Annotated in this window: 37 protein-coding genes and 1 pseudogene; 16 read left to right on the top strand and 22 right to left on the bottom strand. The window is 40.9% G+C overall.

Annotated features, from left to right (window positions below):
* Positions 1 to 55: 55 nt before the first annotated feature.
* Together ACM0OR_RS19930 and ACM0OR_RS19925 are read right to left on the bottom strand one after the other, a co-directional pair.
* Positions 56 to 436 (bottom strand): annotated as a pseudogene (locus tag ACM0OR_RS19930) (hypothetical protein); the annotation flags it as partial.
* 433 nt (positions 437 to 869) lie between these two features.
* Positions 870 to 2,228 carry a GUN4 domain-containing protein gene (locus tag ACM0OR_RS19925; protein WP_414578245.1) on the bottom strand — a complete coding sequence of 453 codons (1,359 nt, stop codon included), beginning with the start codon at positions 2,226 to 2,228 and terminating at the stop codon, positions 870 to 872.
* 260 nt (positions 2,229 to 2,488) lie between these two features.
* Between ACM0OR_RS19925 and ACM0OR_RS19920 the strand changes: the two genes are divergently transcribed.
* Both ACM0OR_RS19920 and ACM0OR_RS19915 read left to right on the top strand, forming a co-directional pair.
* Complete coding sequence (locus ACM0OR_RS19920; RefSeq protein WP_414578243.1) at positions 2,489 to 4,057, top strand: metallophosphoesterase family protein; 1,569 nt, start codon at positions 2,489 to 2,491, stop codon at positions 4,055 to 4,057.
* Between the two features lie 51 nt (positions 4,058 to 4,108).
* Positions 4,109 to 4,825: a class I SAM-dependent methyltransferase gene (locus ACM0OR_RS19915; protein WP_414578247.1), complete on the top strand. Its 717-nt coding sequence runs from the start codon at positions 4,109 to 4,111 to the stop codon at positions 4,823 to 4,825.
* Between the two features lie 128 nt (positions 4,826 to 4,953).
* Here ACM0OR_RS19915 and ACM0OR_RS19910 read toward each other — a convergent pair whose 3' ends face one another.
* From ACM0OR_RS19910 to ACM0OR_RS19900, 3 genes are all read right to left on the bottom strand, one after another.
* Positions 4,954 to 5,277, bottom strand: coding sequence for a type II toxin-antitoxin system PemK/MazF family toxin (locus tag ACM0OR_RS19910; RefSeq protein WP_414578242.1), 324 nt, complete (start codon positions 5,275 to 5,277; stop codon positions 4,954 to 4,956).
* Positions 5,271 to 5,531: an AbrB/MazE/SpoVT family DNA-binding domain-containing protein gene (locus ACM0OR_RS19905; protein WP_414578240.1), complete on the bottom strand. Its 261-nt coding sequence runs from the start codon at positions 5,529 to 5,531 to the stop codon at positions 5,271 to 5,273. The genes ACM0OR_RS19910 and ACM0OR_RS19905 overlap by 7 nt, the downstream gene beginning before the upstream one ends.
* Positions 5,532 to 5,634: 103 nt before the next feature.
* Positions 5,635 to 6,132 carry a hypothetical protein gene (locus ACM0OR_RS19900; protein ID WP_199319452.1) on the bottom strand — a complete coding sequence of 166 codons (498 nt, stop codon included), beginning with the start codon at positions 6,130 to 6,132 and terminating at the stop codon, positions 5,635 to 5,637.
* Between the two features lie 529 nt (positions 6,133 to 6,661).
* On the opposite strand from ACM0OR_RS19900, the gene ACM0OR_RS19895 reads away from it, so the two are divergent.
* On the top strand, positions 6,662 to 6,925 hold the full coding sequence (locus tag ACM0OR_RS19895) for a hypothetical protein (RefSeq protein ID WP_414578238.1): 264 nt from the start codon (positions 6,662 to 6,664) through the stop codon (positions 6,923 to 6,925).
* On the opposite strand, the gene ACM0OR_RS19890 is transcribed toward ACM0OR_RS19895, so the two are convergent.
* Both ACM0OR_RS19890 and ACM0OR_RS19885 read right to left on the bottom strand, forming a co-directional pair.
* Positions 6,922 to 8,367: a pentapeptide repeat-containing protein gene (locus ACM0OR_RS19890; RefSeq protein WP_414578236.1), complete on the bottom strand. Its 1,446-nt coding sequence runs from the start codon at positions 8,365 to 8,367 to the stop codon at positions 6,922 to 6,924. The two genes, ACM0OR_RS19895 and ACM0OR_RS19890, sit on opposite strands and share 4 nt — an antisense overlap.
* 196 nt (positions 8,368 to 8,563) lie before the next feature.
* Positions 8,564 to 9,319, bottom strand: a complete 756-nt coding sequence (locus tag ACM0OR_RS19885) for a pentapeptide repeat-containing protein (protein ID WP_323266076.1) — start codon at positions 9,317 to 9,319, stop codon at positions 8,564 to 8,566.
* 392 nt (positions 9,320 to 9,711) lie between these two features.
* Here ACM0OR_RS19885 and ACM0OR_RS19880 point away from each other — a divergent pair, with 392 nt between their 5' ends.
* Positions 9,712 to 10,899, top strand: coding sequence for an FAD-dependent oxidoreductase (locus ACM0OR_RS19880; protein WP_414578234.1), 1,188 nt, complete (start codon positions 9,712 to 9,714; stop codon positions 10,897 to 10,899).
* A gap of 83 nt (positions 10,900 to 10,982) precedes the next feature.
* Here ACM0OR_RS19880 and ACM0OR_RS19875 read toward each other — a convergent pair whose 3' ends face one another.
* The 4 genes from ACM0OR_RS19875 to ACM0OR_RS19860 form a co-directional block, all read right to left on the bottom strand.
* On the bottom strand, positions 10,983 to 11,117 hold the full coding sequence (locus ACM0OR_RS19875; RefSeq protein WP_414578233.1) for a hypothetical protein: 135 nt from the start codon (positions 11,115 to 11,117) through the stop codon (positions 10,983 to 10,985).
* A gap of 35 nt (positions 11,118 to 11,152) precedes the next feature.
* Complete coding sequence (locus ACM0OR_RS19870) at positions 11,153 to 12,220, bottom strand: AI-2E family transporter (protein WP_414578232.1); 1,068 nt, start codon at positions 12,218 to 12,220, stop codon at positions 11,153 to 11,155.
* A gap of 115 nt (positions 12,221 to 12,335) precedes the next feature.
* Complete coding sequence (locus ACM0OR_RS19865) at positions 12,336 to 16,154, bottom strand: tetratricopeptide repeat protein (RefSeq protein ID WP_414578231.1); 3,819 nt, start codon at positions 16,152 to 16,154, stop codon at positions 12,336 to 12,338.
* Between the two features lie 673 nt (positions 16,155 to 16,827).
* Positions 16,828 to 17,496 (bottom strand): hypothetical protein, encoded by a 669-nt coding sequence (locus ACM0OR_RS19860; protein ID WP_414578229.1) that lies wholly within the window; start codon positions 17,494 to 17,496, stop codon positions 16,828 to 16,830.
* 386 nt (positions 17,497 to 17,882) lie between these two features.
* Between ACM0OR_RS19860 and ACM0OR_RS19855 the strand changes: the two genes are divergently transcribed.
* A complete protein-coding gene (locus tag ACM0OR_RS19855; RefSeq protein WP_414578228.1) occupies positions 17,883 to 19,817 on the top strand; it encodes a DNA polymerase III subunit gamma/tau in 1,935 nt (644 codons plus the stop codon).
* 12 nt (positions 19,818 to 19,829) lie between these two features.
* Here ACM0OR_RS19855 and ACM0OR_RS19850 read toward each other — a convergent pair whose 3' ends face one another.
* The 5 genes from ACM0OR_RS19850 to xseA form a co-directional block, all read right to left on the bottom strand.
* Positions 19,830 to 20,207, bottom strand: coding sequence for a response regulator transcription factor (locus tag ACM0OR_RS19850; RefSeq protein WP_414578227.1), 378 nt, complete (start codon positions 20,205 to 20,207; stop codon positions 19,830 to 19,832).
* Between the two features lie 208 nt (positions 20,208 to 20,415).
* Positions 20,416 to 23,787, bottom strand: coding sequence for a PAS domain S-box protein (locus tag ACM0OR_RS19845; protein ID WP_414578225.1), 3,372 nt, complete (start codon positions 23,785 to 23,787; stop codon positions 20,416 to 20,418).
* A gap of 76 nt (positions 23,788 to 23,863) precedes the next feature.
* On the bottom strand, positions 23,864 to 25,885 hold the full coding sequence (locus tag ACM0OR_RS19840) for an ATP-binding protein (protein WP_414578224.1): 2,022 nt from the start codon (positions 25,883 to 25,885) through the stop codon (positions 23,864 to 23,866).
* A 467-nt stretch (positions 25,886 to 26,352) separates the two neighbouring features.
* Positions 26,353 to 26,589, bottom strand: coding sequence for an exodeoxyribonuclease VII small subunit (xseB, locus tag ACM0OR_RS19835; protein ID WP_323266068.1), 237 nt, complete (start codon positions 26,587 to 26,589; stop codon positions 26,353 to 26,355).
* 119 nt (positions 26,590 to 26,708) lie between these two features.
* Positions 26,709 to 27,926 carry an exodeoxyribonuclease VII large subunit gene (xseA, locus tag ACM0OR_RS19830; protein ID WP_414578222.1) on the bottom strand — a complete coding sequence of 406 codons (1,218 nt, stop codon included), beginning with the start codon at positions 27,924 to 27,926 and terminating at the stop codon, positions 26,709 to 26,711.
* 65 nt (positions 27,927 to 27,991) lie between these two features.
* Between xseA and ACM0OR_RS19825 the strand changes: the two genes are divergently transcribed.
* From ACM0OR_RS19825 to recA, 5 genes are all read left to right on the top strand, one after another.
* Positions 27,992 to 28,786 carry an Rpn family recombination-promoting nuclease/putative transposase gene (locus tag ACM0OR_RS19825; protein WP_414578221.1) on the top strand — a complete coding sequence of 265 codons (795 nt, stop codon included), beginning with the start codon at positions 27,992 to 27,994 and terminating at the stop codon, positions 28,784 to 28,786.
* Between the two features lie 194 nt (positions 28,787 to 28,980).
* A complete protein-coding gene (locus ACM0OR_RS19820; RefSeq protein ID WP_414578219.1) occupies positions 28,981 to 31,362 on the top strand; it encodes a dynamin family protein in 2,382 nt (793 codons plus the stop codon).
* Positions 31,363 to 31,409: 47 nt separating this feature from the next.
* Entirely contained in the window at positions 31,410 to 32,432 is a 1,023-nt protein-coding gene (locus ACM0OR_RS19815; protein WP_414578217.1) for a diguanylate cyclase regulator RdcB family protein, read from the top strand.
* On the top strand, positions 32,429 to 33,436 hold the full coding sequence (locus ACM0OR_RS19810) for a patatin-like phospholipase family protein (RefSeq protein WP_414578215.1): 1,008 nt from the start codon (positions 32,429 to 32,431) through the stop codon (positions 33,434 to 33,436). Before ACM0OR_RS19815 ends, ACM0OR_RS19810 begins: the two co-directional genes overlap by 4 nt.
* A gap of 232 nt (positions 33,437 to 33,668) precedes the next feature.
* Positions 33,669 to 34,748 carry a recombinase RecA gene (gene recA / locus ACM0OR_RS19805; RefSeq protein ID WP_414578213.1) on the top strand — a complete coding sequence of 360 codons (1,080 nt, stop codon included), beginning with the start codon at positions 33,669 to 33,671 and terminating at the stop codon, positions 34,746 to 34,748.
* A gap of 62 nt (positions 34,749 to 34,810) precedes the next feature.
* On the opposite strand, the gene ACM0OR_RS19800 is transcribed toward recA, so the two are convergent.
* Both ACM0OR_RS19800 and ACM0OR_RS19795 read right to left on the bottom strand, forming a co-directional pair.
* Positions 34,811 to 35,557, bottom strand: a complete 747-nt coding sequence (locus ACM0OR_RS19800; RefSeq protein WP_414578211.1) for an FHA domain-containing protein — start codon at positions 35,555 to 35,557, stop codon at positions 34,811 to 34,813.
* Between the two features lie 101 nt (positions 35,558 to 35,658).
* Positions 35,659 to 37,260 (bottom strand): protein kinase domain-containing protein, encoded by a 1,602-nt coding sequence (locus ACM0OR_RS19795; protein WP_414578210.1) that lies wholly within the window; start codon positions 37,258 to 37,260, stop codon positions 35,659 to 35,661.
* A gap of 467 nt (positions 37,261 to 37,727) precedes the next feature.
* Here ACM0OR_RS19795 and ACM0OR_RS19790 point away from each other — a divergent pair, with 467 nt between their 5' ends.
* On the top strand, positions 37,728 to 37,889 hold the full coding sequence (locus ACM0OR_RS19790) for a metallothionein (RefSeq protein ID WP_190706393.1): 162 nt from the start codon (positions 37,728 to 37,730) through the stop codon (positions 37,887 to 37,889).
* Positions 37,862 to 38,092 carry a hypothetical protein gene (locus ACM0OR_RS19785; protein ID WP_414578208.1) on the top strand — a complete coding sequence of 77 codons (231 nt, stop codon included), beginning with the start codon at positions 37,862 to 37,864 and terminating at the stop codon, positions 38,090 to 38,092. The genes ACM0OR_RS19790 and ACM0OR_RS19785 overlap by 28 nt, the downstream gene beginning before the upstream one ends.
* Here ACM0OR_RS19785 and hemL read toward each other — a convergent pair.
* A complete protein-coding gene (gene hemL / locus ACM0OR_RS19780; RefSeq protein ID WP_414578206.1) occupies positions 38,082 to 39,380 on the bottom strand; it encodes a glutamate-1-semialdehyde 2,1-aminomutase in 1,299 nt (432 codons plus the stop codon). The genes ACM0OR_RS19785 and hemL overlap by 11 nt on opposite strands.
* 109 nt (positions 39,381 to 39,489) lie before the next feature.
* Here hemL and ACM0OR_RS19775 point away from each other — a divergent pair, with 109 nt between their 5' ends.
* From ACM0OR_RS19775 to ACM0OR_RS19765, 3 genes are all read left to right on the top strand, one after another.
* Positions 39,490 to 39,684 (top strand): ChaB family protein, encoded by a 195-nt coding sequence (locus ACM0OR_RS19775; RefSeq protein WP_190706307.1) that lies wholly within the window; start codon positions 39,490 to 39,492, stop codon positions 39,682 to 39,684.
* 97 nt (positions 39,685 to 39,781) lie between these two features.
* Positions 39,782 to 40,432, top strand: a complete 651-nt coding sequence (gene hisIE / locus ACM0OR_RS19770; protein ID WP_323266058.1) for a bifunctional phosphoribosyl-AMP cyclohydrolase/phosphoribosyl-ATP diphosphatase HisIE — start codon at positions 39,782 to 39,784, stop codon at positions 40,430 to 40,432.
* Between the two features lie 558 nt (positions 40,433 to 40,990).
* Positions 40,991 to 41,188 (top strand): DUF2811 domain-containing protein, encoded by a 198-nt coding sequence (locus ACM0OR_RS19765; protein ID WP_087538495.1) that lies wholly within the window; start codon positions 40,991 to 40,993, stop codon positions 41,186 to 41,188.
* Between the two features lies 1 nt (position 41,189).
* On the opposite strand, the gene ACM0OR_RS19760 is transcribed toward ACM0OR_RS19765, so the two are convergent.
* Positions 41,190 to 41,357: a hypothetical protein gene (locus ACM0OR_RS19760; protein WP_414578204.1), complete on the bottom strand. Its 168-nt coding sequence runs from the start codon at positions 41,355 to 41,357 to the stop codon at positions 41,190 to 41,192.
* A 44-nt stretch (positions 41,358 to 41,401) separates the two neighbouring features.
* Positions 41,402 to 42,118, bottom strand: a complete 717-nt coding sequence (locus tag ACM0OR_RS19755; RefSeq protein WP_190706302.1) for a response regulator transcription factor — start codon at positions 42,116 to 42,118, stop codon at positions 41,402 to 41,404.
* Positions 42,119 to 42,808: 690 nt separating this feature from the next.
* On the opposite strand from ACM0OR_RS19755, the gene ACM0OR_RS19750 reads away from it, so the two are divergent.
* Positions 42,809 to 43,420, top strand: a complete 612-nt coding sequence (locus ACM0OR_RS19750) for a CPP1-like family protein (RefSeq protein WP_414578203.1) — start codon at positions 42,809 to 42,811, stop codon at positions 43,418 to 43,420.
* Between the two features lie 59 nt (positions 43,421 to 43,479).
* Here ACM0OR_RS19750 and ACM0OR_RS19745 read toward each other — a convergent pair whose 3' ends face one another.
* Positions 43,480 to 44,187 carry an HAD family hydrolase gene (locus ACM0OR_RS19745; protein ID WP_414578202.1) on the bottom strand — a complete coding sequence of 236 codons (708 nt, stop codon included), beginning with the start codon at positions 44,185 to 44,187 and terminating at the stop codon, positions 43,480 to 43,482.
* Between the last annotated feature and the right edge of the window lie 143 nt (positions 44,188 to 44,330).

The raw sequence follows: 44,330 nt of genomic DNA, 5'->3' as shown, positions 1-44,330 counted from the left end.
TGTCATTTTGAAATCTCTCTTAATTTTTATTAGTAAATAAGATGCGTTTTCCCTATCGCCATTGGCGGTTGGTGTCGCATAATATTGCTAAACTAATAGCTGGTTTTTCAAATCTGTCGAAGATGCGAAAGTTGTAAGTAAACATCCGTTTACTAAAGTCATCTTCTTTTTGGGCTTGAATTTCTACGTGAATTAATAACCAGAGTTCTTCGCCTTGGATTTGCCAAACTTTGACTAATTGATCAGCATAACGTTTACCTTGTTCGGCTTCACGGGCGATTTGTTGAAATTCGGTGTTGAGAAATTCGTAAGGACGTTCCCAGTTAATTAACGCAGCAGTTTCCGGGAAAAAGAATTGCATGGCTTGGGGGAAATATGCTTCGAGTATTTCTTTCCACGGGCTGTCAAAATCTGCGCGCTCATTACTATCTGTCATGAATTGATGGTAGATGATTATGGAGAAAAAATAGAGTTATTGTATTAGTATTGTAGGTTGGGTTGAGTGGAGCGAAACCCAACATTGATATCTAATTTTAATGGATGGGTTGGTAGGGTGCGTCAGTATGAATAATTTCTCGGTTTAGTTAGGTTCTCTCGCTGACGCACCCTACTGAATTGCATATTTTTTCAGTTGGAAGTCCCTTGGGATGATTGGGAAATGGATAATGAGGAAATTGAACGGGTAGCGTCTAACTTTGTTAAAGCGAATTGTTATAACCCTAACCCTATAGCTAAGGATAATGTACTACAAAAAGCAGAGCGTTTTTGAGTACATAGAAAAAACTCGGTGACAGGTATCCGAAACCTAGAACCCGCAAGGATTTGTGAGAAATTGCCTATTCATAAAAGTTAATAATTTTCTGTAACCTTTATATGTTACAGTTTAAAAGTCTCGACGCGAGAGAAGACAGCTTCCTCTCGGCCCACACAAAACAGCACCACGCTCCCCCCACTGTCCATGCATCATACGCCCATATGCATCCAGGGAGGTGTGCTTCTGGTTCTGTGATATCAAAAGTAATATCGCTGTAGTACAACCACTCTCCTCCTTTCCGCCATCCTACCTTGTCGCCAAAGGCTTGCCAAATTTTACTATCGTAGTTTCTCGTTCCCCCTAAACTTTGGTAGATGCGCTTCTGCACAGAGAATCCAAACCGCCCATTGCTGTATTTTACCCACAACTGGTCAATAGTGCGGAGGTCTTCACAGGGAAAATTATCAATGTCTTCTATTCGTAACCAACCTTCTTTTTCCCGTTTCATCACCGCTAACATTACCCGTTTTGTTTCCTTATCTGCTTCTTCCCACTTCCTAGCCGCGAGTAAGTCACGCAGTTTGCTGTAGTCCATCCCTACAGCTGAGTTTAATTGTACTTCTGCCCCGCCACTACTCACCAAACCTAAATTTTTCCGAAATTCTAAGACTGTGGGAGTACGTTCTTCCGGTTCTAACGCCATTCCCTTGAGAATCGCATCATTCACTCTCTGACTAATCTGGGAATTATAACTGCGTGGTTCTGGTAAGGGTTCATCATCATACTTACGATTGAGTGCAGGTACGGGGTGTTCTTCTTCCTCTTTTTTCAATCCATCAGATGTCAGCAAATAATATAAAGTGGCAGCTAAGGCGTAAACATCTGTATGAGTGCCAAAATTACCTTTGCGTCTATATTGTTCAATGGGTGCATAACCTTGAGTGAAGGAGTTAGTCATGCTTTGGGTGGCAAGATTTCGGGTTAAACCAAAGTCAATGAGGACTGCTTCTTGTTTATGCTGTCGGAAGATAATATTTTGAGGTTTAATATCTCGGTGTAGGTATCCCTTTTGATGAATCAATTCTAATGCTTGACCGATTTGATCTATATATATTAATGCTTCCATTTCTGATAATTGTCCTTGATCTTGGACATATTGAAATAAAGTTACCCCATCTATATATTCCATCACCACACCAAACAGTTCACCTTCTTGGATGACTTCATGAACTTTGAGAATATGGGGATGGTCAAAACCTTTAATAGTCAAGGCTTCGTTAATAAATTTAACCTGTTGTTCAGCAAAGTCGCTCCTGAGTTGCATTTGCTGATTCAGGGTTTTGATGGCGTATAGTTTTCCTGTGCTGGGTTCTAAGGCTTGGTAGGTGATACCAAAACCACCGCTACCCAAGGGTTTACCCTGAATGATAAATCTACCGTTGTTGATTTTTTGATCAGGTTGCCAAATGATCATGGGTTTGTCAAAGTGAACTACCCTTGTTAACCTATGTGTGTAAGATAACGGGAGTGTTGTGATATACAGTCCAGTATATTCTAGTTGCCAATTACAGGTATTCTTAGGGGTGTAATATTTTGTGTCTCTAGTCTTTTAGCGAGCATCAGAAAAGAAATTATCTTATATTCAGGGTTTGGTAAGGTGCGTCAGTATATGTAGTGGTGTGTTAGCGACAGCGTAACGCACCTCCCCCCTCAACACTTCGGAGATAACCACCAATGAAATTGATTTCCGAACCGTCAATTCCCGTCAAAATTCAAAAAATGAAAGAACGAGTGCGATGGAAACATCCCAGCATTAAGCAACGGGGAATTGACCAAACCAGCATGGTGATAGACGATAACCGGGACGACAACCCGGAATTTTCTTTTTTAGTCATGGGTGATAGCGGTACAAAACCCCATTACGGAAATCATCCCCAAAGATTAGTCGCCGAACTCATGCTTTCCCACAAAGATGAATGCAGTTTTGTCTTACATACCGGCGATGTGATTTATGTGGTCGGTTCTCATGAATATTACCCAGCCAATTTTATCGAACCATACCGGGAATTTTTGGTGGGTGGTGAGCAACCCCAAAATATTGCTTGCGATCGCATGATTTTTAATCTACCCTTTTTACCTGTACTGGGCAATCATGACTATTATGATGTCCCTTTTTTCTACCGCCTCATTACAGGTAGCACTTTAAGACTGCGGCGAATGCTGCGTTACAAAGATTTTGAGATTGGTTGGCATGGTTCTAATCAAGGTGATGCCTATGCTAAAGCCTTCCTCGATTATCTTGCAACCGCATCCCCAGAAGAATTACACCGTCATTTAGATAATCACTACACCGCTAAAACTGACTCAGGTCGCTGTCTGCGTTACGTACCGGGAGAGTTTACCCGTGTCCCCAACCGTTATTACAGTTTCCGTTATGGTGGCATAGATTTTTTTGCCCTTGATTCTAATACCTTTAATACACCCTCTCCCCTCCCTAGCACCAAAGCCGGAGATATGTACCGCCGGGAATTACAACAGCGTCGCCAAGAAATAAATAGAGAAGAAGAACAAATCTTAGTACAATGCGACAAACTCAACCCAGATAACCCCGCCGACGCAGAACAACTTGATGACTTCAGCGCGAAGTTAGACCAAATCAACGAAATCAAAATTGACATTGAAAAACAACTCGCTTCTCACGATAGCCCTCCCACTGACTGGGAACAATTAGACTGGTTACGCAGCAGATTAATCGAGTCTTGGCACACTTCCGAAGTCCGGGGACGAATTATCTTTTTCCACCATCCCCCCTACGTCACCGAAGCCAGCAAATGGCATCAAGCCCAAACTTTGGCGGTGCGTCACCGTCTACGTGAGGTGTTGAATCAAGTGGCAAAAACTCTTGGTTCTCTAGTAACAGACCGTCCCCTAGTAGATTTAATTTTCAATGGTCACGCCCACTGTTTAGAATATCTCCGTACCGTAGACACTGGACACGCTGATTCTCACCTCAACTGTCTTATCTCTGGTGGTAGCGGTCATCGTCCCCGTCGTCAGCGTCGAGAGGGGACTGAGTTGTCAGAAATTTTTCATCATACGTCTGGTAGTACCCTACGGAAAGTTGCCGACTCATTACTTTATGTGGGTCGTCATGGCCAGGGGTTAGAAAAGCGGCTATCATACTCCTGCGTGCGGATTGATGTAAAAGAGGGGAATCCACCTAAGTTTATTGTCAGACCTTTGGTGGCAGAACGAGTTGGGCAAGAGTGGTTTCAGCGCGAGTTGGAACAGTTTGTGATTTAATTAGGCACACTAATGATCAATCAAGTTTTGCGTTTGCTGGTAATTATGGGGATGATTTGCGGGTGTTTGCTGCTAGATACTCATGTTGTAGCTGCAAATACTGTGACTATTTATGAACAGCGATCGCAAAGTCCCGATGGTATTGGTAAATATTATCTGGGTAGAGAAATCGCCAAGTTCATGAATCACACAGGCGCAGGTTGGTTAGAAAGACCTAGGCGAGAAGCAGAGGAACAGCCAAGTAAAATTATTAATGCGCTAGATTTAAAGCCTGATAATGTAGTTGCTGATATTGGTGCTGGTACAGGTTACTTAAGTTTTCGCATTGCACCTATCTTGACTGACGGTAAAGTGTTGGCGGTAGATATCCAGCCGGAAATGCTAGAGATTATCGAGTTTTTCCAGGAAGAGAAAAATATCAGTAACGTTGAGACTGTCTTAGCAACTCCCACTGATGCCAACTTACCACCCAACAGTGTAGATGTAGCGTTGATGGTGGATGCTTACCATGAGTTTGAGTATCCCCAAGAAGTCATGCAGGGAATTGTCAAAGCTTTAAAACCAGGTGGTAAGGTGGTGCTGGCAGAGTACCGGGGTGAAAATCCCTTTATTATGATTAAGCGGCTACACAAGATGACGCAAAAGCAAGTCCGCAAAGAAATGCAAGCTGTTGGGTTAGTGTGGAGAGAAACCAAAAACCTGTTACCCCAGCAACATTTAATGATATTTGAAAAGGGACTTCCAGATAAAAAAATATCCAAACTGTAGGGTGCGTCAGTGCGATAGAACCTAACTATACTCAGAAATTATTCATACTGACGCACCCTACCCAACCATCAATTGCGGATAATTTATTTTTTGGTGTTCCCAAAGGTGAAATAATTCGTAATTCCTAATTACTCTGCAAACATTTCCGCTAAAGTATCTAAAACTGTTTTTTGTTCATCAGGACTAATCTGACCTAAATGTTTAACTAATCGAGTTTTATCAACCGTGCGAATTTGGTCTAAAACAATTTGTCCATCTTTACCCTGAAACTGGCAAAGAACACGAGTAGGGTAAAGTTGACCTTTCGTAGTCATTGGAGCAACAATCACTGTGGCAATATATTGATTCATTTCATCAGGTGAAATCACTACACACGGTCTTGTCTTCTGAATCTCACTACCAACAGTGGGGTCAAGGTTAACTAAAAACACATCAAACCGTTTAGCTACCATTCCCACTCCAGATTATCCCACTCTGTAGCTCTTACCTCATCTAGCAAAACATCATCGTGTTGTTCTGCCATTTTTGCAAATGCTTCCTCCCAACCAGAACGATTCCGAGAAGCTGCACGCACAATTAAACAATTATCTTGCACCTCTATTTCTACCTCTTCACTAATCCCACTGTGTTCTAATAGAGGTTTAGGAATACGGATACCTTGAGAGTTACCGATTTTAACGATCCGCGTTCTGATAGCTTTACCCATACGGTTGTCTAACTATTAACACAAGTAATTACATTGTATGTACTAAATAATCTATATTCAAGCACCAGGCGATTGGAAGTAGAGACATAGCAATGCTACATTTCTACTTTTCGTCTGCGTTCCAAGCTTGGCGAATTTTCTGTGATTTAATTTCCCCTCTGAGTAAACAGGCTGGACATCCACAGGGTTTATGTCCATGCGCCTCTGGATAGTATCGCCAACCTAAAACTTGCGGTAAAGCTTTAACGCGTTGAATCTCATTGGCTGCTATTTTGCGGGGAATAAACACTTCGTAACCTTGTGGATTATCAGCCTGGATAATGATGGCGGCTGCTTCTGAAATAGTTGTGTGTAAGTGAGTCCGATTGTAATGTCCAACGTAGACATCCTGTTCATCAGGAATCCGAAAATAAACTCCACAGATATTCCGTTGGCCAGAACGTTTGAGTTCCCGCAACCACTGATGAGAAACGTAGTAATCGGGAATAACCGGCATGGCAAATACACCTTTGGGATATTCCTGTCTATAAAATTGCGGCTTGATCCCAGAACGTAACACTGAATTACGATTATTTAATGAAGTGAGATGGACTAACAGCACAATTACTTATAAGAGGGGTAAAATTAGCACTAATCTAACTCACTGCGCCACCAATGGTCTATACGGCAAAGGCGATCGCCTACTACTCGGCTGATATTTGTCCTACTCAATTGACCTCATCCTCAATCTACGTAAATTTTCCAGTACCAAAATTACCTGGACTTAATATTTTATTCACAAAAAAAATAAAAATTCTATTCAGTAGAAATACTAAAGTTATCTATAGTAAGGTAATACTCTATCCATTTTTCATTGGACTTAAAACTCAATAATTAGCAACAATTCTTTATATTATTTTTAATGTAAAAATCTTAAGTTAAAGCTCTTGGTAGTAACCTATCTATAAATTTAACTGATAATAGTTGATATCAAAACTAGATTTCATCCGTTCAGTAATTATATAGTTCTCAAATTACAGAAAATATCAACTTTTTTACCAATAATAGCTTTGAGATAGTGAATATTACTTTATTGATTCCCATTTTATTACTGTCATAAATCACTGTTAAAAATTTGAGTAAGTAATAGTATGAAAGATAGCTTACAACCGGACAAAAGTAAAATCTATTGGGAAGTTTTTACTACAGTTTTTGTCTATACAACCTGTGCGGCGGCTCTTTTAACCGCTAGTATTATGCTCGGTAAATCTTTGTTATTCCCTGTAAACCCTGTAAATAAATCTACCTACCCTGCTTCAATTCCCTGGATTAACAGTAAAGTTGACTGTGAAGATACTGGGAGACAGTGGCTTGATAACAAATGTTGGGATGAAGAACATAGTTCCTCATTTTAACTAGACTTTGGCCAATGTATAGGTACTTCGATGTTATCTGGTAAACGCGTTGTGCGATCGCCAATTGCCATACAAATCTGCTGAGATGCTAGATTTTTCGCTCCTGTCAAAATCGCTCCTTCTAGCTTCACATCATAGAAGTCAGCATCAGCTAAGTTTGCTCCTACTAAGTTGGCATAAGTCAGGTTCGTTTGATAAAGGTTTGCTCTTTGCAGATTTGCACCCATCAGGTTGGCTTTATGTAAATCTGTTTCCGTCAAACTAGCTTCTGTGAAGTCAGCAAATAAAATTTCTGTGTTTTCTAATTTTGCCGCATTCAAGTTCGCCCCACACAGGTTAGCACCATTAAGATTCGCCCCATTCAGGTTAGCCCCAATTAATCCACAAAGATACAAGTTGGCTTTACCCAATTTAGCACCTTGCAGGTTAGCCAGAAATAGCTTCGCCCCAGTTAGGTTAGCCACTTTTAAACTTGCTTGTTGTAAGTTGGCTTTATAAAGATTAGCTCCTTGCAAGTTAGCCGCACGCAAACTCGCCCCCACAAGGTTAGCCCCCCGCAGATTTGCGCCATACAAATCAGCCCGATTCAGATTTGCTCCTTGTAGATTTGCTCCTTGGAGATTGGCTTTCGACAAGTTGGCTTCATAAAGAACACAGCTAGCTAATTTAACGTTCTCTAGGTTGGCTTCACTGAGGTAACAACTACGTAAATCAGCCCCCCGTAAGTCCGAACCCCGTAAATCTGCCCGTTGTAAATCAGTCCCCAACAAATCGGCTCGTCTAAGATCAGTATGCCGTAAATCTAGTTTTCTATTTTCATCGTCTTGCTGCGAATTACGTCTACCAATCACAGTCAAAGCTGCTTGAATATCCCTACGAATTTTCGGGGATTCTTCTGGTTGTATCCGACGCTCATTGTTTTTGTATTGGCTCAGGTATGTGGGTGAATCTTCCTCTCTATTATCTGCGTCCCTGATACAAGCATTCTCCCGCACAAAAGCTGTAAGAATTTCCATGATTGTCCAATGTTCTTGCGGAAAATCCTGAGCAATTCTCTCTAAAACATAAATGGAACTGGTGCGAGTTTCAATTTTATCATGCCCTAACTGGGCAATGGCTGCCATCAAGCGGTCTGAAATTAATCTATCTTGGGATAGTTTGGCATTTTGCAGATTAATTTCTAGATTTTTTTCACTAGCGATCGCACTTTTATGGATGGCATCTACACGTTTAGCTGTATAGTAAGCGTTAATTACCATCCCTAATCCCAAAAAGGCGATCGCAATAGTAGTTAATCCTTGATTTCTGTATTGCAATTGTTGCTCAATTGACAATTCTCCAGGAGTTGAAAACACTAATAAAATGAGAGTTACACAGCAGGCAAATGTAACTGTTATGGCAATTAACCAACGCCACAGTTTGTCTGTCTGATTAGCAGACATATTAGTAATATTCCTCACAACACAGAATTATTACTTATAATTTATAGAAAGTAATATACTATTTAGATAGTCTCACTATTGTAACATAAGAATTTACTGATGCGGTGATTACGGAAACAGTCGCAAGTTATGAATATTTTATATTATTTGCCAGATCAATTGTCTTTACTTAACTAATCATAGAACTTTTATTTTTTTAAGCCTGATCTGTTTTTGCAAATTTGGCTTCTCGGAGATTAGCCCCATTAAATATGACATCATCAAGACTGGCTTGGTGCAAATTCGCTAGATAAAGATTTGCCTGAGATAAATTAGCCCCTGTGAGATTAGCTTGGCTTAAGTTAGCCGCACTAAGAATTGCACCAGAAAGATTAGCCCCAGAAAGGTTTGCGCCACAAAGGTTAGCAGCACTGAGAATTGCACCAGAAAGGTTTGCTTGACTCAGGTTAGCCCCAGCTAAATTCACATGATATAAGTTTGTCCATTCTAAGTTCGCCTGTTTGAGATTTGCCCATCGCAAATCAGTATGACTTAAATCGAGTTGTGTATTTTCCGAGTCTTTTTTCCTGTTTATTCTGGCAATTACAGTGACTACTGCTTGAATTTCTGCACCTATTGTTAGTTTTGGGCTGCTATTAACTCCTTCTTGAGAGATATAAGGAGTGTGATTTCGCACAAAATCACTCAGAAATTCAATAATCATCCCATAATATTGGGGATAATTTTGAGCTAACGTCTCTAACTGAGAAACTTGTGCTACCAGTTCTTTAGGTTTTTGTTGTTGCCAATACTCAATTAATAGGTTGCATTTTTGCCTGACCACATGAGGACTAATCTTTTCAGGTTTATCTGCATGGGAATGTATATTATGGAGGATGTTTGTTAGAGAAAAATGACTATTTATTATTTGCTTTGTGGTTGCATTATAAAAGTTAGTAATTACGTTAAACATAAGCAACATATTTATTGATTTTAAGAGTGCTGTTATTTTCCATAAATTATTAGAATTTGAGTAGTAGTAAATATAACTATTATTTACAATCTCATAAATACAAATAGCACTAACTAGGACAGTGTATATAAATAAGAACTTATGATACTCTCAAATTTTCGTTATAATTAATACACTCTATTTGCCCTAATGCAGTTGATAAAAGCTTGATTAGGGGAATATTTTTCAGCTAAATGACCAGGATTTAGCCTTAAAAATTAGATATTTTTTAATTGTCAAAGTATTAATTGATATCATTAACCTAAAAAAGGTGAGTCATATATAATACTTAAAATAATATAGTCATTAAACTAAAATTTTCAAAAAGAAGAATCATATAGTTACAAGTAAGTATGCAGCATAATATACAGGCGATCGCACAAGATTTAGTATTAGTTGGTGGTGGTCATAGTCATGCCATTGTCCTGAAAATGTTTGGGATGAAACCTTTGCCTGGAGTACGTTTAACTTTAATTACTCCAACTTCAGATACACCCTATTCTGGAATGCTTCCAGGACATATTGCTGGCTTTTATAGCCGTGACCAATGTCACATTAACTTACCAAAATTAGCTGATTTTGCCCAAGCACAATTATATCTGGATCAAGCAGTTGACCTGGATTTGATCAACCACAAAATAATTTGTGCTAACCGTCCAGCAGTAGATTTTAATTTATTGTCTATTGATATTGGCAGCACTCCCGCCACAATATCTGTATCAGGTGCAGCAGAATATGCAATTGCTGCTAAACCAGTAGAAAAACTATTAGAAAATTGGTATCAGTTATTAGAAAATGTTGCCCAAAATCCTCAACAACCAATCACTATAGTTATTGTCGGTGGTGGTGCTGGGGGTGTGGAATTAGCGTTATCAATGCAAGCTCATTTGCATCGAATTTTACAACAAACTCAACAACCACTACAAAATTTAGCAGTTCATATATTTCAACGCCGACCTGAACTGATGCCGCATCATCATCCATCTGTACAATATCAGGTGCAGCAAGTTTTAATCAGCCGTGGTGTTAAATTACATCTGGGTGAAACAGTATGTCAAATTGCACCATCCCCTCACAGAGAAGCATCATTTGCAGTTAAATGTGAATCGGGATTCCAACTAGAATGTCAAAAAGTATTTTGGGTAACGCAAGCCTCAGCCCCTCAATGGATAAAAACCACAGGACTAGCCACCGATGACCAAGGCTTTATTTTAGTCAAAGATACATTGCAATCTCTCACCCATCCAGAGGTTTTTGCCGCAGGTGACATTGCGACAATGAAGAATCATCCCCGACCCAAAGCGGGAGTATTTGCGGTGCGACAAGGAAAGCCATTATTTGAAAACCTGCGGCGGATGTTAACAGGTCAACCACTCCCAGCCTACAGACCACAGCAACAATATCTCAGTTTAATTGGTACAGGAGACGGACGCGCGATCGCAACTAAAGGCTGTTTAACTTTACCACCTCATCAACTCCTCTGGCAGTGGAAAGATAGGATTGATAGACGTTTTATGAGGGACTGGGGACAAATCAATTAAAAATTAAAAATGAAACCTCGTTCCCAATAAAAAGACCCCAGCGAACGCCGGGGTACTGATGATGTATGCCATCAACTCTATTCCTAACCATAGAGAATGCCATCAGATTGCAGAAAGCGCATCCGGGTAAATGCAAAAATTGCATAATTTTTATGCTTATTTTGCAACTCAGTGAAATTTCCTAAGTAAATAAACGCTGTCCCCCTGTCACCTGTCACCTGTCACCTGTCACCTGTCACCTGTCACCTGTCACCTATCCCCTATCCCCTATCCCCTCATCCGTTTGACCAGATAACGATTCCCAGTCATCAATAATATCTTTAATTAAACCCGCCACAGGTACAGCCACCAGCAAGCCTAACAACCCACCGACATAAGTTCCTACCAATAGAGACACCAAAACCCATACAGGTCTAACACCAGTCAAACTACCTAACAGCCGAGGTGCGATCGCTTGGTCGATGATTTGGTCTATAATCACAGCTACCGCTAAAACCTTCACCGCTAACCAAAAATTATGGGATGCGATGATTAAAGTAATAACAATTAAGCTCACAATATCACCGAAGGGAATTAAACTGAAAATACCAATTCCCAAACCAAAAAGTAACCCGAACTGCACTTGAAAAACTAGAAACATTAGTGTCTGGAACGTTCCTATCAACAAAGCTAAAGTGCCTTGTCCAATCAAGTAATTTTGTAAGTTATTCTGAATAGGTTTTCTTAACTGTCTAACAAAAGACCAAGGTGATTTATTAAATAGATTTTCTCCAATTCTTGCCCCATCTAATAAAAAGTAAAAAGCTAAAACGATTGTCACTAATGCTTCAGAAAGACTATCAATTGTATCTATGACAATGGTAACGAATTTATCGGAAATATTTTCCAATTCATCAGGTATTTTATCAGTGATTCTTGTAAGAATTTCACCCAAGTCAATATGTAACTTTTCACTAATAAATAAATCATTCAAATTCTTAATCTTTTCTTGACTAGAATCTATCCACTGTGGTAGTAGTTTTGCTATGTCATTAAATTGTTCTAGTGCTATTGGTAGTAATATAATCCCAATAGCTACTAAAAGCAGTAAATTTACAAAAAAGACTAAGGCTACAGCATAGTTACGCTTAATTCCTCTTTGCTGAAGCAATGAAACTGGATAGTTTAAAATAAAAGCTAATAAAGCTGCTAATACAAAAATAGTTACTAGAGGCTGGAAATATTGAAATAATCGAAAAACTAACCAACCATTAAGAAATACTAGAGGAAATAACAAGGTTATAATTAACCATTTAATCAACTGATGAAGCGAAATATTCATATTGATAACAACACATTTTTGATACGCCAATATAGCAATCTTATTTAATTTGTCAGCACTGCAAAATTTTATACACTCGGTTTTTTAGCTCTCACAAGTCATCTATAATTACGAATTATAAATTACTTTGAATGGGTTTACCTGTAATTATAAAAGCTGCCCAATAGTAAGGATGAGAGTACAGTTTTTTCTCACGCTCCATTTTACTAATTCTATAAAGATGGGTGGCTACATAAGACCTAATTTTTAACTCTTCTGGATGTAATTGATTAAGTAATTCTTCATACCATTGGGTTAATTCCCAGGCTGTTAATTCTCTTAGCCATTTTGTGGCTGCACTTAAGGCTAGATTTGGCGATCGCAATAATTTTAGTCGGCGATAAAATTCTATAATTACTAAAGCACTAGCAGATGATTCTACAGTCCAGAGTGTACTTAAGACAGAGGGAACACCTTTAGCCAGAAAACCGTTGACTAAACTTACATACTCACTATTAATAATTTGGGGACTAGTAATTATGGTGTCACAGGAGGAGAGAGTGACTAAATTATATGTTTCTAAATTACCTTGAATGATTTCTGCTAAAGTGATTTTATCTTCACCTGCAAGTGCTATTTCTGATTTGCTAGGTTCAGTAAGATTATTAATTACCTGTCCAGCAAAATGGAAGACATTGTAATTACTAAAATATCTATCAAATAAATTATTTTCTACGTTCTCTTTAGTTGCTGCTTGTGCTTGAATACGGTGAGGTTCATTAAACATCTGGCTGACAATTTCTGATTCCAGGTTGGCAAATTTGAAGGTAGAATGATTACTATTTGTAGGATATTCAATACTTAGTAATGCTTGCTCTTGTAAATCCCAAATATTTGCAGTTCGTATAGATAAACCTATTTGGATGTTAGGTAAATAGGTGATGCTAAAGTTTGACTCTAAATTTGGCTGTTCTTCTGAGTTAATCTGAAAAAGAGTATGGATAGGCAACCGTTGCAAATCACGGTGAGGAACTAAGATTAATTGGGTGATATCTTCTAGTTCCTGAATAATTGTGTCAAGTTCCAGAATATTTTTTAATTCCCACAGTCGCGCTTCCATTTCCAACCGCCAAGTATGATTACTTTTGCTGGTTTGATCTTGCGCTTGTAGGCGATATTCTTGATAGTCTCGTTGCCAATCTTCTAGCCAATTTTCAAAGGCAATTAGCCGTCTGCTTGCTTCTGGTAAAGGTAAATCCTGAAGTGGTGTACTGTTTGGCTCTACATCTTTTATGGGTGTAAAAACCAAGATTGGTGAGGGAGCTTGGTCTTTAATAATAAAGGTGTGTAGAGCAGCTGGGCTAATATGCCAGTAAATAATTGCTGTTTGGGGATTAAGTAATGTTTGAATGGAGGGATAATTGAGAGGAGCAATATTTGAATTTCCACCAAATAGTAAAAAATTTAAGCAAGAATTTTTACCTTGTTCTGCTATTTCCCACGCTTCTACTAAATCACCATTTTCTACAGTAATATCTACTACCATTTGTGCCAATCCAGCAAGTTTGAGAGCTAGCTGTTTTTTACTGTCATCAGAGCGAGTTGGTTCACGGAGTAATTGTTGTAATAAATTTGTGCCGCGTTGCAGTAAATCTTGTGCTTGTGCTGATTGTCTAAGTCCTAAAAGTGTTTTGATGAGAGACTGTAAAACATCTAAATATAATTGTGGGAAATCTTGACTGGTGAGAGTTAATAGTGCCTGATTATACTCTGTTAAAGCTTTGCGCCAATAGTTACGGGATGTCTGCTGTTTTTTACCTTGTTCGTAGTAGCTATTACCAATTGCTAGATGTAATCTACCCCAACCTTCTGGATGCGTGTCGGAACGAATGTGTTTTAAACCTTCTTCATAACTGGCTATTTTACCCGCATAACTACCCTGATTTAAGGCAGGATGTGTTAAAGCGATCGCAGTTAATAAATTTAAATCATCGGTATTAATTTGACCAACAGATGTACCTCGACCAATCCAAGCTTCCCAATAGTCGAGTTTAATTTTTAAGGCGTTGTCATAGGAAGATATCGCCTCTAAATATCTCTCTAAATGAAATAATGCTACGGCTTGATTATACCAAGCTAGGTGAAAATCTGGCTTAATGGCTATAGCTTGCTGATAGGAGGCGATCGCTTCTTCTCGTCGCATTAAGTTGTCTAAAGCGATACCGCGATTATACCAAGCCAAGTAAAAATCCGGTTGACTCGCCAGGGCTTTATCCCAGGAGGCGATCGCTTCTGACCACTGTTTTAAATTGAATAACACTACACCCCGGTCAATCCAAGCTTCGTGGAAGTCTGGTTGAATTTCTAAGGCGTTGTTGTAAGAGGCGATCGCCGCTTGATTTTGTTCGTTGACACTAAGGGCGATCCCTCGGTAATACCAATTTTCTGCGTCTTGGGGTTCTAGTTGGAGAGATTGATCATAACTAGCTATGGCTTCGGCAATTTGCCCCATTTTTAATTCTGCCCAACCCTTACTAGCCCAAACTTCAGGATTATCAGGATGAATGGCGATCGCTTGTTGAAAAGAGGCGATCGCTTCTTCAAATAATCCTAATTGTCCTAGTGTTCCCCCCCGGTTATACCAAGCTTTGTAATAATCGGGTTTGAGTTGAATCGCTTGATCATAAGAGGCAATCGCTTCCGTTAGCCGTTCCAAGTGAAATAAAGTTAAACCCCGATTGAACCAATATTCATGAGAGTGGGGATTGAGTTGAATTGCTTGTTCATAGGAGGCGATCGCTTCTGCCAAATTACCACTTTTAGCCTGCTGCAAACCTTGGTAAAACCATGCTTGCGCCTGCACCAAAGGACTCGGAAACTCGCCTGTAATAGCTGGGAGTTGGAGAGGCTGGACTGCTAGATTAGCTGCCAAATGTTGAACTAAACTGGTACTCTGATCCAATCGTACCAATAACTCATCTAAGGTATCGGCGACATCCGGCTCTAAATTAGCCAAGGATTGATCCCAGTGATCTTGAGTGGATAATACAACTGCTCCTGGTGCTGTGGCTGAATCATCAAATACCACTTCACTCAAATTACTGATGACATCTTCTTCGGCTGGTATAGCGATCGCCTGAGTGGAGACGACAATTTCTCGGGGCAGATATTCCCAACTCAGTTCGGCTAAGTTTTCTATAGTCGCAACTACAACAGGCTCACTTGGTGCTACAAACTCAATTTCTTGAGGCTGGTATTGCCAATTCTCCGTATAACTGTCTTCAACCACTTCACTCGCTTGAGGCGGATCTTGCCAAAACGATTCTGCCGTAGTTTCTGTATAACCTTCTTCCGCAACGTCCGTCCCGAATTGAAGATTACCTTCTGCGAGAATTTGGGTATTTTCCTCATCCCCACTTTCTAACGCCATTTCTGGTTCTTCCGTCTCCCATAAAAGATCACCCAAATTCCGGATTAATTCTTGTCCGGGAGAATCTATAGCGATTTCAGTAGTTTCACTTGCTTCTAGCTGTTGATACTCTTGGGGCAATTCATCAGAATCTCTATTCAACAACTGGATACCAATTTCATAAGATAGTTCACCGACTTTGCCTATATCCAATTCACCTAGCTGCACCATCTGTGTGGCTACTAGATGATTGGGCGCAGGGGAGAGGAGTAATTTTTCACCAAAAACCAACAACCAATCTATCCACCGCTCAACACTGATGCGGTCTTCCATCCTCTCTAAAAACTTGATTGCCCATTGCTGTCCACGTCCTTGATACACACCTTCTAAAAGCTGCGTAAACAAAAGTTCCAGATCCGCATTAGTTAATTCAGGTGGCAATTCTACCACCTGCTCTTCCCTTGCAGCTTTAAAAGAACCAATCTGGTTACTAGCAACGGGATGTGTATCTATTGTTTTAAACCACTGCAATAGCCGAGTGAGCATCTGCTATACTCTTGGATTTTGTTTACCGAAAAACTGGGTTTAAAGCCCCGTCCTAGAAGGACGGCTTTTTGTGATAGATTTAAATTGTTTCAGGTAGAATATCCGCCGATACAGGACGACTCAAATGAGTGAAACACGACGGGTCGGGAAACAATAAAGACAACTCGGTGGCGAATACGAGTATAAAAATAGCTAGTGAAATTAAAAAAGTAGCATCAACCAGAAAAAAAATATTTTTGTCCATAAACGTATCGTGGGGCGCACGAAAACGCTAGGTTTAGTATCCTAGTAAGTCTCTGGAGATGTAGCCCTCTGGGGTCAACTAAGTTAAGCTCGTTAATTGGTTCTGTTGAACGGTTAATTGGTTTAAGCATTGCCAGCAATGGATAGTTAATTTTAAGGCGTGTCGATGAAAGAGAAAGCCTAAAAAGTGATTTTTTAGAATCACCACCCTAAAAGTGCGGTGATAACGTCAACCTAGATTGTAGCCATCGTTGTGCTGAAAAAATCGCAATCTATCATGATTTGTGTGAAATATACGGAAATTGTCAGAGTTCTCCGTCATATAGTTATCAAAAATATACAAAACTTTGTCAGTTTTTGTTCTTGGGGACTGGGGATTGGGCAGTATAGCTGATGCCCAATTCCCACGATTTTTTGAATTTTGAATTGATCAATCCGTATTGGATTCACTAGTAGCATAATATTGATTAACTAATGTCTCAACAATCACCTGGGGATCATCTGTTTCAATGGCCAGTTGTTCGGCCATTTGCCGCCGTAAGTTTTCATCTTGTTGCAACATCACAAGCAACTCATCAAGGGTAACGGTTTGTAATTCTTCCTCTGGAGAGACATCTGGGGTTGATTGATTATCTATTTGTGGTATATTTGTACTAATAGCATCAGGCCCGTCATATTCCCAGATGGGTTCACCCTGATTGCGGGTTAGCATCTGCATTCCCAAGTCATAGGCTACATCTCCTATTTCTCCCACGCCCAACTCCCCTAGTTGCACTAACCGCGCAGCTAATTCATTGTTGGGGGAAGGGGATGCTAGCAATTTTGCCCCAAACTGCTTTAACCACTGTATCCATCGTTCAGTTGTGACGCGATGTTCAATATTTTGTAGCCACCTTAATGCCCAAGTTTGTCCCCGCGCCTGATGTACTCCTTCTAAAAATTCCGTAAACAGAAATTCTAAATCTGTATCGGTGAGAGGCGGTGCAGGTTGTGCTGGGATATTTTCGCTAACTTTTGCAGGAGTTGATTTTTTACCGAACAAGCCTTGAAATAGTCTTTTAAACCACTGGATTAACCGCCTGAGCATTTGCTGTACCATCTACTATTGTTTTCCTTAAGATTCTAGCGATGACCTCCGGTCGGTCGGAGACCATCTCTACGAGAGGCTACGCCAACGCCTACATGGGACACTTACGTCATCGAACTGTCCCTTCGCTTTACGCCGACCAATAAAATGTATATAAGTTGGGTGAGTTTTATTGTCTCTTCTAGGTTATGTCACAGTCGTCAACATGAGCAGTAAAGTTTAAAATGCTTTAACCATAGAGTAATGAGTGCTGAGTAATGAGTGCTGAGTGCTGAGTTATGAGTGGGGATAGAAACGGATTCTTATTCAACCGCTAAGTTTAGTCAAAAGATTAAAACTGGTATACTTGTCAGGCTTTTGGCTTTGTCAACTACCAAAGGCATAGAATTTTTTGATCCATGTCTTACGAACCCCTGCACCACAAGTATCGTCCAAAGAGTTTTGCTGAACTGGTGGGGCAAGAAGCGATCGCTACCACTCTGATTAATGCTATCCGTACAGCTAAAATTGCCCCTGCTTATTTGTTCACTGGCCCTAGAGGAACGGGTAAAACTTCCAGTGCGCGTATTTTGGCTAAGTCTCTCAATTGTCTCAAAGGTGATAAACCTACGGCTGAACCCTGTGGCGTATGTGACGTTTGTCAAGGGATTACCAAAGGTTACTCATTAGATGTAATTGAAATTGACGCTGCCAGTAACACTGGTGTTGATAATATCCGTGAATTGATTGAAAAAGCCCAATTCGCCCCTGTGCAGTGTCGTTATAAGGTGTATGTGGTCGATGAATGCCATATGCTCAGTAGTGCGGCATTTAATGCGCTACTTAAAACCCTAGAAGAACCACCTAGACACGTAGTTTTTGTACTAGCTACAACCGACCCGCAACGGGTATTACCGACAATTATTTCGCGCTGCCAAAGGTTTGATTTTAGACGGATTGAGTTGGAGGCGATGGTAAAGCATTTGATGGCGATCGCCTCCAAGGAAAATATTAGTATTTCACAAGAAGCTGTAACCCTAGTAGGTCAACTGTCCCAAGGAGGATTACGGGATGCGGAAAGTCTCCTCGACCAGTTGGCTTTATTACCGGGGGAAGTAAACCCGGAACGCGTCTGGGATTTGGTTGGTGCAGTCAGTGAACAGGATTTGCTGGGATTGTTAAATGCGATCGCTCAAGATCATCCAGAAGCAGTTTTAGAACAGACGCGCCAAATTTTAGATCGTGGTCGAGAACCTCTCACCATTCTGCAAAATCTCGCTGCCTTCTACCGTGATTTACTCATAGCTAAAACCGCACCTAATCGTCCTGATTTAGTTGCTTGTACCCAACAAACCTGGAAAGCATTAGTTGAATCTGCCCAGCCTTTACCCATAACTAATATTCTGCTGGGTCAAAAACATCTACAAACATCAGAACTGCAAATTAAAAACACTACCCAGCCACGATTATGGCTAGAGGTGACATTACTAGGATTGTTACCCAGTGCGAATATTCAGCCGGTTGCTACAGGTGTATTACCCGTAGTATTCCCCAGTGATCAGCGTCCATCCGTCCCCCCACAAATCCCACCTCAAAAAGTCGCCCCAGCAACTCCACCGCCTCCAGTTTCTTCTTCAGTTACTCCATTGCGTCCCCCCATCCCAGAGGAAGAAGTAGCCCTCCCTATCGCATCATCCCCGTCTCCTTCCACCCCAGAAGAGAAACCCTTACCACCCACCGAGGAAACTGTTGAGACAGCAGAACTTGATTTGGCCCAAATTTGGCAGCAGGTATTGAGTAATATTCAGCAAATACCCAGACGTGCCTTGTTAGGTCAAATGTGCCATTTAATTGAATTTGATGGTGCTGTAGTGCGTGTTGGTGTCAAACCCGTGTGGTTTGACAAAGTGAAATCTGATTTACCGATGATTACGGCGGCTTTTCAACAGACCTTCAATCAAGAAATTCAAGTCAGTTTAGAAAAAGCTAATACATCAACTCCCCCTGGTGCAAAGAAAACACCGCCAACTAACGGTAACGGTTCTCACACAGTCAAGCAGTCACCTCCACCTAGTTACAACAACCACAAACCACCAGCAGCTACACCACCCCCAACCACATCAGCAAAATCAGAACCAGCAGCAAAATTTACAGGCGGCGCGAAAACACCAGCACCCCCACCTACTCCAGCACCTCTAGCCAGTTGGGAAACAGATGAATGTGCGATCGCCGCCCAGCGTCTAGCACAATTTTTTGATGGGCAAATAATCCGATTTACAGATGAAGGTGAAGACATATCGGAAACCAGTACATCTGAATGGGTAGATGATGACGCAGTAGATGATGATTTTTAGCTGGCAGATTTTTCAAAAGCCCAAGACCTGCATTGACTTTTCCAGAACTTCCTTCGGGCGAAATGGTTTAGTTAGATAGAGATCAGCACCAACATCCATGCCTTTTTGTTTATCAAATTCTTGACCCTTAGCTGTCAACATCACAATGTAGACATCATTCATTTGTAAGTCTTTTTTTACAATTTGGCAGACTTCCAAACCACTCATTTTTGGCATCATTACATCCAGAAAAACTAAATTTGGTTTTTCAGTTTTAATAGTTTCCAGTGCTTCTTCTCCATTTCGGGCTGTAAAAAATTCAACACCTTCATCTTCTAATGCTTCTAAGGCTTGTTCCATTAAAATTACGATGTTAGGTTCATCATCAACAATGAGAATTTTTTGAGTCATACTATTTTAAATTTTGAATTTTAGATTTTAGATTGGGAATTAGGGAAGAGGAGAGTTTAAGATTTACTAGGTACTTAGATACTTGGTAATAAAAGCCCTGCCTCTTGTGGGCGGTCTTTCAACTCAGCACTCATTACTCATTACTCATTACTCATTACTCAGCACTCATCACTCATCACTCATCACTCATCACTCATTACTCTTCAAATTAACGATCTGACAGCATGATGAAGAAGACATTCTCCAACTCTTTTTCAAACCGTAGGGTTTTTACTAATTCAGTTTCTTCGGAGAAGATGGAATCGAGGATAATCATGTCTGGTTTAGCGGAGAGGGCTTTATGAATACATTCTTGGGGATTGGAGGCTTCAATCACGTTATATCCCTGAGTTTGCAGGACATCAGATATAGTTTTTAATGTTGACGCGTTTTTATCAACAACTAATACTTTTTTACTAGAAGTTCCTTGGGAAAGTAGTAAGTCAATTTCGCTCAGAAGGTGCTGTGAGTTGATAGGTTTTGTGAGATAGCGATCAATGCCAATGTGATAGCCCCTTTCCTTATTTTCAATAATTGATAGGATAATAATCGGAATATCGGCTGTCTGGGGATCATTTTTGAGGACTGCTGCCACATCAAAACCATTAATTTGAGGCATCATCACATCTAAAAGAATCAAATCGGGACGGGCTATTTTGATCTGTTGAATTGCATCCACTCCGTCTTTAGCTTCTCGAACATTGTAGCCTTCGTTTTCTAATTGTTGACGTAGCAGTTCCCGAATGTTGGCATCATCATCAACAACCAAAATAGTTTTGCGGTTTTCGTTTAGTACAGCATTCTTCTTGATGACGTGTTCTTTGAGTTGTTTCACAAGCGCATCTAGATTTAGATTGGCACTGGCTGTATTCTCACTTTTGTAAGTTGGAATAATGAATGAAAACGTGCTACCTTGACCAGCTTTACTTTCCATCCAAATTCTACCGCCGTGATGATCGATAATTTGTTTGCAAATGGGCAGTCCTAACCCTGTACCTTTGGGTTTGTCGGTGAGGGTATCACCAACTTGGCGGAATTTCTCGAATACTTTCGGCTGGTCTTCGGGTGCAATGCCAATACCTGTATCGATGACGCTGATGCACACACCCTCGTTTTCTTGTTTGACACGACAGGTAACAGAACCAGATTGAGTAAATTTAACAGCATTGGAAATCAGGTTAATCAAGACTTGCAACAGACGGTTGCGATCGCCCACTATTTGAGGTAGACCATCTTCAATGTCATTAATTAAATGCAAGCCATTGCTTTCAAATAATGCCCATGTAGAAGTAGTTGCCCAATCTAATAACTCACCCGGATCGATTGGCTGCATCTGCCATTCCACCTTACCGGCTTCCATCTTGGCGATATCTAAAACATCGTTAATTAAAGATGTCAGCCGTTCTGCTTCCGAGACAATAATATTGAGATTGTCACCCACCCGCTTGATTGTTTTCTGAAGTTTGCGGTCTTCAGTAGGAAGTATGGGGAACACATCGGTTTCTAACTTGTCTTTAATGATGGAGGCAAAACCAAGCACAGAAGTTAGTGGTGTCCGCAGCTCGTGGGAAACTGTGGAAATGAAATCAGTCTTCATCTTGTCGATTTCCTTCTCTGCTGTTATATCCCGAATCAACAGTGCTGAACCAAAACAAGCAGCAGGTTCGTTAGCTAATGTCCGCTTAAAGATGGCAGTGGCTACTGCCTGACCAATACGTTCCTTAGTCAGTGCAATTTCAGCAGCAAATATCTCTTGGGGATGGGACTGAGTTTGTTCAATCAGGTTCGGTAAACCGGCGATCGGCAGTTCTTGGTAATGTCCCTTGAGTGCGGCGGCTGTCAATCCGTGCATACTTAAAAATGCAGGATTAAAGTGGGTAATTTGTCCGGTGGTGTCTACTACCAACAAACCATCTGCTAAGTTATCTAAGATGGCATTTAACCCTTGGGCTTCTGCGAGGGTATCTTGCAGTGCTGCCGTCCTTTCGGCAACCCTGGCTTCTAGTTCTTGGTTTAGTTGCCGGAGAGCGATTTCTGCTTGCTTGCGAGCAGTAATATCAGTATTGATTTCTAGTATGGCGCAGGGCATTCCAGAGAAGTCTCTTTGCAATGTCCAACGACTCTGAACCATGATCATTTTGCCGTTGCAGGTGAGGTGTTGCACTTCTCCTTCCCAATTACCTTGCTCTAATAAATCTGCGAAGATTTCTGCTTTGGGTTTGGGAAAGGTTTTGGTAATAAAAGTGTAAATAGATTGGTCTTTTACTTGTTCACGGGTCAAATTGTAGAGACTTTCTGCACCTTGATTCCAGTAAGCAATCTTGTCATTCATGTCACGCACAATAATGGCATCACTGGAATGATTTAACATATCTAATAAACGTTGATTTTCCGCTTCTGTCAGCTTGCGTTCATGAATGTCGGCACAAGTAACAATCCATTCCCGGACGCTACCATCCGCTTCGAGGACGGGTGCGCCACAAACCGAGAAGTGTCGATAGTAACCGTCCCGACTACGCAACCGATACTCAGTTTTATAGATATATCGGCTCGCCACTGCGGTATTCCAAGCTTTGGCGGAGCGATCGCGATCATATGGGTGGACTGCTTCAATCCAGCCCCAACCCTCAGTTTCGGCCTCAGTCTGACCTGTATAAGCCATCCAAGTCAACATTTCACAGCTGATGGCCATTCCTGTCGGCGTTGCTCCCCAAACAATCTGGGAGGAGGCAGTCACTAAAGAGCTGTATCGTTCCTGAAGACGTTGATTTTCAGCTTCTGCCAATTTGCGATCTTGAATATCTGTACAAGTGCCAATCCACTCCCGCACACTGCCGTCATCTTCAATCACAGGCGCACCCCAAACCCAAAAGTAGCGATAGTTGCCATCCTTGCCCCGAATGCGGTATTCAATTTGATAGGAGCTGAGGTTGGCTACGGCATTACTCCAGGCTTCTCCTGTATAGTCGCGATCGTCGGGATGAACGGCATCAATCCAACCACCATTCTCGGCTTCAGCTAGGCTTTGACCTGTGTAGGCGATCCAGTCTTTGAGTTCAAAGCAAATTCCTTCTGGTGAACTAACCCAAATAATTTGCGTATTAGTTTTGAGCAGAGAACGGTATCTTGCTTCATTCTGTTTCAAGATTTTTTCGGTTTTTTGGCGTTCTTGTTGGGCTTTTCTCAAGTCGCTGATGTCCTCCACACTCGACCAGATCAGCTGCTCTCCATCTTGCTCAATCATCCGTCCCCAGATCCTGACTGGAACTAAATGCCCATCTTTGTGGATATACTCCTTTTCATACGGCTGACCTGTATTAGTTTGTTCTGGGTTTTCCAGCATGGCTCGCTCGGCGGCGATATAGTTCTCGGCAGTGATTTGCCAGTGGTTGAGGTGGAGAGTTTCCGGGACAGTGCGCCCCAAAATGGCAGCATAGGCGGGGTTAATGTCAATCAGCGTTCCATCGAGGCGGTAAAGCACAAGACCAATGGGACATTGTTCTAAAAGGTGACGGCTAGATTCTTCAAGTCGGCTAGACATAGTTGAGATTTCCTGGGTGGATGTTGCTAGGAGCTAGGAATGAATCAATTCAAAATAAAAAAGGTTTGAGGCTATGTTATTTTTCTTGAAATAGGTGGGTTTTTTCTCGTTGTTCTCCGTATGGGGTAGCACTAGAACAGCAGAACCAGGACAATAAGGTGGCGTAAAGCTTTAAAGAAATCGGGTGATGTTGGAACATTTGGTAAATTTGCTCAGGGGATGCCGCATCCACTCCTGGACTCTGTGTTGAAAGTCTCCGAATCAGTTGAGTATGGCGGATCAGTAGTTCAGCTGGTTTGAGTATTGGAGTTCTCGATGGGATAAAGCCCTCGGCATCGACATCGGTTGCGGGTGCGATGGGCTGCGCTCCACGGTCGGAGATCATCGCGGTTTTGCCAACAGAACTGATGCTACTCTGCTCTACAACGCCCTCCTGAGCGACACAATTGACGGGAATCTGAATCCAAAATTCTGTACCTTTACCTGGTTGTGAACGACACTTGAGAGTCCCCCCATGTCCTTCTACAACAATTTGGTAGGTGATGGCCATACCCAACCCAGTACCTTTGCCAATTTCTTTTGTGGTGAAGAAGGGATCATAAATTCGGTGAATTACATCCTCATTCATGCCTGGGCCATTGTCGGCAATCCTAATCACAACCCACTGGTCGTCTATGGTTTGGGTACGAATCGTAATTTGGGGAGTAGGGTTAGCTATTACCTCATTCTCCATTGCCTCTTCTAAAGCATCAACAGCATTTGCCAGGATGTTCATAAACACCTGATTTAACTTTCCGGGATAGCATTCAACTAGAGGAAGTTCGGTATAGTCTTTAATGATTTCAATTGCTGGACGGTTACTAGAGGCTTTGAGACGATGGCGCAGAATCATCAGCGTTCCGTCGATACCACTGTAGATGTTGACGGTTTTCATTTGGGCTTCGTCATGGCGGGAAAAGTTTTTCAGGGATTTGACTATTTCCACAATGCGATCTGTCCCCAGTTTCATGGAATCCAGCAGTTTAGGAAGATCCTCCATGATAAATTCCACATCGATATTATCTAGCTCTGATTGCAGTTCTGTGGTAGCTACAGGTGAAAACTGTTGATAGTATTGCAGCAGGTGTAATAAGTCTTGGGCGTATTCAGCAACATACTTCAAATTGCCGCAGATAAAGTTAACCGGGTTATTGATTTCGTGGGCAACTCCGGCGATAAGTTGCCCTAAACTTGACATTTTCTCGCTTTGAATGAGCTGGGTTTGCGCTAGTTGTAAATCGTGGAGAGCCTGCTGGAGTTTTTCTGTTTGGGCTTTAGCTTGGGCAGTGGCTTGGGTGCTTTGCTCGTATAGCAAAGCCTTTTCAATGGCGATCGCTGTTTGTGAAGTAAAAATACTCACAATTTTGAGATGTTCAGCTTTGTAAGAGTCGGTTTTGGTTGTACCAATAGCGATCGCTCCTGTGACTCGTTCTTTGGCTCGCAAGGGTACGCAAATCAACGCACTCACTTTTTCTTGTCCTTGCGATCGCGAATCGGCCTGCACATTATTGATCAGTTCTGCTCGCCCGGATTGTACAATGTTGCCAATAATTCCCTTACCTGGTTGCGGCTGACTTTGGTCAAAAAAGAGTCCATATTCGCCGATGATTTCAAATGCAGTTGCATCTGGACTCAGTAGCAGGATCATTCCCGCAGAAGATTCAATTAATTGACTCATTTCCTGAAGTACCAGTTCGGCAATCTGACGCTTATCCAAACTCGTTGTCAGTTGTGTGGAGATATCTTCAAATAAATCAATTTCCTGATATCGCTCCAGCAATTCTTTGGCGAGTTCTTTCTTGTCTGCTTCCTGTTTTGCTAGGAATGAGAGCAACATTGCCACTAAGTTTACTTGTTCCTCTCCAATTACCCAACCAATGATTTCTCCTGACACCTCAATTGGATATCGCTTTTTTGCAGTTTGCTCCCCAATGCTCAGGAGGTTAGTACCGTCTACCAATTCAACATCGATCGCCATATTGAGTTGGTAGACTAACTCGTGCAGGACAGAAGGTAACTCTTTTTTATTAAAAATTTTTTTGAGGTTAACTGCGGACATGAAACACCTCATTTAAAAATTGATCACAAATTTTTGGCATTTAAACCAACCAAATGATTAATTTCATGCACTACCCTTGTGATTACGTTGCCCAAGGCAAATATTTTCTGACTATCGCAAATATAGATATTAGGAGTAGCAAGCTATACGTAGTAGTGCCTAAAAGCGGAGAAAGTTAGCAGATGATTAAGCCTAGCTTTCCCAAAAAAATTGCCACTATAACAATGTAGTAAACAGAATTTACGAGCAACCAATATTGCGCTCGCATCTTAGTAACAAAACGTATTAATCAATCACATCTACTAGTATTATGTACTTGACGCGAAATTTATTCCCATATTCGCTGCCAAGATAGTTATTTGAGCGGGGAATGGGCAACAAGGAGAAAATAGAACCCCAAGTATACCGACACCGATCATCTCCTAATTTTAATTATGGGGACTTCCCTGTTGCCTGTTCCCGCTTAATTATTGACTATCACTCAAAGTTTCAATTAATAAATCAACCTGCTTTTGTCGCTGCTGTAAAAAAGTTTCGCATTGCTGCAAGTATTCAACTGCATTGGCAAACTGATCAAATACAGCTTCTAACTGTAAATTACCTGATTCAATCCGAGCGATAATTTTTTCTATTTCTGCTACTTTTTCCTCATAATTCCAATCTGGTAAAGCATCAGAATTAGAAGATGATTTCCGTTTAACCATTGATTCTTTCTTTATTTTTAACCAGTGAATTGATCAATTTTCTCTCACATTAAACCACAAATAAACCCCAACAATTCAGCTATGCAAATCTACTACAATGCCCCATACCCATTTATTCATTATCTATCTACTTCTAGCACCTTCACTTTCACTTTACCTTGTGCCAATTGCAGCAATAAATCTTGCCCTATAGTTAGTTCACTAGCAGCACGCGCGATCGCACCGTTTTCTTCTCTAACTACCGCATAACCACGCTGTAACACGGCTTTGGGGTCGAGAGTGGCTAACTTTTGTCGTAATAATTCTAAATGCTGCTTGGCGTGTTGCGATCGCCCTTTGGTTAATTGCAGCAATCGTTGACGTTCCCAAGTCAGTTTTTGGACTTCTTGCTGTACTTGTCTATCTAAACGCAGATTGCGCAACCGATGGCGCAAGGTTTGCAGTTTATAGGCAGCTTGACTCTGAGAAGCTAACAACGCATCATATAAAGCATCAAATCGCTGCCGATGCTGAGTATACAACTCTGCTAGGGAAGGAACAACAGTTTCCGCCGCCGCCGTGGGTGTATGTACACACACATCCGCCACCAAATCTGTTAACGACTCATCCCGTTGATGACCAATCCCCGTAATTACTGGTATAGAACACTCAGCCACCGCCCTAACTACTCGTTCATCATTAAAACAAGCCAATTCCTCCACTGCACCGCCGCCCCGCGATAAAATTAATACCTCCGCGCGTCCATCTCCTTCTACCCGTTCAATAGCTTTAACAATCGAGTCTGCTGCTTGCTCACCTTGGACTGTAGCGGGTGAAAATAAAACGTGTAACCCTGGATATCTTTGCTTGAGGGTTCTTTGAATATCTCCCCAAGCCGCCGCCGTTGGAGATGTGACAACAGCGATAGTCTGGGGATGTAGAGGAAGCGATCGCTTTCTGGCAAAATCAAATAAACCCTCAGCTAGCAAGCGATTACGCAATTGTTGATAGCGCAGTGCTTGCAACCCCTCACCAGCCGGTAAAGCTTGCCATACTGTTAATTGATACTCTCCTCTTTGGGGATATAAGCGAATACTACCTAAAATAATGATTTGTTCCCCAACAGTAGGTAGCTGCATCAATTTAGTAACTTGACTATTCCATGTCACACACTTAATTGAGGCTGTGCGATCGGGGTCTTGCATGGTAAAAAATAACCCACTCCGATGCTGATTTGCACTCGATACTTCACCAATTACCCAAACTTGTCGCAGGATGGGATTTTCTTCTAACAGGACTTGGATATATTCGGTAATTCCTGCTACAGATAAAGTGGTATCAGGAAAGTCAAGATTCATTTTATTTCAACCCACTATGCACTTAGAATCAACATAACGCCTTTCTTATACATCCAGTATTTAGAGTGAAGACTGACAGTATTTTTTATCAATTATTTGCTGAGTTTCCTAGTATTTTCTTTGAGTTAATTGGATACTCTGCCAATCATGCTCAAGGTTATCAATTTCGTTCAGTAGAAATCAAACAAACAGCTTTTCGCATTGATGGAGTATTTCTACCAACAGCCAACAATCCCGATCAAACCGTCTATTTTTGCGAGGTGCAATTCCAAAAAGATGAATTGCTGTATCATAGGGTATTTGCAGAGCTATTCTTCTATATAGACCAAAATCCAGATATTTATGACTGGTATGTAGTGATTATCTACCCCAAACGTTCTCTAGAACCAAATAATACTAGATTACATCAAATATTGTTAGACAGTCCCCAAGTTCAAAGAGTATATCTGAATGAAATCGAACCAACCTCCCAGACCTTGGGTATCGATATCATTAAATTAGTAGTAGAACCAGAAGAAACTGCACCTAACCGTGCTAGAGAACTGATCACTAAAACTAGACAGGAAATACCAGATCGTTTATCTAGCCAAGCCATCATCGATTTAATCGAAACAATCATAGTTTACAAATTTCCGCAATTAAGTCGTCAAGAGATAGAAGATATGTTGAAACTCAACGCCCTCAAACAAACTAGAGTTTATCAAGAAGCCTTAAACGAAGGGAGAGAAGAAGGTAGAGAAGAAGGTAAACTAGCAGCTGTACCGTTGCTGTTAAAAGCAGGAATTAGTGTAGAAGACATCGCTCAACAGTTAGACATTAACATTGAAGCCGTGAGGAAAATTGCACAGCAACAGACTTGACACAGGTATTTAGTCAAGTACAACTCAGAGGGCGATCGCTCTTGATTTGGTAAAAGCGATGTGTGGTGACAAAATACGTCAGCACAGATGTAAAAGGCTCTGTCCCATTTACAGTATTTTTACCATTTCCATTGTCATTCTTATTAAGCCAGAATCTTCATTAGTATATTGAAAAACGCTAATATAAGAAGATTATGGTTGCTGAAGTGCTGAAGCCGAATGTACAAGATTTGCAAACAGATGTAATCGACTTATTGGAGCAAATAAGTGAACTAATGAATCGTGCTAGTACAGCACTGAGTTCTGATACATCTGGGAAGAAATATGCAGAATTTGAGCAACAAATTAGAGCGGAAGCTAAAAAAGTAAAGCATCTTGAGTTGAGAATGGCGATTGTTGCGCCAATGAAAGCAGGTAAGTCAACTATCACCAACGCCATCATTGGACAGGAGATTTTGCCAAGTCGTAACTCAGCTATGACAACGCTTCCCACAGAAATTATATTGAATGCTGAATTGACAGAGCCAGTTTTACATCTGAGTGCAGAGGTATTATCAGTTTTTCAAGAAACACTATTAGCTTTACGCAATAAAATTGAAGATTTAGGAATGGAGACAGTGCAAGAAAAACTTGCTCAATATCCACATTTGGCTAAAATGCCACAGCAAATTCAACAATGGGTAGGACTAACAATTACAGCCGAAAGTAAAGGGTGCGATCATATCATTAACACTCTAACTAGCTTAAATGATATTGTTCGTCTGTGCAGTATTCTAGCTCCACTTGCAGACCCCATACAATACTTAACAGATACTCCTAGAATTTATACTCCTTTTTGGCGTTTAGAAAAAACAGAACAACAACCAAAGCTTGGTAATTTGGTAATTGTAGATACGCCTGGCCCAAACGAAGCAGGAGAAAATCTTCGACTAAAGAATGTAGTTGCTGAACAACTTAGTAAAAGTTCAATTGTTTTGATTGTTTTAGATTTTACGCAGTTAAAAAATGAAGCTGCTGAAAAAGTGAAAACAGATGTTCAGAAAGTAATTGAATTGCGAGGTAAAGATAATTTATATGTGTTGATTAACAAAGTTGACCAACGCCAAGAAAAAGATATGACTCCAGAACAGGTACAACAGTTTGTTGCTGCTGAATTTGGCATTGGTGATTTTGGTGATACTGGTAGAGTGTTTGAAATATCAGCAAGGAGAGCGTTTACTTCTGCTAGCTTTTTATTAGAATTGCAGCACAATCCAAATATTAATCTTGCTGATATAAAGACAGCAAAAGCACTTGCTCAAGAGGTATTTGGTATTGATTGGGAAGAAGACCTTGAGGAAGCTACAGCACAAAATTTACAGACTAAAGCAGAGAGGCTTTGGAAAAAATCAGGGTTTGACCCATTTTTAAATGGTGCAATTACAGCACTTATGGCAGAAGCCGCACCTCGTTGTTTAGAATCATCTTTGAAAGTTGCTCATGGTCGCCTTTTAGAACTGAGTAATGATGTTCAACTTCGCAGCAGTGCTATCAATGCAGATGAAGTAAAAATTAGACAAGAAGTTGGTGAATTGGAAATAGATTTGCAATCTATAGAACAATGTCGGCATCAGCTACAAGAGGTAGATAGGATTAAATCAAATCTTTATAAACAGCTTGATAAAATACTTGAAGATATCAAAAAACAAGCTCAAAATAGCCTGAAAACATATTTTCAAGAAGAAGAATATCAACGTGCAGATAATATCAAAAAAGGAGGTATGGCAACCCAAAGTTTTTTTAACTGGGTTTCTAAAAAATTCAATTTCGTTGAAATAAAACCAACAAATAATGGTATTATTGAATTTACAAGTATGCAAGAGGCAGAACATTTTGGAGAACAAGCGATCGCTTCTGCTAAATCTAGCATTATAGAACCTTTGTTGGAAAATGTTCGTCAACAAGCTAAAAAAATAATTAAGCAATCGCGTCAAAAAATACAAGACTCATTGGAGATTGAAACTAAGCCTATTATTGAGCGTGCGCGTCAAAGGTTAAATGAAAAATTTCATGTTAATTTATCTTTGCCAACACCAAATTTAGAGAATGAGAGTGCTGGTAATATTCAAGTAAGGATCAGCCAGAAAACAAAATTGGTAGATCAAGGCTATGAAACAAAAGTAATTGAAAAGCGAGATTTTTGGCATTGGCTCTGGTTAGTTCCTATCAAAGAAACTATTCAAGTGAAATTACCAGATAAAAAAGAAGAGTTTTATACTGTTTCTTTGCCAGAAATATTTGCCCAATCTAATCAGCTAATTGAGGATAGCATTAAAAATATCAAAGAGGGAATCAATAAATATTTAGATGAAGACTTTAAACAACATATTGATAGATTTTTTGCAGAGCTTGATAGTTACTTGAATAATTACCGTGATACTTTATTGCAGGCACAACAAGACCGGAAAAGACACACAGAAGAGAGAGAACAATTAATCAGTGAACTTAATTCATTAGAAACTGAAGCTAGTCAAAATATCGAAAAAGCAGATAGTTATCGGAAACGTATAGGTGACTTGATAAGGGATAAGAGATGAACAATCTTTTCTCTCCACACAATTCAAATATGAGCGGGGCTGGCAAGATGACCACCCCACACGACAAAAAGATTGATATTTCTAGCCCATTTGCTACAAGTCTTGAGCAACTTCAGCGTCGTGTTCCTATTATTGGTGACAAAGCCCTAATAGACCTCATCAATGGTATTCAAGTTAGCAAAGACATCATCTGCTATCGCAAGAATCGGGGATTTATTGGACAGCTAATTGATCAAATTGATGGCAGTGATAATAAACGTAAACTCCTGCTTGATGGTAACTTAATTGCTGGTCAAGAAGCACTATGTAACTGGGTTTTAGAACTTACTGATTCACTTCGCATCAGTCAAGTTGCTCTGGAAGTTACCCAAAATGCCTTACTAGAAGCCCGTGACGCAATTCGTCAACAAAAACAGAGGTTACAAAACCAAGAAGATGCACTAATTCAACTTAGCCACCAACTCAATCTATTAGCTCAACAAATTACCACAAAACTGAAAAATATTGAAGCAAGGGTGCGTAAATTAGAAGTGCGAGTGGCTGCTAATGAAGATTTTGATTATATTGTTACTGCTTGGGCTGCTGGACAAACTTATACGAAGCTACCTTGGGCTTTACAAGTTGCTTTATTAGCGCGGGAAGTATTCAGCAGTTCTGTAATTAAGTATGAACTAGAAACAGGTGATCAAGAGCGTTTGCGGCGGTTGTTGGTGAATAAAATTTTGTCCACAAGTAAACAAATTCCTAACAGTTTCTTTGGACTTGGTGATTTATTAAATCAATCTTGGTCAACAATGACAAAAAATGACCGAGAATTAACTGCTGGTTTACTCGAAATTCGTTCTACTCCACATCAGCGATTAATCAATACACCCTACTTATTTGTAATTGGTACAAGTTTGGAACTAGCCACACTTCCAGAAGAAGCTAGACCTATTAAACCAGGACAAAGCGCGATCGCACTCTGTCGCGCCCAAATTGACAACATATCTCGTACCACCGATGCACGGGAATTTATCACTGCTGTTGTCCAAGAAACCGCTAACGATTGCCTAGCAATGATACGATGAAAACCGCTAACCCTACATTTGGACTCGTACTCACTGGCGGAGGAGCAAAAGGAGCTTATCAAGCTGGTGCATTAAAATATATCGCCGAAATCGGTCTAGTCCCTCAAATCATTGCTGGAACTAGCATTGGCTCTCTTAATGGTGCTGTCCTCGCATCCTATCGCACCTTTACCGAAGCAGTACAGCAGCTTAATCAACTCTGGGATCAGTTGGCTCAAGTAGAGATTTTACGTCCTCATACGGGTACAATTCTCCGTACACTCAGTTACACTACTCAAGCTTTTGTCCCAACATTGCGAATATGGACACTTGATTTCTTACTAAAACAAGGGTTATTGCAAGACTCTACCGCTATTTTTGACCCTGCGCCTATTGAGCAACTGTTACGACAAACTGTTAATCCCAACAACTTGCGACGTGGGATTGAATTATGGGTGACAGTCTTTCCCTCTCTGAACATTCCAGGTTTAGGTAACAATTTGCTGGTTGATTTGATTCGCGCACGCACTGGGACAGATGCTCACTGGCTGTGTGTACAAGACTTCACAGATGATGAAACTCTCTACAACGTGCTTCTAGCCAGTGCAGCCCTTCCCCTAGCCTTTCCCAGTCGCAAGATAAATGGCCAGGCTTACGTTGATGGTGGTTTAGCTGATAATGTTCCTTTAAAAGCTTTAGCTGCGCGTGGCTGTACTCATGCGATTATCATTCATCTGCAAAATGGAGTACATTGGAATCGCTACGACTTTCCAGAACAAAGCATCATCGAAATTAGACCAGAATTACCAATCAATAAATCGGATACGCCAATCATTGGCTTAATTGATACTTTCTTAGACTTCAGTGCTGAACGCCTAGCAGAACTGCAAAAGCGTGGATATGAAGACGCGAAGCGTTGTTTAACTCCCATCATCCAGGCGTTTAGCACGCTGAAACATCAACGTCAATCTCATGACAACCTGATAAACTCAACTCAGCGTTTACTCAATGACTCTCCCCTATAACCGCCATCTCCTTAGTGTCCCTCTGCGTAAATCAGAGTTCAAAATCTTACCTTTTTCAAAATTTTTACAATCCCACTACCCCAATCACGTAGCAATCAGGTTAGGATCTTGTCACAGTTACTTTTTAATTTGAGAAGTCCTATTCTAGAAATTTCCGGCTAAAATAGTATATCTGTTCTACTAAAAATCTAAACCCCACACATCTTAAATCCATATACTTATAGAGGCACGAATGGCTATCAATACCGATACTTCCGGCAAGCAAAAGGCTCTAACGATGGTACTTAACCAGATTGAGCGTAGCTTCGGTAAAGGAGCAATCATGCGCCTGGGGGATGCTACCCGGATGCGGGTAGAGACAATTTCCACAGGGGCGTTGACTTTGGATTTAGCATTAGGTGGTGGTTTACCCAAAGGACGGGTAATTGAGATTTATGGACCGGAAAGTTCCGGTAAGACGACTGTAGCACTGCACGCGATCGCAGAAGTACAAAAAGAAGGTGGCATCGCTGCTTTTGTAGACGCAGAACACGCCCTTGACCCTACCTATGCTGCGGCTTTAGGTGTAGATATTCACAATCTCCTGGTTTCTCAACCTGATACTGGTGAAGCAGGTTTGGAAATAGTTGACCAATTAGTACGTTCCGCAGCCGTTGACATTGTAGTTATTGACTCAGTTGCAGCCTTAGTTCCCCGCGCTGAAATTGAAGGGGATATGGGTGATGCTCACGTTGGGTTGCAAGCCAGACTGATGAGCCAAGCTCTACGCAAAATTACGGGGAATATAGGTAAATCTGGTTGCACTGTAATCTTTATTAACCAGTTACGGCAAAAAATTGGTGTCACCTACGGTAGCCCTGAAACTACTACCGGTGGTAACGCGTTGAAGTTTTACGCATCAGTGCGCTTGGATATTCGCCGCATTCAAACCTTGAAAAAGGGTACAGATGAATTTGGTAACCGCGTTAAAGTCAAAGTCGCTAAAAATAAAGTTGCACCACCTTTTAGAATAGCGGAATTCGACATTATTTTTGGTAAAGGAATTTCTACTATAGGTTGTCTAGTGGATTTAGCCGAAGAAACTGGTATTCTTGTTCGTAAAGGAGCTTGGTACAGTTACAATGGCGATAACATTTCCCAAGGTCGAGATAACGCTATTAAGTACCTAGAGGAAAAGCCAGATTTTTCTGAACAAATCAAGAAACTAGTACGAGAAAAATTAGATAAGGGCGCAGTTGTTTCGGCAAATTCTGTGGCTAAAGTCAATGAAGAAGATGAAGATGAAGATGATGTTGATGCAGAGGAAGAATAGAATTTAATTCAAAATGCGGCTATTGATGAAAAAGATTACTCCAAATAAGAGTAATCTTTTTTTTAGTCCTCACTACCAACATTAAATTTGTTTGGTTGTTGAAAATATCTGTCTAAAATTTCTGATTTTTGCTGTTCATGTAAACCATCCCGCCCATATTCTAATCTACCCCAAGCACAATCTAGAGAAATTTGTACAGTCTCATCAAGGTTTGCTAGTTCAACTTGCTCTTGATAAACAGTATTATCACCTAATGCCTGTTGTTGAATATCTGTTGGTAGTGGAATTAATTGAGTGAGTAAATCTGTTGGTAATGTTGGTAAAATGCGGCGTTGATGATTTAAGAAAAAATCAAAAGTCAAACTTCCTAACCGGATGCGATCGCCATCTTTAAGTTTGACTGGTTTATAGACAGTTTCACCATTGACAGAAGAACCATTTGTACTATGAAAATCTACTAAATAAAAACCTTGATTCACAATGTACTGAATGGCGGCGTGACAACGAGACAAATGCTGATCATCAGTGCATATACCATTATTGAGATCGCGCCCTATTGTCCAAACCTGTTGCGGTTGCTGGAGAGTTTGCGTCTGATTGTTACAGAGGTTAGTGATCACATAAACAGATGAAGCATCTACAAAACCCTGAACATAACGCAATTTTAACTCTGTTAATGATGGCTGATAGAGATTTTCTAGTTGGAGAATTTCATCTAGAAGATGACCATGCCGTTCATATAAAGCCAGAAATACCTGATACAAATTTAAACGCCGTTCTATCTCTTGATTTTTTAAATTATTTTTCATATCTGCAATCCTTAAGAGGAATAAGAATAATTTTGCATTAATTAATTCTGAGTTCAAGCCTGTCACCTGTCACCTGTCACCTATTCACAGCCTTTTTTAAATCACAATAAACCCCGTTTACCGTTGGGGCGTACTGTCATCCAATTAGTCTTAGCTAATGCTAGTTGCTCATCAGAAATTTTTGCCCCGGTGAGGTTAGCACCACATAAATTCGCGCCCCGCAGATTAGCATTACTGAGATAAGCATTCGTGAGGTCTGCACCACGTAGGTCTGCTCCTTCTAAATCGGCATGATTGAAGTAAGCTTTAGTGAGATTAGCATCCTTCAAATTGGCACGAGTTAAACTAGCTCTACCAAAATCGCTATTGTGGAGATTAGCTCCTTGGAGATTAGTATTTTGTAATTGACAAGAATGGAAATTAGTAGATGATAAATCTACACCTTGGAGATTGAGTAAGTTTAAATTATGTAGAGCAAAATCTCGTCTTCCCTTCAAATAAGCTGTTAGTAAACTTTGGGTATCTAGTCTACGTCCAACTTTGGATTTGGGGTTTTGTGAAGCATTGCTGTTACTGTTAGGATGTGGAACGCCTTGTCGTGTTCCTCCAGCATCTAATCTAGTTCCATCACCGATTTTGGCTCGTCTAGCGCGAATTGCTGCTGCTACCTGTGCTACCCCTAAACCTGTCGCTGTAGCAGAAGGGTTGCTATGTAAAATTGCAGAATCTTCTGGGCGATTGTGTGTTGAATCTTTATGATTAGGATCTGATTTAACTAGCAATCCACCAGCCAAGCTTTCTAAATATGGCTCTATCTCCAATGCTTTGAGAACTTCTGTAGCTGAATGATAGCGACTGCGAACAGAGACTTCCAACATTTTTCGTAGTACAAGAATCAAGTGGTCACTAGCTTGCACTAAATGTTCCCACATGATTTCACCTGTACTGGGATTGTAATCGAGGTCTTTGGGAGTTTTACCTGTCAGAAGATAAACACAGGTGACACCAAGTGCATAAATATCACTAGCGTAAACTGGACGCATCGCCATTTGCTCTGGAGGTGCGAAACCAGGAGTACCAATTGCATATGCAGTTAGGGCTGTATGTCCTGATTGGTTGGTTGTGGCTTGGGTAACTTGGTTTTTGACCGCACCAAAGTCAATGAGTACCATTCTCGAATCTTGAGAACGGCGAATTAAGTTAGCTGGCTTGATATCACGGTGAATAACCTTTTGATCGTGGATGTATTGCAATAAAGGGAGAGTTTCGCTTAAAAATTGCTTAACACCCGCTTCGCTAAAAGTACCATTCAGTTTCACCTCTTGCTGGAGCGTAGAACCGCTAATATATTCCTGAACTAAGTAGAACTGTTCTGCCGCCTCAAAATAGTCTAACAATCGTGGTATCTGGGGATGATTACCAATTTTGCCTAGGGTGTTGGCTTCTCGCGCAAACAGTTCTCGCGCCATTTGCAAAACCTGGGGTGCTGTAGTTGAAAGACGTAGTTGTTTAATTACGCAACTTGGTTCTCCTGGCAAAATTTCGTCACGGGCTAAAAAGGTTGCGCCAAAACCACCCTGACCTAATGGCTTCAATACCCGATAGCGATCGCGCAACAGTAATTGTGAGCCACAAGCTTCACACCTTTGGCTATATGCTACATTCTCTGGATTAGGACAGGTCGGATTTATGCAATAGCTCATGCACTGTCAACTCGCTGCACGAAATAATAACCGGTAGCGTTACACTCTCTTTTCAATTATTGAGACTTAAAGCCAACTCTTGCTAGGTAAGTTTTGCGGTACATCCTTTGAAGAGTTGCTAAAGTTGAATCTGATTTATGTAAAGCAATTAACAGGTCAAACAACTTATTATACTTATACTTCTAGATAGTGTCGAGTCTCTATCATGTCCTTAAATCAAAGACTACGATCGCATTTGTTGCACGTAAGCAGATTTTAAGTGTGCTGATTTTAATTCATCAAAAATATAAAATTTACGTATTATTACTTAATTAAAAATTCTGAGCTATCCGGATTCAAGTTTCTGATCTGATTGAGCAAATTTTTACACTTTATTGCTCGAAATTTACGTTAAATTATATAAATAATATATGAATATCTGTTCAAGTATAATAGTGTAAGTATCAGGAATATTTGGGAGAAAAATGATGACAACCGTAAATCAATTGAAATGTGCCTGTCCGGATTGCCTCTGTATCGTTTCCATAGAGGATGCAATTAACAAGGAGGGGAAATACTACTGTTCTGAAGGCTGTGCAGAGGGTCATAAAACCATCAAAGGATGCAATCACAAAGGATGTGGCTGTTAATTAGTGCTGAGTTGAAAGTGCTGAGTTATGAGTATTACATAGGTCTTACTCATAACTCAGCACGGACTAAACGCGCCGCTACCGCTAACAGCACTCCTCACTCCTCACTCAGCACTCCTCACTCAGCACTCAGCACTCAGCACTCAGCACTCCTCACTCCTCACTCAGCACTCAGCACTCAGCACTCAGCACTCATAGACTAGATAATACATCCCGTGCGATCGCGATCGTTTGGTCAATATCTTCTTCAGTGTGAGCTAAAGAAGTAAAACCAGCCTCAAACTGAGAAGGTGCTAAATAAACACCGCGCTCTAACATACCGCGATGGAAGCGGCCAAATTTCGCTGTGTCTGACTTTTTGGCATCTTCATAGTTATGTACAGGCCCAGAAGTGAAGAATAAGCCGAACATCGCGCTAATGTTACCACCGCAAACTGCATGACCAGTTTCTTGAGCCGCTTTTAACAAGCCATCTGCTAGCCTTTTAGTAATTCGCTCCAGATATTCATAACTACCTGGTTTTTGCAATAATTCTAAGGTTTTAATTCCCGCAGTCATCGCTAGGGGATTTCCCGAAAGAGTTCCGGCTTGATATACAGGGCCAGCCGGGGCAATCATAGACATAATATCGCGGCGACCACCGTAAGCACCTACTGGCAATCCACCACCAATGACTTTACCCATCGTGGTTAAATCGGGTTTGATGCCAAATTTTTCTTGTGCGCCACCATAGGCAATACGGAAACCTGTCATTACTTCATCAAACACAAGTAACGCCCCATACTCGTGAGTTAGTTCCCGCAATCCTTCTAAAAAGCCAGCATCGGGGGTAATAAATCCGGCGTTACCTACAACGGGTTCTAGAATTACACCAGAAATCTGATCGGGGCTTTCTTCAAATAAAGCTTTAACTGCTTCTAGGTCGTTGTATGGGGCGGTAAGAGTGCTGATAGTCGCTGATTTAGGCACACCAGGGGAATCAGGTAAACCTAGGGTGGCTACACCTGAGCCAGCTTTGACTAAGAACATATCAGCGTGTCCGTGATAGCAGCCTTCAAACTTGATGACTTTCTCGCGGTTCGTAAAAGCTCGCATTAGCCGTAGCACAGCCATACAAGCTTCTGTGCCTGAGTTAACAAATCTCACCATTTCGATGCTAGGAACGGCAGCAATTACCATTTCCGCCAGGACATTTTCTAGCACGGAAGGCGCACCGAAGCTAGTACCTTTTTCTAACGCTTCATGGAGTGCGCTAATCACTTCTGGATGAGCATGACCACAAATAGCCGGCCCCCAAGTGCCTACATAGTCGATGTATTGGTTGCCATCTACATCCCAGATATACGCGCCTTTGACCCTGTCAAAAACTATGGGTTGTCCCCCTACAGATTTAAAGGCACGAACTGGGGAACTAACTCCGCCTGGCATCAGGTTTTGAGCAGCAGCAAAAACTTCTTGTGATTTTGTGGTTTTAATTGTGGTGTTTACCAAGGTTTTCTCCTATCTGTGGGCATTCAAAAAAAGCTCTATCTTAGGATAGGGTTAAATTTTGCCTAGAACTTATATCGTATAAAATTAACAGAGACAAAAAAATAACAATATGTTATACAAGTCGAATCAAGACTTGCCTTTAGAGATCCGTACCCAACTATCTGAGGCATACCAAGACCTTTATCGGGCGGCCTTTAACTCGGCAATTCACTGGTATGGTGAAGTTTCTAAGGCTCATCACGTTGCGTCAAGTGCTGTGAGAATGCAGTCCGCCATGCAAAGGGATGTTGTTTTACAAAGATGATCAATATATTGTGTGGAAAAATCATACCAGTCGAACTATTGATAATGGTATCGTGAAACCAGGCATCATTAGATTTATTTAAAGAAAATTAGCTGGTATGTTTTCCACCGATCCAAATTCATTACACAACGCCATCCCCGTCGAAAAAATCCGCTACGATGAACGGGGTTTAGTGCCAGCGATTGTCCAAGATTACCTGGATGGCACGGTGTTAATGATGGCGTGGATGAATCAGGAATCTTTACAAAAGACTTTAGACACCGAAGAAACATGGTTTTGGAGTCGTTCCCGTCAGGAATTATGGCACAAGGGAGCGACTTCTGGGCATATCCAAAAAGTGCAAAGTATTCGTTATGACTGCGATAGTGATGCTTTACTAATTGGGGTAGAGCAGCTAGGAGATATTGCTTGTCATACAGGTGAACGCAGTTGTTTTCATCAAGTAGAAGGAAAAATCACTGCCCCACCAGGGGATACCTTATCGCAGGTGTTTGAGGTAATATGCGATCGCCGCGATCATCCTAGTGAAAGTTCCTATACCTGCAAGTTATTTGCTGGTGGTGATAACAAAATTTTAAAGAAAATTGGGGAAGAATCGGCTGAGGTAGTGATGGCGTTTAAGGATGATGAGCCAGACGCGATCGCTGGTGAAGTGGCAGACTTACTATACCATACAATGGTTGCCTTAGCTCACCATCAAGTAGATTTAAAGGCTGTTTATCGCAAGCTGCAAGAACGTCGGCGTTAGGGAGTAGGTGACAGGTGACAGGTGACAGGTGACAGGTGACAGGTGACAGGTGACATTGTCCGTAATTTTAAATTTTGACCCTTCACTTCGTTCGAGGGCAAGATTTTGAATTTTGAATTAGAGCGCAGCGACTTGACTATTTTGTAATTCTTATCATTGAGTAAAATTTTCCTCACTGATTCCACAGGGTTTCCACAGGAATTTTTGGAGTTTTCCACAGATGTTTTACGAAAGGATGGGTACTTGCAGGCTTACTGGGGATTTTTGATTCACGGTGTGGATAATCTGATTAGACTGAGTTTTCATTAAGTTATGTAACAAAAATATAGTTAAAACACTTATTATCTCGTTTGCTTTTATTTTTTATACAATCGTTTTTAACATTTCGCAGCATTGACAAACCTACCCCCTCTTGTCGCACAATGATGCGACTAGGTTTTATAGTTTGTGCAAACGTTAACACCAAGACTTACCTCTGAGATAAGTTTTGATGTTGCCTACAACTGCCTCACACCAAGCGATAGTTCGTTTTAACTGAACTTACACAAGGAAAATCTCATGAACGCAACAGTTAGTATTTTTACAGAAATCCCCGAAACTCTTCATGAATCACTGAAAACTTACTTAGAAGCCCATCCTGATTGGGATCAAAATCGGGTACTGACAGCAGCACTATCATTATTTTTACTGCAAAATGGAGACAGCGATCGCCGTGCTGCCCGTGTTTATTTAGAAACTTTGTTCCATCACTGCTAGTTTAAAAATGTTTTGTACCGACTTGCCAAAGATTCTGTACCATTGAACTCTTCCGTGCTGGTACAAACGGTACTAATTGACCGTCGTAGAACGACGGGGCTTTTACCCAAATTTCCGGTAATTGAAAATTCAAAATTGGTAATACAAAAATTTGGGCATGGTATACCATGCCCACTAATTATTCATACATAAATTGGGATGATTGAAAAAAACTCAAGGATTTGTTTCTAACTGGGAATGAGTTGGACATTCAAATTTATAACCAACTCCACGTACAGTCTGAATTAATGCTGGTTGGCTAGCATCGACTTCAATCTTTTTGCGAATTTGGCCAATATGCACGTCTACAACACGTTGATCACCCACATATTCATAGTCCCAAACTTCTTGAATCAGTTCTGCACGTCGCCAAACTCGACCAGGATGACTAGCTAAAAAATGTAACAAATCAAATTCCAAAGCTGTTAAGGGTACAGCTTGGCTATTCAGTGTCACCTCTCGCCGTACCGGATCGATCATCAATTTCTCAAATAGCAAGCGTTTCTGTTCGGCGGTAGTCACTACCCTCTGTCGTCTCAAAATAGCGGCTACTCTGACTTCAAGTTCTCCCAAGCCAAATGGCTTTGTGAGATAGTCATCAGCACCTTTGGCAAAGCCGCGAATCTTGTCAGTCTCATCTGTACGGCTAGTCAGCATGAGAACAAAAACACCATTACGACTTTGCATTTCTTGACAGAGGTTAAACCCAATTACGTCTGGCAAATTGACATCAAGAATTACCAAATCTGGGTTAAATTGCTCAAATAAGGACAACGCGGTCTTTCCATCCTCAGCAGCTTCTACCTGATAGCTTTGCTTCAACAAAAAGCGTTGGATTAAATTCCGCACCGCAGGGTCGTCATCAACTACAAGTATCTTGGCAGGAGCCATGACCATCTCTTTACACAAAAATAAATTTATTTAAGATTAACAGCAGTGTTGCGTAAAACGCAGTTTCCACTGAGGGATGATGTAAGGAGCTACAAGGCTCAGAAATTCATTTCCTGATTTTCTAAATGATAGTGTAATCAAGATGCTGGACAAATATACTAGAAAAAATTTTGTAACTATTTTTACAGTTTAATTTAGATCCTGTCATGAGAAACTTATATGTCCAGCTACCCAATATTAGGCTATTAGCGACAAATCATTTATTCAGCCTGGAAACTTCCCTATATTAATTCAGTGGAGATTTAAAACTTTTCAATTTTAAATCTTTATGTGGATAGATACCACTACTTAGGTTGGAGCTAAATCATAGAAATGTCCTCAAGTTAGGATAGAGTGGTAAACCTAAAGCCGAAAAAATCTTTTTAGAAACATTACATTCTTTAGGTATTCTCAGTTCAAATTCTAGGTTAGAGCTAGAATGGGTCAACGACATGAGGGTATACACGGAGTTATAACAATATGTTAAAGTGGCTGTAGCTGAAATTCCTGGGTCAATCTGACTAACGCGTGCTACTATCCTGGTAGAGCATAAAATTCGGTCGATAGGTTTGTCTTCGATCCAATTAAAATCTAAAATTGTTATTCTGCAACAAAAAATTGCCTCTGACTAAGGCTGAAGTATAAACTCCCATGAGCGATCAAAATCCCTACGAAAAACTTGGGGTATCAGAAGATGCTAGCTTCGATGAGATTCAGGACGCTCGCAATCGCCTGATGGAGCAATGTAGCGGCGATGCCAAGAGTGTAGAAATCGTTGAGGCAGCTTACGATGCGATTTTAATGGATCGCTTACGGATGCGCCAGGAAGGAAAAATCAAAGTACCAGAGCGTATCCGCTTCCCAGAATTGAGGATACAATCTGCTCCGAAAGAAACTCCTACGCCTCGTGAGCAATCACCTGCATGGCTGCAAAATATTCTGGATCAGCCCACAAAGGCAGATGTGCTTTTACCCGGTGCTTGGTATGTGGGTTTGAGTGCAGTCAGCATTTTTACAGGTAATCAAGTTTTACAGCTGTCCTTAGTGGTTGGGGTAGGAGTTAGTATTTTCTTTCTCAATCGCAAAGAAGGTAGATTTGGCCGAGCAGTTTTGTTTACTCTCGTTGGGCTAATCATTGGCTTAATTGCGGGAGGGCTAATTGCTGGCTGGCTGTTACCACAAATACCATATCTCTCGGCTAATCAGTTTTCGACTGTACTGACGTTTATATTGTTGTGGTTAATTAGCAGTTTTCTGCGTTAAGTACAATTCTCAATCTAACTCAGCCAAAAACCCCTTCCTGAATAGAAGGGGTTTTTGGTTTATATTTTCGATGATGTAGCTGATACCGTAGATTCCAGGATTAAATTTACCGCAGTGCTTAAATCTGGAACAATTAAGTCAGGATAGTAAAGTTCTAATTGAGTGCGATCGCGGATACCAGATTCAACAGCCATAACTTTAATATCATGCTTTTTAGCGGCGGCAATGTCAGCTTCTGTATCCCCTACCATCCAAGTATCGGCTGCGGAGGGTAGTTCTGCTAATGCCCTGGTCATTAATAGGGGTTTATCTTCAATATCGCGAGTTTTTACATAATCGTTACTGAGGCAATAACAGCGATTTTCTGGGAAAAACCGCCCTAAATCGTATTTTTGGCAGGCATAATCTAACTCCTTCACCCGGCGCATCGTCATCACAGCTAAATCAACGCCAGCCTGCTGAATTTTTAACAATGCTTCTACAGCACCTGGGATGAGACTATCATACTCAAAGTAAGATTCTGTATGTACTGTTTTGCGCCGCAATTGGGCAAATTCTTGAGCTTGCGTCTCATCTAAACCGGAATTCAAAGCAATTTGTTTTTCTGGAATTTGCGATCGCTTCATTTGCCAAAATTCCGCTTTAGCCAGTTGTCGCACTGCTTGGTGGGGATATCGGATTTCTTCGAGGCAAAATAGATAGACACGATAATACCTCTCGGAAACATCCATGATAGGGCCGTCGAAGTCGGTAATTAATCTCAGCATCGGCGGAAGTCAGTGTTAATTTTTATTACAAATATTTTACCTCGATGTAATGAGTCATCAATAAATATTTTCCCTACTCCCCACTCTTTACTCAGCACTCAGCACTCAGCACTCAGCACTCAGCACTCAGCACTCAGCACTCA

Source organism: Anabaena sp. CCY 9402-a, assembly GCF_963920945.1.
GTDB classification, from domain to species: domain Bacteria; phylum Cyanobacteriota; class Cyanobacteriia; order Cyanobacteriales; family Nostocaceae; genus Trichormus; species Trichormus minutissimus.
This window is presented reverse-complemented; position numbering and strand designations above follow the sequence as displayed.

What these genes read in the sequence shown, in the direction of transcription:
- ACM0OR_RS19820 (WP_414578219.1), top strand. Translation starts at nt 28,981, where the DNA reads ATGGTTGCTGAAGTGCTGAAGCCGAATGTACAAGATTTGCAAACAGAT.
- ACM0OR_RS19840 (WP_414578224.1), bottom strand. Translation starts at nt 25,885, where the DNA reads ATGTCCGCAGTTAACCTCAAAAAAATTTTTAATAAAAAAGAGTTACCT.
- ACM0OR_RS19795 (WP_414578210.1), bottom strand. Translation starts at nt 37,260, where the DNA reads ATGAGCTATTGCATAAATCCGACCTGTCCTAATCCAGAGAATGTAGCA.
- ACM0OR_RS19800 (WP_414578211.1), bottom strand. Translation starts at nt 35,557, where the DNA reads ATGAAAAATAATTTAAAAAATCAAGAGATAGAACGGCGTTTAAATTTG.
- ACM0OR_RS19870 (WP_414578232.1), bottom strand. Translation starts at nt 12,220, where the DNA reads ATGAATATTTCGCTTCATCAGTTGATTAAATGGTTAATTATAACCTTG.
- ACM0OR_RS19745 (WP_414578202.1), bottom strand. Translation starts at nt 44,187, where the DNA reads ATGCTGAGATTAATTACCGACTTCGACGGCCCTATCATGGATGTTTCC.
- ACM0OR_RS19760 (WP_414578204.1), bottom strand. Translation starts at nt 41,357, where the DNA reads ATGGTATACCATGCCCAAATTTTTGTATTACCAATTTTGAATTTTCAA.
- ACM0OR_RS19855 (WP_414578228.1), top strand. Translation starts at nt 17,883, where the DNA reads ATGTCTTACGAACCCCTGCACCACAAGTATCGTCCAAAGAGTTTTGCT.
- ACM0OR_RS19750 (WP_414578203.1), top strand. Translation starts at nt 42,809, where the DNA reads ATGAGCGATCAAAATCCCTACGAAAAACTTGGGGTATCAGAAGATGCT.
- xseB (WP_323266068.1), bottom strand. Translation starts at nt 26,589, where the DNA reads ATGGTTAAACGGAAATCATCTTCTAATTCTGATGCTTTACCAGATTGG.
- ACM0OR_RS19880 (WP_414578234.1), top strand. Translation starts at nt 9,712, where the DNA reads ATGCAGCATAATATACAGGCGATCGCACAAGATTTAGTATTAGTTGGT.
- ACM0OR_RS19905 (WP_414578240.1), bottom strand. Translation starts at nt 5,531, where the DNA reads ATGGGTAAAGCTATCAGAACGCGGATCGTTAAAATCGGTAACTCTCAA.
- ACM0OR_RS19815 (WP_414578217.1), top strand. Translation starts at nt 31,410, where the DNA reads ATGACCACCCCACACGACAAAAAGATTGATATTTCTAGCCCATTTGCT.
- ACM0OR_RS19890 (WP_414578236.1), bottom strand. Translation starts at nt 8,367, where the DNA reads ATGTCTGCTAATCAGACAGACAAACTGTGGCGTTGGTTAATTGCCATA.
- ACM0OR_RS19785 (WP_414578208.1), top strand. Translation starts at nt 37,862, where the DNA reads ATGCAATCACAAAGGATGTGGCTGTTAATTAGTGCTGAGTTGAAAGTG.
- ACM0OR_RS19895 (WP_414578238.1), top strand. Translation starts at nt 6,662, where the DNA reads ATGAAAGATAGCTTACAACCGGACAAAAGTAAAATCTATTGGGAAGTT.
- ACM0OR_RS19915 (WP_414578247.1), top strand. Translation starts at nt 4,109, where the DNA reads ATGATTTGCGGGTGTTTGCTGCTAGATACTCATGTTGTAGCTGCAAAT.
- ACM0OR_RS19845 (WP_414578225.1), bottom strand. Translation starts at nt 23,787, where the DNA reads ATGTCTAGCCGACTTGAAGAATCTAGCCGTCACCTTTTAGAACAATGT.
- ACM0OR_RS19925 (WP_414578245.1), bottom strand. Translation starts at nt 2,228, where the DNA reads ATGATCATTTGGCAACCTGATCAAAAAATCAACAACGGTAGATTTATC.
- ACM0OR_RS19765 (WP_087538495.1), top strand. Translation starts at nt 40,991, where the DNA reads ATGAACGCAACAGTTAGTATTTTTACAGAAATCCCCGAAACTCTTCAT.
- ACM0OR_RS19810 (WP_414578215.1), top strand. Translation starts at nt 32,429, where the DNA reads ATGAAAACCGCTAACCCTACATTTGGACTCGTACTCACTGGCGGAGGA.
- ACM0OR_RS19790 (WP_190706393.1), top strand. Translation starts at nt 37,728, where the DNA reads ATGACAACCGTAAATCAATTGAAATGTGCCTGTCCGGATTGCCTCTGT.
- recA (WP_414578213.1), top strand. Translation starts at nt 33,669, where the DNA reads ATGGCTATCAATACCGATACTTCCGGCAAGCAAAAGGCTCTAACGATG.
- ACM0OR_RS19920 (WP_414578243.1), top strand. Translation starts at nt 2,489, where the DNA reads ATGAAATTGATTTCCGAACCGTCAATTCCCGTCAAAATTCAAAAAATG.
- xseA (WP_414578222.1), bottom strand. Translation starts at nt 27,926, where the DNA reads ATGAATCTTGACTTTCCTGATACCACTTTATCTGTAGCAGGAATTACC.
- ACM0OR_RS19865 (WP_414578231.1), bottom strand. Translation starts at nt 16,154, where the DNA reads ATGCTCACTCGGCTATTGCAGTGGTTTAAAACAATAGATACACATCCC.
- ACM0OR_RS19755 (WP_190706302.1), bottom strand. Translation starts at nt 42,118, where the DNA reads ATGGCTCCTGCCAAGATACTTGTAGTTGATGACGACCCTGCGGTGCGG.
- ACM0OR_RS19850 (WP_414578227.1), bottom strand. Translation starts at nt 20,207, where the DNA reads ATGACTCAAAAAATTCTCATTGTTGATGATGAACCTAACATCGTAATT.
- ACM0OR_RS19775 (WP_190706307.1), top strand. Translation starts at nt 39,490, where the DNA reads ATGTTATACAAGTCGAATCAAGACTTGCCTTTAGAGATCCGTACCCAA.
- ACM0OR_RS19860 (WP_414578229.1), bottom strand. Translation starts at nt 17,496, where the DNA reads ATGGTACAGCAAATGCTCAGGCGGTTAATCCAGTGGTTTAAAAGACTA.
- hisIE (WP_323266058.1), top strand. Translation starts at nt 39,782, where the DNA reads ATGTTTTCCACCGATCCAAATTCATTACACAACGCCATCCCCGTCGAA.
- ACM0OR_RS19910 (WP_414578242.1), bottom strand. Translation starts at nt 5,277, where the DNA reads ATGGTAGCTAAACGGTTTGATGTGTTTTTAGTTAACCTTGACCCCACT.
- ACM0OR_RS19885 (WP_323266076.1), bottom strand. Translation starts at nt 9,319, where the DNA reads ATGTTTAACGTAATTACTAACTTTTATAATGCAACCACAAAGCAAATA.